The following is a 56,242-nucleotide window of genomic DNA, read 5'->3' on the forward strand; positions in this document are numbered from 1 at the left end:
AAAAGGTTGCTCATCGGTCAGTCTCCTTGCGGAGGCGTGAATCACGCCGCAGAAGCAAGATCAATGGGTCCTGACCCTAGTGGGGCAAGTGTGACGAGAGTTCTTTGGCCCGGAATCAAGGGCGAAGCCTGCCGGGCCGCGCCCTCCCTCCCCCAGGGAGGGCGCTTTAGCAGCGATGGTTGGCAGAACTGCGGGGGGAGGGGTGGCACCATAAAGCGCTTCCATTGACCGTGGTGCGCGCCCGCCCGAGGGAGGGCGCGGCCTTGTGTGGTTAGGGGTGGTGGGAGGGGGTTGGTGCGCTGTAGCGCACCCTACTAGGGCCGGGGCGACGAGGTGTCATCCCCGCGTAGGCGGGGACCCATGGCGGGGTCGAAGAACTGGATCCCCGCCTTCGCGGGGATGACAGGGGGGAGGGAGTCGGGGTGAACCCCGACCTACGGGGGATTGATGCGGTTGTTCGTTGGTTTGGGGGGGGCCCCGGATCAAGTCCGGGGCGGGGTTTCGTGGGGTGGGGTTACACCACCATATGCCGCACCCTGGCGCCCCACTCGATGGCCGCCGCATGCAACCGGTCGATCTTCAGCTCTTCGCGGACCTCCTCCAGCATGCGGAGCTCGACCTGGGAGTGTCTCCCGTCCGCGGTGACCACGTCGCAGGCCAAGGCATAGGCGGTCTCGTAGAGGCGTTCGGGCAGGGCCTCGCGGATCAGGCCGAAGAGGGCGTCGAGGCCGTCTTCCTCTTCGAACAGGTCGAACACGATGCGGCTGACGCGGCGGATGCGGTCGGGGTCGTAGGTCGCGAAGGCAGGCATGTGGTTGACCATGCGGGTGATCGCCACCAGTTCGGCGGTGCGCATGTTCTCGTCCGAGGCGGAGGTGGCGACCATGACGGCGACAAGGGCGTCCTGGGGGGACATGGCGGATTCGGGCATGGTCGGCTCCTGACAAGCGGTTGGCGGCAGATTATTGACGAGGCGCGGGGGGGGCAATAGAGGACGGGGGTCCCGGGGGCTGGCCCCGGGCCCGTTTCAGGAGAGATGCGATGAGTGCGTTGCGCGACGCGGCGATGACGTCGAAGGCCTGGCCGTTCGAGGAGGCGCGCGCGGTGCTGAAACGGTACGAGAAGAAGGCCCCGGAAAAGGGCTATGTGCTGTTCGAGACGGGGTATGGGCCGTCGGGTCTGCCGCATATCGGGACCTTCGGGGAAGTGGCGCGGACGACGATGATCCGGCGGGCCTTCGAGATCATCAGCGACATTCCGACGCGGCTGATCTGTTTCTCCGACGACGTGGACGGGATGCGGAAGGTGCCGGAGAACGTCCCGAACCAGGAGATGCTGCGGAACCACATGCAGAAGCCGTTGACGAGCGTGCCGGACCCGTATGGGGAGTTCGAGAGCTTCGGGCACCACAACAATGCGATGTTGCGGCGGTTCCTGGACACGTTCGGGTTCGAGTATGAATTCATCTCGGCCACCGAGTTCTACAAGTCGGGCCGGTTCGATGACACGCTGCGGCTGGCAGCGGAACGCTATGACCGGATCATGGCGATCATGCTGGCCTCCCTGCGCGAGGAGCGGCAGCAGACCTATTCCTGCTTCCTGCCGATCCACCCGGAGACCGGCCGCGTGCTTTATGTGCCGATGAAGGAGGTCAATGCGAAGGACGCGACGATCACCTTCGACGACGAGGACGGGCGCGAGTGGACGCTACCCGTGACGGGGGGCCATGTGAAGTTGCAGTGGAAGCCGGATTTCGGGGCACGCTGGGCGGCGCTGGGTGTGGACTTCGAGATGTACGGGAAGGACCACAGCACGAATACTCCGATCTACGACGGGATCTGCGAAGTGCTGGGCGGGCGGGCGCCGCACCACATGACCTACGAGCTGTTTCTGGACGACCAGGGGCAGAAGATTTCGAAGTCGAAGGGGAACGGGCTGACCATCGACGAATGGCTGACCTATGCGGCCACCGAGAGCCTGTCCTATTTCATGTACCAGAAGCCGAAGACGGCCAAGCGGCTGCATTTCGACGTGATCCCGCGGGCGGTGGACGAGTATCATCAGCAGCTGCGCGCCTTCCCGGAGCAGACGCTGGAGAGCCAGGTGAACAACCCGGTCTGGCACATCCACAACGGCAAGCCGCCGGAGTCGAAGATGGTGGTCAGCTTCGGGATGCTGCTGAATCTGGCCTCGGTCGCGGCGGCGAAGGATGCGGGGGGGCTGTGGAAATTCATCCGGCGCTATGCTCCGGAGGCGAGCCCGGAGACGCATCCCGATCTGGATGCGGCGGCGGGCTTTGCGGTGCGCTATTTCGCGGACAAGATCGCTCCGACGCGGGTGTTCCGGCTGCCCACCGACAAGGAGCGGGCGGCGATGGAGGATCTGGTCGCGCGGCTGAAGGCCTGGGACGGGGGGCTGGACGACGAGGCCTTGCAGTCGATGGTCTTTGCGGTCGGCAAGGAGCACGGGTTCGAGCCGCTGCGCGACTGGTTCAAGGCGCTGTACGAGGTGCTGCTGGGCGCCTCGGAGGGCCCGCGCTTCGGCGGGTTCATCGCGCTTTACGGCGTCGAGGAGACGGTTGCGCTGATGGAGCGGGCGCTGAAGGGTGAGCTGGTCGCCTGATCCGGCGCGCAAAGCGGTCGGGACGGGATGACGCTGACCCTGCATGTCGGGCTGAGGAAGACGGCGACGACGACGCTGCAACATGCGATGTCCCGGGGAAAGCCGATGCCGGCCGGGCATGGGTTGCTGTTTCCGGGCCGACCCGAGGATCATCACCGGCTGGGGCGGAGAGTGCGGACGGGGGCGGGGCGCGCGGCGGTCCGGCAGGCGCTGCCCCCCCTCGCGGCGGAAGCGCGGGCGGCGGGCCCGGACCGGGTTCTGGTGTCGAGCGAGCATCCGATCCCGGCCCCGGAGGCAGCGCTCGCCGGGCTGCGGGAGTTTCCGGGCAAGATCGCGGGCGGGCGGTTCGTCCAGGAGTCAGAGGTGCAGGAGCGGGTGATCGCACGGTCGCGGGGCGACGTCGCCTTGCTGCGCGCGGAGTTCGGGCTGGACATCCGGCCCGAGCCGATGACCGACCATGCCGCATCCACCCTGCCCGCCGGGACCGCGCTGGCCATGGCACAGGAGATCCCGGAGCGGGTCGAGGGCCGACCGGATTGGCCCCCCGCGCCCCGCCCTGAAGCTGTGACGGAGGAAAGGACGATGGGACGCGAAGCCGAAGGTCACGCAAGGTTCCGCGGGCAGGAAGGCGCCGTAAGGGCGTTCCTGGAAAGCGAGGGGATCATCCTGCGCGGCGAAATGCGCGTGAAGGTCCGGCGCGGAGCCTTGTCGGAGTGGCGCGCCGAGGGGGATGACCTTGTCCTGCACGCCGATGGCGAGCCGATGGTCCTGACGCTGGGCGCGAAGGAGGCTGAGGCCTGGGTGAAGGCGCTGGACAGGCCGGTGCCCTCGCTTGCGGCGAGGCTGGGGGTCTCGGCCAGCGCCCGGGCCTGGGTCATCGGCGGGCCACTGCCAGAGGAGCTTGCGCTGGCGGTGGCCGGGGCGGATGCCGGGGGGCCGGAAGCTGCGGCGGTGATCGTGGCAGTGCTGACCGGGCCGGGCGATCTGGAGGCGGCCCTTGCCGCCGGACAGCGCCATGGGCTGCGGGTCTGGTGCGTGCATGGCAAGGGCAAGGGTGCGGCGGTCCCCGACGCCTCTGTCCGGGACGCGTTCCGGGCGGCAGGCTGGAGGGACATCAAGGCAAGTGCGGTGTCCGAGGACTTCACGGCCACGCTTTACCGGCCCCGGGGGGAGTGACCCGCAGCGCCCAGGGGCGGCGCGGGTCGCAGTGTCTTAGCCGAACTTCAGGAAGAACTTGGAATAGGGCACTTTCAGCCCACCGATGGCGGCCCTGATCGCGGCGTCATCCCCGGCGCGGGCCGCAGCGAGCAACTGGTCGACCGAAGCCTTCATCGCCCCGGAGAGCGCCGCATAGTCGGCGTCGCCTTCTGCATTTGCCGGAGGAGACGAAAGAACGTCCTGGGCGAGGTAGGCCAGCACGGCAGCATGTTCCAGGATGCCCTGCTTTGCGCCCGCATCGAGGGTCGAGAGGTCGAGGCCGAGGATCCGCTCCATTTCGGCATGATAGGCGTTCATGCGATCGGAAAAGGTTTCGATCCCGTTGCGGGCGTGCAGCGCGCTGAATGCCTCTCGCACATGTTCCAGGGTCTCGTGACTTTCGGCAAGGTTCCCCTTGCCGACGGCCTCGCTGGCCTTGGCAAGGCGGCTGGAGACCTCGGCGATCATCTCGGGCCATTGCGGATCGGCTTCATACAGCGGGGGCGGGGTCTGGCCGTAGGTGGCCACAAGAGCATCCCACTGACTTTGCAGACCGGCCAAAGCGGCCGCAGACTTTTCGGCATTGCCGGAGTTGGTGGCGAAGAGGGCGCTGCGGTAGGCGGCATACATCTCGCCATAGGCGGCTTCGAAATCGGTGACGGGGCCGGCAAGGGCTGGGCCGACCAGGGGCGGGGTGGTGCAGAGCAGGACGGCGAGGGCAATGATCGGCAGCTTGCGTGGCATGGTGGCCTCCGTTAGGGGGTGTTGAGTCACAGACTTTCGCCGGAAGGCAACGGCGGGACCTTGATGCAGATCATATCAGATAGAATGCTTTGAAGCTGTAGAGGTTATCGGCTGGTTTGACTTCTGCCCGAACGGCCTAACTGACGTGCGCAAGGGGACGTCGACACGGGAGCTTGGCCCATGCGCAATGGTCTTTACGCGGTTTTCCTGGTCACATGTCTGGCGCTGCCTGCCGCCGCGCAGGAAGCGCCGATCGAGGAAACGATCCGCAGCCAGATCGACGCCTTTCTGGCGGACGACTTCGCCCGCGCCTTCACCTATGCGAGCCCGACGATCAAGGGGATATTCGGCACGCCCGAAAATTTCGGGGCGATGGTGAAGAACGGCTATCCGATGGTCTATCGCCCGGCTGAGGTCGAGATGGGCGCGTTGCGCGACATTGCCGGAAACCTGTGGCAGCGCGTCCGCGTGGTCGATCAGGCCGGCGCGGCCTGGTATCTGGACTACATGATGGTCGAGACCGCCGAAGGCTGGCAGATCAACGCGGTGCAGGTGTTGCCTGCGCCCGATGTGGGCGCCTGAAAGCCGCCTTGCCCGCCTTGCGCGTCTGATCCGGCGGGGACTGCCCCCCCGGCCCGGTCCCGTCCTGCCGGGCGGCGGGATGCCGGGACTGGCCGGTGGTTCCGGTCCGGCGCCTCCGGGCGGCCGTTGCGTGCGGGGACGGCGGACCGCGCGGCGGCGTGAACGGCGGTTAAGCCTTGCTTGCTACCCCCTTGGCCTCATGGCGGCGCGGTCTGTCGGGGGCACCCACGACCGACCTGCGCGCGGGCCAATGGCGCGAAGCGAGGCGAGGGAAATCGACGATGAACAAGGCTATCACTGACGGGCTGGTCCTGATGCCGCCGCCGTTTTCGGCAGGGCTGAACCTCTGGTCGCGCGAGGACGGCACGCCCGGCTCGGGGTCCTACGCCGGCCAGCCGAATGCGGCGCTGGTGACGAACGACCAGGATTTCGGCGGCTGTCTGGAATTGCAGAAGACCGAAGCGACCCAGAAGCTGCGCAGCTTTGCCCAGACGCCGATCCAGCCGGGCCTGTACCTGCAGGTCACGGCGCGGGCGAAGGCGGTGTCGGGGAACCTGCCCTCGGTGCGGATCGCGGCCTGGGCGGGGGATGTGAGCGGGCAGAACGTCGTCGGCCTGCCGCAGACCGGGCCTTCGGTTGCGCTGACGTCCTACGGCGAGGTGGTGACGGTGAGTGCGATCATCTCTCCGGCCAACCGCACCGGGGTGACCCTGCCGTGGTCGTTGCAGTCGGTCTATGCGCATGTCGGGCTGGACCTGACGGGGGCGAACGGCGGGGTGGTGCGGATCGACGACATCGTGGTCGAGGATGTGACCAACATCTTCATCCGCAAGCTGATGGACTGGGTCGATGTGCGCGACTTCGGCGCCTTGGGTGACGGGACGACCAACGATGCGCCGGCCTTCCTGGCGGCGGATGCGGCGGCGGCGGGGCGCGAGATCCTGGTGCCCTCGGGCGTGTTCCGGCTGACGCAGGACGTCACGATCAACAGCCGCATCCGGTTCGAGGGGACGCTGTCGATGCCCGCGAACCGCAAACTTGCGCTGACGCGGAATTACGACCTCGACACCTATGGCCAGGCCTTCGGGTCCGAGCTGGAAGGCTTCAAGCGCGCGCTGCAGGCGCTGTTCTACTTCACCGACTATGTGACGCTGGACCTGTCGGGGCGCCGTGTCGACCTGACCGAGCCGATCGACGTGGCGGCGCTGGCGGGTCTGACCAGCTTTACCAGCCGCCGTGTGGTGCGCAACGGGTCGCTGAACGCGGTGGCGGGTCCGGCCTGGACGACCGAGGACGTGACCTCGGTCGCGACCTATTCGGCGGCGGCGAACACCACGCTGACCGGTGTGGCGAACGTGGCCAACATCCCGGTGGGCGCGCTGGTCATCGGGACGGGGGTCGGACGCGAGGTCTATGTCACGGCAAAGAACGTGGGCGCGGGCACGCTGACGATCAGCCAGCCGCTGTATGCCGCGGTGGGGACGCGGACCTATACCTTCCGCCGGTTCAAGTACATGCTGGACTTCTCCGGCTTTGACCTGTTGTCGCGGTTCGAGCTGGAGGACATCGAGTTCAACTGTCTGGGCGTCGGATCGGGCGTCATGCTGCCGATGTCGGGGGCGACCCAGCGGTTCATGTCCTGCACCTTCAACCGGCCGAAGGACCGGGGGATCAGCAGTGCCGGGTCGGGCTGTCAGGGCATGTTCGTCGACATGTGCCAGTTCCTGTCGAACGAGCAGTCGGTGCCGGCGGTGGACCGCACCACCATCGCGATGAACGTGCAGGCCAACGACACCAAGCTGCGCAACAACCGGATCGTGCGGTTTGCGCATTTCGCGATCATGAACGGGACGGGCCACCTGATCCACGCCAACCACTTCTTCCAGGGTGACAGCGTCACGGCGGGCGTGCGGCGGGCGGGTCTGGTGTTCACGCAGACCAACGTGTCGACCGTGGTGACGGGCAACTACATCGACAACTGTTTCATCGAATGGGGCAACGAGCATGACTCCGCCCCCGAGGAGAATGGAGAGTTCTCGTTCGGCGGGCTGAACATCGTGGGCAACGTGTTCATCGCCTCGGATTGCAGCACGGCGTTCCGCTGGATCGTGGTCAAGCCCTACGGGCCGGGGCATTTCCTCAGCGGCTTCACGGTCACGGGCAACAGCTTCCGCTGCTTTGGCGTCATCGTGGACCGGGTGGACATGGTGGACACGACCTTTGCCAGCCTGGACTTCACCCGGTCGCGCAACGTGCGGGTGGAGGGCAACAGCTTCAACAAAGTCAGCCAGTGGATCATGAATCCGGTCGTGGTCACGCATACCCAGAACACGGCGGCCGAGACCTGGAACGTCAGCGCGGGGGGCTTCGTGCCCTTTGGCGGGCGGATACGGATGGTCGAAGCGGTGGCGCCGGAGGGGATCATCACCAACGCGTCCAACGCGGCGCGCTATGTGTTCCCCTATTCCGTGCCGGGCACCGGCAGCCTGGGGAACGAGGCGCAGGTGCGCTGGGGCGAGGCGGTGAAGGGCAAGGCGCAGGTCAAGATGCGCATGGACGTGCCGGCCTGACGGCGGACAAGGCAGCCGAAACAGATCGGGCGGGCGGTCCTGCGGGGCCGCCCGTTTTCACAGATCGTCAGGCGAGATGTGAAAGGCGCGGGCGAAGCCGCCGTTCAGAAGGGCCGAGGTCGGGGCAAGGCGCACGAAGGCAAAATCGGGCAGGTCGATGTAGACGGTCGCCTTGGGGTTCCGCTGCAGCCAGCGCGACCGGATGCCGGGGCGGGCAGGGTCATCGGGGGCGACAAAGGCTGCGCGGGCGCGGATCATCAGCCGGGGATGGCTCAGAGGGTCGCCCGTCGGCCCGACCTCGCCCAGCATCAGCGCGCAGTCGGGGCGGTCCCGCAGGGCGCGGTAGTGCGGGGCCAGACCCGAGACCAGGGTCAGGAGCCCGGCCTCGGGATCGCGGGCAAAGGCGATGCGGCTGATGCCCGGCGCGCCGGTGTCCGGGTCGACCCAGGCAAGCGCGGCGTGGCCAAGCGCCAGCAGCTTGCGGGCCAGCAGAAGAGCGTCAGCGTCGGCGGGCTGGACAGGATCGGGACGGGCAGGCTGATCGGGCATCGGATCTCATCACGGTTGACACGGTGCGGTCGCGGGAGTCTTCTGTCGCCATTCATGCCGACATGCCAGCATTTCCTGGCGCATCTCTCCCACACCCGGACTCCATGATGAAAGACTCCTCCCCGGCCCGCAACGACTGGTCCGAATTCCTGCCGAAATTGCTGACTGTCTGGCGCGAAGGCTATCGGCTGACTGACCTGAAGGCCGATGCGCTGGCCGGGCTGACCGTGGCGATCGTCGCCCTGCCCCTGTCCATGGCCATCGCCATCGCCAGCGGCGTCGGGCCAGAGCGCGGCCTTTTCACCGCCATCATCGGCGGCTTTCTGGTCAGCGCACTGGGCGGGTCGCGCTATCAGATCGGCGGGCCCGCGGGGGCGTTCATCGTGCTCGTCTCGGCCTGTGTGACGGCAACCGGGGTCGAGGGGCTGATCCTGGCCACCCTGCTGTCCGGGGTGATCCTGATCGCAGCCGGGGCGCTGCGGATCGGGACCTATATCCGCTATATCCCCTATCCCGTGACCGTGGGCTTCACCGCCGGGATCGCGGTCATCATCTTTGCCAGCCAGCTGCGCGAGATGTTCGGCCTGACCCTGCCGGGGGGCGAACCGGGCGAGATCCTGGCCAAGGTCGAGGCGCTGTGGGCCGCAAGGGACACGGTCACCTGGGCGGCCGTCGCGGTCGCCGCGCTGACCGCAGCGGTGATCCTGGGCCTGCGACAGGTCCGGCCGCATTGGCCGGGGATGCTGATCGGGGTGGTCACCGCGTCGGTCGTCACGGCGGCTCTGGGCCTGCCGGTCGCCACCATCGGCACGCGCTTTGGCGCCCTGCCGCAGATCCTGCCCGCGCCGTCCCTGCCCGACCTGAGCCTTTGGCGCGAGGTGCTGCCCTGGGCGGCGAGCTTTGCCCTGCTGGGCGCGATCGAGTCGCTGTTGTCCGCCGTCGTCGCCGACGGGATGTCCGGCACGCGCCATCGGTCGAACGCGGAACTGGTGGCGCAGGGCGTGGCGAACATCGGTTCGGCGGTCTTTGGCGGCTTCTGCGTCACCGGGACCATCGCGCGGACCGCAACCAACGTGCGGGCGGGCAGCCGGGGGCCGGTGTCGGGGATGCTGCATGCGCTGTTCCTTCTGGCCTTCCTGATGGTCGCGGCCCCCCTGGCCGCCTACATCCCGCTGGCTGCACTTGCCGGCGTGCTGGCCGTCGTCGCCTGGGGCATGGCAGAGCGGCACGAGTTCGCGGCCCTGCTGCGGTCCTCGCGCGGGGATGCGCTGGTGGTCAGCGTGACCTTCCTGCTGGTGGTGTTCCGCGACCTGACCGAGGGGATCATCGTCGGCTTCGCGCTGGCGGGCCTTGTGTTCATCAAGCGGATGTCCGAGACCGCTGCCGTCCGGCCCCGTGCCGACCAGCCCGAAACGCCGCGTGCCGACCGGGTGGTCTATCACCTGGAGGGCCCCTATTTCTTTGGCGCCGCCGCGCAGCTGGGCGGGGTGCTGGACCGCATCGCCGAGGCCCCCCGGGCTCTGGTCCTGGACATGTCGGCGGTGCCGCTGATCGACAGTTCCGGCGCGCGGGGCTTTCACAGCCTGGCCGACCGCGCGCGGCGCAAGGGTGGGCAGCTTTACCTTGTGGGCCTGACCCACAAGCTGCGGCGTCAGCTGGAGGCGCAGGGCCTGCGCGAACCGGAAGTGCTGTACCTGCCCGACGTCCAGGCCGTCGATGCCGCGCTGGATGGCCCCGCCACCGCCGGCGAATCACGCTGACCCTTTACCGGGTTTCAAGGTCTGCCTCTGCACCCCCCGCGCCCGCAGCACCCCTGCGGGTGTGAGCGGTAACGGCTGTGCGAAAGCAAGCACTTGGCCGCCACACTTTTCACACATTTGCAGAATTGACTGCCAATCAGTCAATGAATTTACAGAATTATGTTGGAAAAATAGGGGGTTACGAAATTCTTTACGAAGTGCTAAGTTTACCTAGGGAAAGAGGGTTCCTGGCCGAATACTGATACAGTCGAGGGGTGTCCGTGACAGCCCTTCGGGAGGAGAAGAGAATGAGCGAAGCAGCCAAATCCGTCTATCCGCCGTCCGCCGACTTTGTTGCCAGGGCGCATGTCGATGCCGAGGGCTATGCCCGGCGCTATGCGGCCTCGATCGCGGACCCCGAGGCGTTCTGGGGTGCGGAAGGCCAGCGGATCGACTGGATCCGGCCCTATACCCGGGTGAAGAACACCTCGTTCCAGCCGGGCAACGTGTCGATCAGGTGGTTCGAGGACGGCACGCTGAACGTCAGCGCCAACTGCATCGACCGCCACATGCTGACCCGCGCCGAGCAGACCGCGATCATCTGGGAGCCGGACGATCCGAAGACCCCGGCCAAGCACATCACCTACCGCGAGCTTCTGGAACAGACCTGCCGCCTGGCCAACGTGCTGAAGGCGCATGGGGTGCAGAAGGGCGACCGCGTGGTCCTTTACATGCCGATGATCCCCGAGGCGGCCTATGCGATGCTGGCCTGCACCCGGATCGGGGCGATCCATTCGGTGGTGTTCGGCGGCTTTTCTCCCGATGCGCTGGCCAACCGGATCAACGACTGCGACGCGAAACTCGTCATCACTGCCGACTGGGCGCCGCGCGGCGGCAGGAAGACGGGCCTCAAGGACAATACCGACAAGGCGCTTCTGCACTGTTCCGACAATGTCCGGGTCCTGGTGGTCAAGCGCACCGGGGACCAGACGAGCTGGGTCGAGGGCCGGGATTTCGATCTGAACACGGAAATGGCGGCGGCCAAGCCCTATTGCCCCTACGTTGAGGTCGGCGCGGAAGACCCGATGTTCATCCTTTACACCTCGGGCTCGACCGGCAAGCCGAAGGGGGTGGTGCATACCACGGGCGGCTATCTGGTCTATGCCTCGATGACGCAGCAGCTGACCTTCGACTACCATGACGGCGATGTCTTCTGGTGCACCGCCGATGTGGGCTGGGTCACCGGGCACAGCTACATCGTCTACGGACCTCTGGCCAACGGCGCCACGACGCTGATGTTCGAGGGCGTGCCGACCTACCCCGACGCGGGCCGCTTCTGGGAGGTCTGCGCCAAGCACAAGGTCAACCAGTTCTACACCGCACCCACCGCGATCCGGTCGCTGATGGGGCTGGGCACCGAATGGGTCGAAAAGCACGACCTGTCGTCGCTGAAAGTGCTGGGCTCGGTGGGCGAGCCGATCAACCCCGAGGCCTGGGCCTGGTACAACACCCATGTCGGCAAGGGGAAGCTGCCGATCGTCGATACCTTCTGGCAGACCGAGACCGGCGGCCACATGCTGACCCCGCTGCCGGGCGCGATCCCGACCAAGCCCGGCTCGGCCACCAAGCCCTTCTTCGGCGTCAAGCCGGTGGTGCTGGATGCGGCCTCGGGCAAGGTGCAGGAAGAGGTCGAGACCGAGGGCGTGCTGTGCTTTGCCGACAGCTGGCCGGGGCAGATGCGGACGCTGTGGGGCGATCACGCCCGGTTCGAAGAGGCCTATTTCAGTCAGTACAAGGGCTATTACTTCACCGGCGACGGCTGCCGGCGCGATGCGGACGGCTATTACTGGATCACGGGCCGGGTGGATGACGTGATCAACGTCAGCGGCCACCGGATGGGCACGGCAGAGGTGGAATCGGCGCTGGTCGCGCACGAGGCGGTGGCCGAAGCGGCGGTCGTGGGCTATCCGCACGACATCAAGGGCCAGGGCATCTATGCCTATGTCACCCTGATGAAGGGGATCGAACCCAGCGAGGAACTGCGCAAGCAGCTGGAAGCCTGGGTCCGGCAGGAGATCGGCCCGATCGCCAAGCCCGACCTGATCCAGTGGGCTCCGGGCCTGCCCAAGACGCGGTCCGGCAAGATCATGCGCCGCATCCTGCGCAAGATCGCCGAGAACGACTTCGGGTCCTTGGGCGACACCTCGACGCTGGCCGATCCGTCCGTGGTGGACGATCTGATCGCCAACCGCATGAACCGGGGCTAGGGGCGTGGGTCCGGTTCTGATCCTTCTGGGCCCCCCGGGCGCGGGCAAGGGCACGCAGGCGCGGATGCTGGAAGAGGACTTCGGTCTGGTCCAGCTTTCGACCGGCGACCTGTTGCGCGCGGCCGTGGCGGCGGGCTCCGAGGCCGGGAAAAAGGCCAAGGCCGTGATGGAGGCCGGGCAGCTGGTGTCCGATGACATCGTGCTGGCGATCCTGAAGGACCGGATGGCGCAGCCGGATGTGCAGAAGGGCATCATCCTTGACGGCTTTCCCCGCACCGCCGGTCAGGCCGCGGCGCTGGACGGGCTTCTGGCCGAGGCGGGCGCGCGCGTGACCGCCGTCATCAGCCTGGAGGTCGAGGACGAGGCGATGGTCGCCCGCGTCTCGGGCCGCTACACCTGTGCGGCCTGCGGCGAGGGCTATCACGACCAGTTCAAGCAGCCCGCCACGGCGGGGACCTGCGACAAATGCGGCGGCACGGCGTTCAAGCGCCGGGCCGACGACACTGCCGAGACGGTGCGGGCCAGGCTTGCCGCCTACCACGCCGACACGGCACCGCTGATCGCGTTTTACGAGTCGCAGTCAGTGCTGGAACGGGTGCCGGCGATGGGGTCCATCGACGGCATCCGCGCCATGCTGGCCGATATCGTGGGGCGCGTCTCAGCCTGACGGGAGGGGCCGCTTCCCCGGATCCCCCGGGGTGCGGAAAACAAGAAAGGGAGAGTACACATGGCAGACAAATCTTCTGCCAACGCCTATTGGGCAGCGAACGTCCGGATCATCCTGATTTCTCTGGCGGTCTGGTTCGCTTGTTCCTTCGGGCTTGGCATCCTGCTTCGGCCTGCGCTGAAGGGGATCATGGTCGGCGGCGCCGATCTGGGCTTCTGGATGGCGCAGAACGGGTCGATCTACGTCTTCATCGCGCTGATCTTCGTCTATGCGCGGATGATGGCCAAGGTCGATCGCGATCACGGCGTGGAAGAGTAAGGGGGCAGGGACAGATGGATCAGTTTACCCTCAACCTGATCGTGGTTGGCATCACCTTTGCCATCTACATCGGGATCGCGATCTGGGCCCGCGCGGGCTCGACAGCGGAATTCTATGCGGCCGGTCAAGGTGTGCCCCCGGTCATGAACGGCATGGCGACGGGCGCGGACTGGATGTCGGCGGCCTCGTTCATCTCGATGGCAGGCATCATCGCGCTGGCCCCGGCCGGCGGCTATGAGCAGTCCGCCTACCTGATGGGCTGGACCGGCGGCTATGTGCTGCTGGCTCTCTTGCTTGCGCCCTATCTGCGCAAGTTCGGCAAGTTCACCGTGCCGGAGTTCATCGGCGACCGCTTCTATTCGGGCGGTGCCCGTCTGGTGGCCGTCATCTGCCTGATCGTCATCTCGGTCACCTATGTCATCGGCCAGATGCGCGGCGTGGGCGTGACCTTCTCGCGCTTCCTGGAGGTTTCGACCGACACCGGGCTTTATATCGGTGGCGCGCTGGTGTTCATCTACGCCGTGCTGGGCGGGATGAAGGGCATCACCTACACTCAGGTGGCGCAGTATGTCGTGCTGATCATCGCCTACACGGTTCCGGCGGTCTTCATCTCGCTTCAGCTGACGGGCAGCTTCCTGCCGCAGCTTGGCCTGATCGGGTCCTATGCTCCGGGTGGCGGCGAAGTGTCGATGCTGGCCAAGCTGGACAGCGTCGTGACCGAGCTCGGCTTCAAGGCCTATACCTCGGACAGCCCGAACATGTTCAACATGTTCCTCTTCACCATGTCGCTGATGATCGGCACCGCGGGTCTGCCGCACGTCATCATCCGCTTCTTCACGGTGCCCAAGGTCGCTGACGCGCGGTCTTCGGCGGGCTGGGCCCTGGTCTTCATCGCGCTGCTGTACACGGTCGCTCCGGCCGTGGGCTCGATGGCGCGTCTGAACCTGACCACCACCTTCTGGCCGGGTGCGGTTCAGGGAACGGCCCTGTCGGCCCCGGCACTTTCGATTGCCGAGATCGACAGCAACCCGAACCTGAGCTGGATCCGCACCTGGGAGAAGACCAAGCTTCTGGAGATGTCCGACAAGAACGGCGACGGGCTGATCCAGTACTTCAACGAGCCCAAGGTCGTGGCCGATGCCGGCAAGGCCGTGGCTGCCGCGAAGAAGGCGCTGACCGAGGCGATGACCGCCAAGGGCATTGCGGTGGAAGGCGTCGATCTGACCTCGCCAGCCGCGGTGACCGTGAACGGTGCAGCCGATGCCGACCTGACCGCGCTGCAAACCGCGCTGAACGATGCGAACGCCGCGTTCACCGCATCGCTGTCGGAAGCCAAGCTGGGCGACAAGACCCTGGCCGAGCTTGGGTTCAAGGGCAACGAACTGACCAAGGTCGACAACGACATCATGGTTCTTGCGAACCCTGAAATCGCTGCTCTGCCGGGTTGGGTCATCGCCCTGGTCGCTGCCGGTGCGCTGGCGGCTGCCCTGTCGACTGCGGCGGGCCTTCTGCTGGCCATCTCTTCGGCCATCAGCCACGACCTGATCAAGGGGTCGATCAACCCGAACCTGTCGGAAAAGGCCGAACTGATGTGGGCCCGCGTCGCCATGACCGGCGCCATCATCGTGGCGACCTACCTTGGTCTCAACCCGCCCGGCTTTGCCGCGCAGGTGGTGGCCCTGGCCTTCGGTCTGGCAGCGGCCACGATCTTCCCGACGCTGATGATGGGCATCTTCTCGAAGCGCATCAACAAGGAAGGGGCGATCATGGGGATGCTGGCGGGGCTGATCTTCACCGCCGTCTACATCTTCCTCTACAAGGGCTGGTTCTTCATTCCGGGAACCAACTGGCTGCCTGACACGGCCGACCAGTATGTCTTCGGGATCTCGCCCCTGTCGATCGGCACCGTCGGCGCGGTGGTGAACTTCGTCGTGGCCTATGTGGTCTCGATGGCGACCAAGGCCCCGCCGCAGCATGTGCAGGACCTGATCGAGTCGATCCGCGTGCCGAAAGGTGCCGGCAAGGCCCAGGCCCACTAAGACCCCTTGCGCCTCCGGGGACACCCGGGGGCGCATCCTCCTTGCCGGAACAGGATCATGGATCAGGACAGCACCCCGCTTCTGGCCTTCCTGGAGACGGTCCACCCCTACGACAGCCTGCCGCGGGACGAGATGGCGCGTGTCGCCACCTCCTTCAGCCGCAGGCATTACGACGACGGTGCGGTGATCTATGCCGCCGGCGAGCCGCTGACCGGGATCTTCCTGATCCTGGAAGGCTCGGTCGAGGTGCTGGAGCCTTCCGGGGGCCTCGTGTCCCTTCTGGGCCCGCGCAACAGTTTCGGCGAACGCGGGCTGATGCGCGACGGGATGGCGGTGACGACGGCGCGCGCGACCCGGGGCGCGGACATCCTCATGCTGCCGGAGGCCGAGTTCCGCCGCCTGATCGCGACCTATCCGGCCTTCGAGCGGTTCTTCCACCGCGGCCGCCAGCACGAGGCGCGCGAGGCCGACATCTCGACCCGCAAGGTCGGCGACCTGATCGCCCGCGCGCCGATTGCCGTGCCGCCCGACACGCCCATCCGCGAGGCGGCCGGACGGATGCGCGATGCGCATATCTCCTGCCTGGCGATCACCGAGGGCGAGCGGCTGGTCGGCATCGTCACCGCGCGGGATTTCGTGAACAAGGTGCTGGCCGAGGGGCTGGACCCTGCGGCCCCGGTAAGCCGGGTGATGGCGGCTGACCCGATGGTGCTGACGCCGGACAGTCTGGGGTCGGACGTGCTGAACCGGATGCTGGAGCACCGGATCGGCCATCTGCCGGTGGTGGATGACGGCAGGCTGGTGGGCATGATCACCCAGACCGATCTCGTCCGGTTCCAGGCGGTGTCCTCGGCCCTTCTTGTGCGCGATGCGGCGACGGCACAGACGGTGGCGGAACTGGCGGAGAACACGGCGCGCATCCCCCGCCTTCTGGTGCAGCTGGTCGGCGGCGGCAGCGCGCATGAGGTGGTGACGCGGCTGATCACCGACATCGCCGATACGGTGACGCGGCGGCTTCTGGCGCTGGCCGAGGCGGAACTGGGCCCGGCGCCGGTGCCTTACCTCTGGCTCGCCTGCGGCAGCCAGGGGCGGCAGGAGCAGACGGGAGTCAGCGATCAGGACAATTGCCTGATGATCGACGATGCCGCGACCGAGGCCGACATGGCCTATTTTGCCCGGCTGGCGAAGATCGTCTCGGACGGGCTGAACGCCTGCGGCTATGTCTATTGCCCCGGTGACATGATGGCGACCAATCCGCAGTGGTGCCAGCGCATGTCCGTCTGGCGCGGCTATTTCCGCAAATGGATCACGACCCCCGATCCGATGGCGCAGATGCTGGCCAGCGTGATGTTCGACCTGCGCGCCATCGGCGGGGCCGCCAGCCTTTACACCGAATTGCAGGCCGAGGTGCTTGAGATGGCCGCGAAGAACTCGATCTTCGTGGCGCACATGATTTCCAACAGCCTCAAGCACAACCCGCCCCTGGGCCTTTTGCGGGGGTTCGCAACGATCCGGTCGGGCGAATACAAGAACCACATCGACCTCAAGCACAACGGCGTGGTGCCGGTGGTCGATCTGGGCCGGGTCTATGCGCTGATCGGACAGTTGCCAGCGGTGAACACGCGCGCCCGGCTGGAAGCGGCGGTAGAGGCGGGCGTCATCAGCGCCAGCGGAGGGCGCGACCTGATCGAGGCCTATGACCTGATCGCTCAGGCCCGGCTGGAGCATCAGGCGCGGCGGGTGAAGGGGGGCGAGAAGCCCGACAACTTCATCGCGCCCTCGGAACTGTCGGATTTCGAACGCAGCCACCTGCGCGACGCCTTTGTCGTCGTGCGCACCATGCAATCCGCCGTGGGCCAGGCCCGCGGCGCCAGGAGTTGACCAGATGGCCCTTGAACTGATCGGCGCGATCCTTGCGGCCGCCACCCTGGGCCTGCTGGCCTGGGCGCTTCGCCGCTGGAGCCCCGGCCTGCCGCGCTGGTTCGTGCCCGTCATGGCGGCGGCGGGCCTGATCGGCGCGACGCTGGTGCTGGAATACAGCTGGTACAGCCGTGTCGCGGCGGAACTGCCGCCGGGGATCGAAGTGGTCCGCGTCGAGGAAGAGGCGATGCCGCTGCGGCCCTGGACCTACCTCAAGCCGATCACCATGCGCTTCTGGGCCCTGGACCAGCGCAAGCGGATGATCCACCCGCAGATCGGCAGTCTGCGGATTGTCCCGCTGCTGAAATTCGCACGCTGGCGCCCGGTCGAAAGCGGCCTGATGGCGGTGGACTGCGCCGGGGGGCGGCAGGTCGTCCTTACCGAGGGGGTGGAGATCACCGAGGCCGGAGAGTTGACGGGGGCAGAGTGGCAGGCGGCTCCCGAGGGCGATGCCCTTCAGGCCGCCGCGTGCAGGGAGGGGTAGGGCATGGACCGCAAGCCGCGCATCCTGGTGGTCGAGGACGAGGACAACATCGCCGTCGCGCTGGATTACCTGATGACCCGCGAAGGCTATGACCACGACCGGGTCTCGAACGGGGCCGACGCCCTGCCCCGCATCCGCGACACCCATCCCGACCTTGTTCTTCTGGATGTCATGCTGCCCGAGGTCTCGGGCTACGAGATCTGCGAGGGCATCCGCACCGATCCCTCGCTGGCGGACGTGAAGGTGCTGATGATGACCGCGCGGGGTTCTGCCATCGAACGCCGCAAGGGCCTTGCTCTCGGGGCGGACGGGTTCATCTCGAAACCCTTCGAACTGAAGGACCTGCGCGACGAGGTGCGGCGGCTTCTGATCGGAGCGGGCTAGGCCATGGCCGGGCTTCGCGCAGGGGTGGGATGCAGGGCGCTTCCCTCCCCCCTTCGTGGGGGAGGGAGAGGGTGGAGGGGCCGCTCGGCCCGGCCGGGTGCCCCCCTCCCCCATCCCCTCGCCACGCGGGGGCGGGGAGGCAGAAGATGCTGACCCGCCTGTCCCTGCGCCTGCGGGTCTTCCTGATCTTCGCGGGCCTCGCCGCCGCGATCCTGCTTGCGACCGCCGGCGGTCTCTGGCTGGGCTACAGCCGCCTGGGTCAGCCCGGTATCGGGCAGGGCTTCGTGCAGGCGGGCGTCCTGGCCGGGTTCGCCGCCCTGGGCCTGGTGGCGGGGGTCTGGTATCTGTTCGACCTGAACGTGGCCAGACCCATCGAGACGCTTGCCGGCGCCCTGCGCGCCCGCGCCCATTCCGACGTCACGGCCGAGATGGACGCGGCCATCGCCCGCTATCTGGGCGACCTCGCCCCCGCCGCCCAGGCCGCCGCGCAAAGCCTGGCCGAAACGCGGTCGGCCCTGGCCGAGGCGGTGGCGCGGGAAACCCTGCGGCTGGGCAGCGAGAAGGCCCGGCTCGAGGCGCTGCTCTCGGACGTGCCGGTGGGGGTGATCCTCTGTTCCGCCGACCATGCGCTGGTCTTCTACAACGGCCCAGCGGCCGACATCCTCGGCACCAGCCGCGGGCTCGAGGCGGGGCTGGACCGCAAGCTGTTCGACTATCTGCACGCCGCCCCGCTGCGGCTGGCCCACGAACGCCTGGCAGCCACCGGCGATCCTGACGCGGTGTCGGACCTGTTGTGCACCACGACCACCGGCGCGCGCGTGCTGTCGGCCCGGATGCGGCTTCTGGGCGATGGCGGGACGCAGGGCTATGTCCTGACGCTGCGTGACATCACCGGCGAGATGGCGGCGGATGCCCGGCGCGAGGCGATGCTGGAAGCCGCACTCGACAGCCTGCGCCGCCCTGCTGCCGCGCTGGCGACGCTGGTCGGCGTGATGCCCGAGGACGCCCTGCCCGCGCCGATGCAGGGCGCGCTGAAGGAAGAGGTCGCAAGGCTCAGCCAGGCCGTGACCCGGTTCGGCGCGGCTCGCGACGAGGCCCTGTCCGAAACCGGCGCGCTGCCTCAGACCCGCGCTTTCGATCAGGCGCAGGGCCTTGTCGCACGGGCTGCCGCGCAGGGGATCACGGTCACCACGGAAACCGCCGACCTGATCCTGCGCTGCAACGGCTACGAGATCCTGACGCTGCTGGAACATCTTGCCCGGCAGCTTGCCGACCGTGCGCCCCTGCATCTGACCATCGAGGAAGAGGATACCGGCGCCGCGATCCGGCTGTCCTGGACCGGCGCGCGGGTGGGGGTGGGCGAGCTTGACCGCTGGCTTGCCCTGCCGCTGGCGCCCGAGGCCCCCGACCGCCCCGCCCGCGCCGTCCTTGCCGCCCATGCGACCGAGCTTTGGCCCGAGGCGCTGGCCGACGGTCGCCCCGCACTCTGCCTGCCGATCCGCCAGGCCCGCCGCGCGGTGGCGCGTCCGAAACCCGTGGCGCGCAAGGTGGTCTACGACTTCGACCTCCTGTCGCCCGCCCGCACCGACCGCCTGGCCGAGGCGCGGCTCGACCGGCTGACCTATGTCGTCTTCGACAGCGAGACGACGGGCCTCAACCCCCGGCAGGGCGACGAGATCGTGCAGCTGGCCGCCGTGCGGATCGTGAACGGCCGGCGGGTCGAGGGCGAGGTCTTCGACACGCTGGTCAACCCCGGCCGCCCGATCCCCGCCGTCTCGACCGAGGTGCACGGCATCACCGACGCGATGGTCGCCGATGCGCCGGGCGTTCCGGAGGTGGTCCGCCGCTTCCACAAGTTCGCCGAGGGCGCGGTGCTGATCGCCCACAACGCGCCCTTCGACATGGAATTCCTGCGGCGGGTCGAGGGGCAGCTGGGCCTGACCTTCGACATGCCGGTCCTCGATACGGTGCTGCTGTCGGCGGTGGTCTACGGCCAGAGCGAGGTGCACAGTCTGGATGCGCTCAGCCATCGGCTGGGGATCACCATCCCCGAGGAAGCCCGCCACACCGCCCTGGGCGATGCCGTGGCCACGGCGGATGCCTTCCTGAAGCTGATGCCGATGCTTGCGGGCCGGGGGCTGGAGACCTTTGGCGCCGTGCTGACCGAGGTGCGCAAGCACGGGCGCCTGTTGAAGGACCTGAACTGACGCCCCGGCGCCGATTTCTTCAAGGAAATCGGACCGGAGTTTCGAAAACTCCGGTCGCCGCTTACCGGGCGAACGGGTCCACCGGATAGCTTACCCCGACCAGATACAGCCCCTGCGGCGGTGCGACCGGCCCGCAGGCCGCCCGGTCCCGCGCCTCCAGCGCTGCCTTCACGTCGGCAGGCGTCCAGGCCCCTGCGCCGACCCGCTCCAGCGTGCCGACAATCGACCTGACCTGATTGTGCAGGAAGCTGCGCGCGGCCAGGTCGAAGCGGTATTCGATGCCGCCGGGATAGGGAAGTTCGGCGATCTCGATCCGGTCCAGCGTCTTCACCGGGCTTTTCGCCTGGCAGAGGGTGGAGCGGAAGGTGGTGAAGTCGTGGCTGCCGATCAGCTCCGCCGCGCCCGCCCGCATGGCACAGATGTCCAGCCGGTTCAGCACCTGCCAGACCAGGCCCCGGTCATGCGTCACCGGCGCGCGGCGGGCGACAAGGCGGAAGGTGTAGCGCCGCCCCGTGGCCGAAAAGCGGGCGTGGAAGTCGTCGGGGACCCTTGCACAGGCGATGACGGCAACCGGGTCGGGGCGCAGATGCGCGTTCAGCGCCGAGGCAAGGCGGAACGGGTCCCAGTCCTTCGTCAGATCGGCATGGGCCACCTGCGCCGTGGCATGGACGCCGGCATCGGTGCGGCCTGCGGCGGCGATCGTATGGGGGCCGGGCTCCAGCTTGCCAAGGGCGGTTTCGACCGCCTCCTGCACCGAGGGCAGGCCGTGGGCCTGCCGCTGCCAGCCCGCGAAGGGGGCGCCGTGGTATTCGATCTGGAGCGCATAGCGGGGCATGGGCCTTCCCTACCCCGGAAGCCTGCCCCCGCGCAATCCTTGCCAAATCCTGAATGCCCACGGCCAAGCCATTGATTTCATGTGGGGTGGACACCTGCCCGCGCGTGGGCCGCGCAAGCGTAGGGTGGGCAATACTGCCCACCCTACCCACCCGCCTTCCATTCCCGCCCGGCCCACCCTATCTTGAGCCCCGCGCAGCAAAGGGACGGACCGTGGCATTTTCCGGACTGACGGACGGGATCACCCGCGGGATCGAAGGGGCCGGGGCCACCCTGTCCGAGACCCTGTTCGACACCACCCTCCGCCTTGGCGTGACCGGCCTGTCGCGGGCGGGCAAGACCGTCTTCATCACCGCGCTGGTTGCCAACCTTCTGAACCGGGGCCGGATGCCGCAGCTGCGCGCCCAGGCCGAGGGCCGCATCCAGGCCGTCTACCTGCAACCCCAGCCCGACGTGACGCTCCCCCGCTTCGATTACGAGGCCCACCTCGCCGCCCTGACCGGCGACACCCCCCGCTGGCCCGCCTCGACCCGCGCGATCAGCGAACTGCGGCTGTCCTTCCGCGTCCGACCCGCCGGGTTCCTGGCGTCCTGGCGGGGGCCGCGCACGCTCCACCTCGACATCGTCGATTACCCGGGCGAGTGGCTTCTGGACCTTTCGCTTCTCGACAAGACTTACGAGGCCTGGTCCGAAGCCTCGCTCTCCCGCCTGGAAAAGCGCCCCGAGGCTGCCGCCTACCTCGCCCTCGCCCGCGCCGAGGACGGCGCCCTGCGGCTGGATGAGGCGAAGGCCCGCCAACTGGCCGAGACCTACACCGCCTACCTGACCGTCGCCCGCGACGCCGGGAGGGTCGATGTCACCCCCGGCCGGTTCCTTCTGCCCGGTGATCTGGCGGGGTCGCCGGTCCTGACCTTCGTCCCCCTGCCGAAACCGGCCAGCACCGGCCGCTCCAGCCTCTGGCGCGAGATGGAGCGGCGGTACGAGGCCTACAAGTCGAAGGTCGTCCGCCCCTTCTTTCGCGACCATTTCGCGAAGATCGACCGACAGGTCGTGCTGGCCGACGTGCTGGGCGCGATCCATCAGGGGCCGCGCGCGGTCGAGGATCTGCGGCGGGTGATGGCCGAGGTCCTGTCGGGCTTCCGGCCCGGCCGGAACAGCTGGCTTTCCGGCCTTTTCGGCGTGCATCGGGTGGAGCGCATCCTCTTTGCCGCCACAAAGGCCGACCATCTGCACCATGAACAGCACCCGGCGCTGACCGCGATCACGGGCGCGCTTCTGGCCGAGGCGAAACAAAGGGCCGACTTCTCGGGCGCGCGGACCGAGGCGATGTCTCTGGCCAGTTTGCGGGCGACAGTGGAGGAGCGCGTGACGCGCGACGGGGTCGAGGTTCCTGCGGTGCGGGGCATCCTGCAAGCGACGGGGCGACCTGCGCTGATGTATCCCGGCGCGCTGCCGTCGGACCCGGCGCGCCTTCTGTCGCCGGCACGCGAGGGGGCAGAGGCCTGGCTGGATGCGGACTACCACCTGATGACCTTCGCTCCGGCGCGACTGAGCCTGAAGCCCGGCGAAGGCCCGCCGCATATTCGCCTCGACCGGGCGGTCGAGTTCCTGATCGGAGACCAGTTGTGAGCCGTCCGCCGAAGCCGTTCCTGGAAGAGATGGAGGAGGGTGTCGATCCTTCGGCCGCGCCCCCCGTGCCGGATGGCTTGCCCGAGGGGCAGGCGATGCAGGCCGTGGCGGCCTTGTCGCAGAAGCGCGGATCGGGGCTGACGCGGTTTGCGGTCTGGGCCTTCGGGGCGCTGTTCAGCTTTGCGCTGTCGGTCGCGGCCTATGATTTCGTCCTGGGCCTGATGGCGCGGAACCTGGTGCTGGGCTGGGTGGCTTTCGGGCTGGTTGCGGTTGCGGTCCTTGGCGGCTTGCTGCTGGCCCTGCGCGAATGGGGGGCCTTCCTGCGGCTGGGGCGGCTGGACAGCTTGCGGATGCGGGCCGTCGAGGCGCGGACGGCGGCAGACCTGAAGGCGGCGCGGGGGGTGGTTGCGGGGATCGTCTCGCTGTACGCCGCGCGGGGAGATACGGCCTGGGGCCGGGCGCGGCTGGCGGAACGCGAGGGCGAGGTGATGGACGCCGATGCCCTGTTGGCGCTGGCAGAGCGCGAGCTTCTGACCACGCTGGATGCCGAGGCGCGGCTGGTGATCGAGGCGGCTGCGCGGCAGGTGGCGACGGTCACGGCGCTGGTGCCGCTCGCGCTGGCCGATGTGGCGACGGCGGCGGTGGCGAACCTGCGGATGATCCGGCGGATCGCCGAGATCTACGGCGGGCGGTCGGGGAGTTTCGGGAGCCTGAAGCTTCTCCGCCGGGTGTTCGGGTCGCTGGTGGCGGCGGGGGCTCTGGCGCTGACCGATGACATGATCGGGTCGGTCGCGGGGGGCGGAGTGCTGTCGAAACTGTCGCGCCGGTTTGGCGAGGGAATGGTGAACGGGGCCCTGACGGCGCGGGTGGGGGTGGCGGCGATGGAGCTGTGCCGGCCGATGCCCTTCGTGGCGCTGGAGCGGCCGGCGGTGTCATCGCTGGTCAGTCGGGCGTTGGCGGGGCTGGTCAACCGGTCGGAACGCTGATCCACCGGGCGCCGGACTTTTCGAAAAGTCCGGGTCGGAGCCTTCAAAGGCTCCGGTACGATTTCTTTGCAGAAATCGGCCTAGCGAAACCTGTCCAGAAGCCTCTGCATCGGGCTGCGGGTGTCCTCTTGCGGCTGAGGGGTGGGCGCTTGTGGCTCGGTCTTGTCCTTCGTCGTGGAGGACCGGGGCGGCGCGGTGCGCAAGCTGACGGCATTCATGAACTTCTGTCCGTCGCCCATGGCCAGAGCCTCGGCCCCGTCCGAGATGCCGCGGAGGAGGTCCTCCAGCCATTCTGCATCCGCCTTGGCGAAGTCATGAAGGACGTAAGCGGCAACCGCGTCCTTGTGGCCGGGGTGGCCGATGCCCAGGCGGACGCGGGCGTAGGCGTCGCCGAGGTGGCTGTGGATCGAGCGCAACCCGTTGTGCCCGGCATGACCGCCGCCCTGTTTCAGGCGCAGCTTGCCGGGCGCGAGGTCGAGCTCGTCATGGAACACGGTGACATCGGTCAGCGGCAGTTTCCAGAATGTGACGGCGGCCTGCACGGACTGGCCGGAGAGGTTCATGAAGGTCTCGGGCTTGAGCAGCGCCACCTTCTCGGTCCCGAGGCGCCCTTCGCTGACCAGCCCCTGGAAGGCCTTGCGCCAGGGGGAAAAGCCGTGGTCGGCGGCAATGCGGTCAACGGCCATGAAGCCGATGTTGTGCCGGTTGCCCGCATATTTCGCACCGGGATTGCCGAGGCCGACCCAGAGTTTCACCTTTGCTCTCCCGTTGCCTGCAATGGCTGCGGTATAGCTGCGGCAGCGGATCGAGACAACCGAGGGCACCTGATGCGCAGCTTCACCCTTCGCGGCCTGACGCTTTGGCTGCCCGAGGCGGCGCTGAAGGGGAACCTGGAGCGGGCGTTGTCGTCGGGTCGGTACGAGAACCACGAGGCGGACGCGCTGCTGCTGCATTTGCGGCCTGGGGACCGGATGCTGGACCTGGGCGCAGGGTTGGGGTTCATCTGCGCCTTGGCGGCAGGGGTGCTGGGCGAAGATGCGGTCATGGGGGTCGAAGCCGGGCCGGAGACGGTGAAGCTTGCCCGGCGGAACCTGGCGGCGAACGGATTTCCGGGCGTGAAGGTGCTGAAGGGCGCAGTGGTGGGTGACGGGACGGGCGAGGTGGAGTTCGGCCAGCGTCCCGCTTTCTGGGCCAGTGCGCGGAAGGGCCCGGAGGGTTGGCCGGAGAATGCCGAGGTCATCCGCGTTCCGGCGCGGCCCATCGGGAAACTGCTGGCGAAGTTCGCCCCCACGGCGATCTCGTGCGACATCGAGGGGGGAGAGCTGGAGGTGTTGACGCTCCCCCTGCCGGGCGTGAGGCTGGTGGTGGTCGAGACGCATCCGCAGGTCTATGGGCCCGAGGGCGTGCAGAGGATCACGGGCGCGATGCTGGCGCAGGGCTTTGCCGCGGCCGAGGGGGCGAAGAAGGATACGCTGGTGTTTCTTCGGGGGTGATGTCCCGGGAGGGGGCGGAATGCAATCGGGGGACCCGAAGGCCCCCCGCATCCTTGTCCTGGTGAAGGGACTCAGGCCGTTTCTTCGGCGTTCTCTTCCGCCACGAGGCCCGAGGGCGCCGTGACGTTCGCGATCACGAAGTTCCGGGCGATGGTCGGCTTGACGCCTGCTGGCAACTGGACGTCGTTGATGTGGATCACGTCGCCGATCTTCTTGCCGGTCAGGTCGACCGTGATGTGATCGGGGATATCGCCTGCCGTGACTTCCAGTTCCACCTCGGGACGGACCACGACCAGCGTGCCGCCGCGCTTCAGGCCCGGCGAGGCTTCGTGGTTCACGAACTCGACGTGGATGAACAGCTCGATCCGGCTGTCATCGTGGATGCGCATGAAATCGACATGCGTCGGCAGATCCTTGACCACATCGCGTTGCACACCCCGGCACACGACATGCACGTCAGGCTGGCCTTCGACCTTGAGGTTGAAGAGCGTCTGCAGGAACCGGCCCTGCCGCAGCTTGGTCAGAAGGTAGTTGTATTTCACCTTGATCGGCTGGGGCTCTTGCCCGTCGCCGTAGATGATGCCAGGTACGTAGCCCTCACGACGGGCTTGACGGGCGGCCCCCTTGCCTGTCCCCGTCCGTACCTCGGCCAGAAGATCGGTGATCTCGCGTGCCATAGGTTCTCTCCAATGTATAAGTCCGCCATCCTCCAAGGGTGCATGGCGCGACCGGGGGGGCTATAGCCACGAATCGTCAGGAAGGAAAGCGGGAAGTTGCGGGCCACGGCTGTCGCTTCTGCGGGTGTCGCTCTCGGTGGGGTGCGGCGTCGCGGGCAGGCAGGATGAACGCGGGCGAACGGGCTAGCTGTCATGCTCTTTCCCCCGGAGACGCGTTCGATGTTCCCCCTGTCCACCCTTGTCCATGCCCGGCCCGCCATTGCGGCCTTTGCGGCCATGGGGGTTCTCTGGGGGTCCTTTGCGGCCGTGCTGCCGGACCTGAAGGCGATGCTGGGCGTGGACGAGGCGCAGCTGGGCCTTCTGATCTTCTGCACGCCCATCGCGGCGATCTCGGCGATGCTGGCGGCCCCGGCGTTCGGAGCGGCCGTGGGGCGGGCCGCCCTGCCCGCCTCGGTCGCGCTGATGGGGCTCGCTTTCATGCTGCCCGGTCAGGCCTCGGTGATCTGGATGTTCCCGCTGGCCATGGCCTGCGCGGGCGCGGCCACGGGATTGACCGATGTGCTGATGAACGCCCGCGTCGCGGCGATGGAGACCTCGCGCGGGCTGCATCTGATGAATCTGACCCATGCGGCCTATTCCTTCGGCTATGCGGGGGGTGCGGTCCTGACCGGAGTGTTGCGCGGGGCGGGCTGGGGGCCGGGCTGGGTGATGGCGACGATGGGCGGGATCGGCCTTTTCTGCGCGCTGGCGACGCTGGAGCGGGATGGCCGGATCGAGGGGCTGCGCAAGCCCAAGGACGGCAGCGCACTGCCCCTGGGCCTGGTGCCGGTGATCGGCGGCGGCATCGTGCTGATCGCCTTCATGACCGAAAACGCATCCGAGAACTGGTCGGCGCTGCACATCGAAAAGACCCTGGGCGGCAGCCCCGAAGAGGGCGCGCTGGGGCCTGCCATGCTGGCGCTGACCATGGGCTTTGCGCGGCTTGGCGGGCAGGCGCTGGCGGGCCGCATCGACCCGTTCACGATCCTGCGCGGCGGGGCGGTGATCGCGGCCATCGGCGCGCTGATCGTGGCACAGGCGGGGTCGCCCCTGATCGCCTATCTGGGGTTCTTCATCACCGGGATCGGCGCCTCGGTCCTGGCGCCCACGGCCTTTTCACTTGTCGGACAGTACAGTGCCCCCGAAGCGCGCGCCCGCGCCATCGCCCGGGCGACGCTGCTGGGCTATTTCGGCTATTTCGTCGGCCCGCCGCTGCTGGGACTGATCGCCGGGACCTTCGGGTTGCGCATGGCCTTCGTCTTTGCTGCCTGCCTTGTGGGCATGGTCTTCGTCCTGGCGCCGCTGATGGCGCGTCAGCGCACCTGAACCTCGAGGAAGCGCGGACCGTCCTGCGGGGTGTCGAGGATTTCGGCCAGCTCGGCCGGGTCCTGACCCACGCTTGCAAAGGGCAGATCGCAGGCCATGGCGAAATGCTCCATGTCCAGAGGCGAAGGTTCGCAGCCGAGAATGGGGCTGACTTTCGCCTGCCGCATCGCATCGGCGATCTCGCGGAAACCGGCGTTGTTCCAGACGATGAAGGTGATCGGCAGCCTTTCGTCCAGCGCGGTGCGCAGCTCTCCGGGCGAGAATTGCAGGCCGCCGTCGCCGATCAGGCACACGACGGGAACGCCAGGAGCGGCAAGGGCGGCACCGACGGCGGCGCCGGGGGCGTAGCCGAGCGCGCCGTAGCCTGTGGCCGCGTTGAACCAGCCGCCGGGGCGGTCGTGGTCATAGTAGAGGTTCGCGGCATAGACCGGCTGGGTGCTGTCGCCGACGATGATCGCCCCCGGCATCGCATCGCGGATCGCCTCGACCATGTCCAGCTGGCCGGGCATCGCTGCGGACAGGGTGGCAAGTTCCGCCCGTGCGGCCTTGCGTGTGGCTTCGGCCCGTTCCGCCCCTTCGCGGTTGGCGCGGATCGTCATCGGCAACAGCGCGGCCATCATCGCCCCGGCATCCGCCTTGATCGGCATCCTGGCGGGGTGCCGGGCAAGTTGCTCGGCGCAGATGTCGATGCGGATCATGCCGGACAGGTCCGGCACGCGGCCGTTGACATACATGTCATAGTCGGTCGGCCCAAGCTCGGTGCCGATGGCGAGGATCTGATCGGCCTCGGCGATCAGCTTGCGGACTGCGGCGAGGCTGGGCGAGGCGGGCACCGAAAGGCGGTGGCCGAACATCGCCCCGCGTGCGTTGACGGTCTGGATCACCGGGGCGTCGATGGATTCCGCCAGCTTCTGCAGATGCGCCTCGGCCCCACGGGTGCCGCCACCGGCGAGGATGACGATCTTCTCGGCCTCGTTCAGCACCGTGGCGATGCTGCGGAGCCGACCCAGCGGCAGCGGCACCGCGCTGCCCGAAACCACGGGCGGCGGCAGGTCCGGGCAGGGCTGACCCATCATGTTCGTCGAGATCTGGATATGCGCGGGGCCGGGCCGACCCGCCGTCATCGCGGCGAAGGCGCGGTCCAGGACCTCGCCCAGTGTCCTGGGGTCGGTCACGGTTTCGGTGTGGCAGAGCGCGGCGACCATGGCCCCCTGATCGGGGAGTTCGTGGAGACGGCCAAGGCCCTTGCCCAGCGTGTCGCTGCGGCCAAGGCCCGAGACCACCAGCATGGGCACAGAGTCCGCCCTTGCCTGCGCCATTGCGGTAAGCGTGTTGGTCAGGCCGGGGCCGGTGATGACGAAGGCTGCGGCGGGTTTGCCCGCGACCCGGGCATAGCCGTCGGCCATGAAGCCCGCGCCCTGTTCGTGGCGCGGCGTGACGTGGCGGATCTTGCCCCCGGCGGCGGCGAGGCCGCGATAAAGTTCGATCGTGTGGACGCCGGGGATGCCGAAGACCGTGTCGATCCCGCGCGCGATCAGGCCTTCGACAAGGCGGATGCCGACGGTGGTCATGCTGCGTTCCCTAGAATGCTGGCCGCGTGGGCGGCGATGCGGGTGGCGGCCTCAAGGGTCCGGTCGTCGGGTTGCGTGAGCGACAGGCGCAGCCAGCCCTGAAGCCCGGCCCCGAAACTTTCGCCGGGCATGACGGCAACCTTCTGCCGGTCCAGAAGCCCGCTGGCGAAGGCCTCGCCCGACAGGCCGGTGGCGCGGACGTCGACCAGCGCGAACATGCCGGCCTCGGGCCGGTGGACACGCAGGCCGCCCACGCCATCCAGCGTCTGCGCAAGGATCGCCGCGCGGCGCGAGAAACGCTGAACCATCCCCTCGGCCACCGGGGAAGGTTCGGAAACTGCAAGTTCGGTGAGGTCCGCAATGAAGGGTTGCGAGCCGAAAAGCATGGTTTCCGAAAGTGGCAGCATCCGCGCGCAGAACTCTGCCGGGCCGACGCACCAGCCGGAGCGGAAGCCGGGCGCAGCATGGGACTTGGAGATCGAGGAAGCGACGACAGTGCGTTCGGCCAGTTCGGGGAAGTCCAGCGGCGAGGCGAAGGGGACGTTCGGGAACACCATATCCTCGTAGACCTCGTCCGAGAGGATCCACAGGTCATGCGCCTGGGCCAGGGCCCCCAGCGCGCGAATGTCCTCGGCGCGCAGCACGGCACCCGTGGGGTTGTGCGGGGTGTTGAGGAACAGGACACGGCTGCGCGGCGTGATCCGGGCCGCCACATCGGCAACCTGCATGCGGAAACCGTGTTCCGGGCGCAGCGGAACCGGCACCGCCAGCGCGCCGGTCTGGGCGATCAGGCCTTCGTAGGTGGCATACATCGGGTCGCCGATCAGCACCTCGTCCCCCGCCTCGACCAGGGTGCGCAGCACGGCGTAGAGGACAGTCTGGGTGCCGGGCAGGCACATGATCTGATCCCGGCCGATCTCGCGCCCGCGGCGGGCCGTATAGCGCGCCGCCAGTGCTGCGACGAGGCCGGGTTCGCCCCGCCCGTTGGAATAGCCGGTGCGGCCCGCCGCCATCGACCGCGCCGCCGCCTCGATGAACCGGGCGGGCGTCGGCACGTCGGGTTCGCCGATGGTCAGCTCGATGATCTCCTCGCCTGCGGCCTTGAGCGCGCGGGCGCGGGCGTGCAGCGCCCATTTCGCCCCACCCAGTCCAGCCAGCCGGTCGGTGACAGAGGCGTATCTCATCCGGTTTTCCTTCCAAAGTCCGGCAGCAGCGCAGTATGGGCCAGGAGGTCCACCCCAAGGATCGCCCCGGCCGAGGCGAGACCGATCGAGACGATCTCGCCCGGTGCAAAGCTTGCCGACAACAGCGAACCCTCGACCCAGAGCCCGTCGATCAGCGCGTTGCAGGCAATCGCCTCGCGGCGGGTCTGGCCCGGTTCGGTGTCGCGCGGCAGCGCCTCGATCAGCCGTTGCAGCGTGTCGCGATAGGCCAGATAGCCCGCCTCGTGCACCGCCAGAAGTTCGGGATCGCTGCGCACCTTGTGCATGTAGCCCGCCCAGAGCACCACCGACCCCGCATCCAGCACCGGCGGGCGCAACGATGCAGCGATGAAAGCGGCCAGACGCTCGGCCGGCTGAGCCCCCACCCCTTCGATCGCATCCGCGCCCTTGGCAGTCATCCCGTCCATCAGCGCGCGATAGGCGGCGCGGTTGAGTTGATCCTTGGACTGGAAATAATGCCGGATGAGCCCCGGCGTGACCCCTGCGCGTTCGGCGATGGCGCGGACGGTCGCAGCCTCGGGCCCGCCTTCGGCCACCAGCTCTTGCGTGGCCGCAATCAGCGCGGACCGGCGGTTCTCTTCGCTTTCGCGGCGGTAAAGGCGGCGGGAGCTTTGCATCGGGTCACCTGTTATACGACCGTATAAGCGATGCATTGTGCCAGAAAGTCAAGCGGTTGGCACCAGATCGACGCGTTAATCGCCGTGGACGTCCTTGTGGATGATGACATCGGCATGGGGATAGGCGGCAAGGATGGCCCGGCGCAGGCCGGCTCCGATGGCGTGGGCCTCGCGCAGGGACTGGTCTCCGTCCAGCTCGATATGCAGGTTGACGAAGACGCGGCTTCCGGCCCGGCGGGTCTTCAGGTCGTGAAAGCCGCGCACCCCCGGCCAGTCGCGGGCAATGCCGGCAATGCCGTTCAGGATCGTCGGATCGGCTGCCCGGTCCATCAGCGCGTCCCAGGCGTCCTTGCCGATCCGCAGCGCCCCGATGGCCATGACCCCCGCGGCAAGGAGCGCGACCACCGCATCCACCGAGCCGATCCCGAACCGGCTGGAGATCCACAGCGCCAGGATCGCACCCAGGCTGGGCAGAAGGTCGCCCAGGTAATGCAGCCGGTCCGCCGCGACGACCTTGCTTCCGGTCCTGCGCGCCACGCGGCCCTGCCACCAGACCAGCCCCAGCGTCAGCGCGATCGAGATGACCATGACGATCAGCCCGCGCCCTTCGGAGGCCAGTTCGGGCGGCGTCTCGGCGGATAACCGGGCAACGGCCGTCCAACTTATCAGGCCCGCCGAGACCATGATGAAGGCCGATTGCCCCAGCGCGGTCAGGTCCTCGGCCGAAGTATGGCCGAAGGCGTGATCCTCGTCCGCCGGGCGGGCGGCATAGACGATGGCCGCAGCAGCACCAAGCGACATCACAAGGTCCATCGCGCTGTCGGCCAGCGAAGCGGCAATGGACAGGGCCCCAGTCTCGGCCAGCGCCCAGAGCTTCAGCGCGACCAGCACCCCGGCCACCAGGACCGAGGCAATGCCGGCCGAGATCGTCAGCCTTACCTTGCCTTGGGGCGGGTCATTCGATGATTTCATCGGCATTCACGCCCCAGACTGCGGTTTTGCGGATCCAGCCGCGCATACCGTCAAGCGACACCCGGCACCAGTCGGGATTGCATTCCAGCACGCGCCCGACAACGCCGAGTTCCGCCTGGGCGATCACCGTGGCGCTGTCGGAGGGGTCGTCGCGCAGTTCCGCCATGTCCAGCGTCACCAGAACGGTGCGGACCCCGGACAGGAGCGAATAGTGCACCCAGCCGCCCGCGCCTTCGAAATCCTCGACCCGGCGCCAGTTCTCGTATTCGGCGGTGATCTTCAGCGGCATTCCCGCGCGGGTGAAGACCCAGTCGATCCGGTGCGTCAGGCCGGGCCCGCGCCGGGCATTGCCCTCGCTGCCCTTCAGCGACACGAACCGCGGCAAGGGCAGGTTCGTCACACAGCCGACATCGGGCTGGCACTGCTTTTCCGGCGGCTTCTCTGCGGCGACAGGGGAATCGGTTTCCTGGGCCGCAAGGGACGTGCCGCACAGCGCACCCAGAAGTGCCAGAACGCCCGCAATCCGCATCATCTTGTCGCCTCATCGGGTGTCGCGCTGCGCGCCACCGCCACCGTTACCGCTCTACCTGGGACTTGTGCATCGCCCCGCTTGTCGGCACCTTGCCCCAAGGACGCCGGATTTGGAAGTGTCGGGGAGATCGCCATGCCTGCCAGCCGCCTGACTGTGGTCGTGACGCGACGCCTGCCCGAAGTGGTCGAGACGCGGATGAAAGAGCTGTTCGACGTCGAACTGCGCGACCCGGACCTGGCCATGACGCGCGAGGAACTGGCCGACGCGATGCGGCGGGCGGATGTGCTGGTGCCGACGATCACCGACACGATCGACGCGGGCCTTCTGGCGCAGGCGGGCGAGAAGCTGAAGCTGATCGCCAATTACGGGGCGGGGGTCGACCATATCGACGTGGCAACGGCGCGGCAGCGGGGGATACTCGTGTCCAACACCCCCGGCGTGTCCACCGAGGATACCGCCGACATGGTGATGGCGCTGATGCTGGCGGTGATCCGCCGCATCCCCGAGGGGTTGCGGATCATGCAGTCGGGCAGCTGGACCGGCTGGTCGCCGATGGCCAATCTGGGCGGCCGGCTGGGCGGTCGGCGGCTGGGGATCCTGGGGATGGGCCGGATCGGCCAGGCGGTCGCGCGGCGGGCGCGGGCCTTCGGGCTGCAAGTGCATTACCACAACCGCAAACGCCTGCGCCCCGAGATCGAGGCCGAGCACGAGGCGACCTGGTGGGAAAGCCTGGACCAGATGCTGGCGCGGATGGACATCGTTTCGGTCAACTGCCCGCATACGCCCTCGACCTTCCACCTGCTGAACGCGCGGCGGCTGAAGCTGATGAAGCCGACAGCGGTAGTGGTGAACACCTCGCGCGGCGAGGTGATCGACCAGAACGCCCTGACCCGGGCGCTGCGGGCCGGAGAGCTGGCCGGGGCGGGGCTTGACGTCTACGAACAGGGCACCGACATCAACCCGCGCCTGCTGGAACTGCCCAACGTCGTCCTTTTGCCGCACATGGGCTCGGCCACGCTGGAAGGCCGGATCGAGATGGGCGAGAAGGTCATCATCAACATCAAGACCTTCGCTGATGGCCACCGACCGCCGGATCAGGTCGTCCCCGGCATGTTCTGACCGCAGCCGCGAGGCACGTCGTGCCGCATGGGTTGTGTCCGAACCCTTGGCTTCCACAACCTGGTGGCGAAGCTCCCCATTTTTCTGTGGAGAAACTGTTTCCACTGGTGCGGATTGGATTGCGGCGCACTGTCCCGCAGACTAAGCGTCGGGGACGAAGCTGCGGCCCTGGAGCCGCAGCCGTCGGGACATGGAGAGAAAAGAATGCAGGAATTCCTGAAAGCGGCCGTGATTGCCGCCACATCGCTTGGCGCCTCGGTCGCTCATGCCGGCGGTCCGGTCATCATCGAGGAAGAGGGCCAGCCGGAAGTCGTCGCCGAGTCGCCCCGTTCGGGCTGGATCGTGCCGGTCGTGATCGGCCTGGCGCTGGTCTGCGCCATCGCGTGCGGTGGCGGCGATGATGATCCGGCACCCGATACGGGAAGCAAATAAGTCCAATCCGATCTGTCGTGCGCCCCCCCCGGGCCAGATCGGGGACGCCTTCCGAAAGCCTTCTGGCAGACTGACTTGCTGGACGCACATGCGACCAGCGGGGCGGTTACTGTTGCAATTGGGCCAAATTCTGCCACGGATTTGACCCGGCAACCACGAATCCGTTGTGCCGATCCTGTCACCTGCCTAGCGTTTGACTCGGGCCGGTGGGTGCCGGTACCGGAAGTCTCCGGACAACAGAAAGGACACTCCATGATGAAATCTACCGCGCCGTTGCTGGCGCTTGCGATGACCGCGTCCTCTGCCTTCGCGGGCGGCCCGGTCGTTGTCGAGGAGGAAGGCCAACCGGAAGTCGTCGCGGAATCGCCGCGCTCGGGCTGGATCGTCCCCGTGGTTGTCGGCCTGGTGCTGATCTGCGCCATTGCCTGCGGCAATGACGATGAGGAAACCGGTCCGCCGCCGCCTACGCCGGCTCCGTGACGCCCGGCTGAAGACCAACAACGCGATTTCCTGACGCGGCGGTCAGCGTGAAGCGCCGCGTCAGTTCTTGCGTTCGCCGAAGCGGGCGCGCTGTGATGCCAAGCGGGTTTCGCGCTTTGCTCTTCCATCGCCACGCGGGCCTTGCTTTCCGACTGGCCGTGGCAGTTCGTCGCCGCCACCTTCGCTCCCGTCACTTTCGCAGTCTTTCCGGCCCTGCGACGACTGCTGTCAGCCTGTGCGGCGATCGGCGTGCCAGCCAGCACAGGCGGTTTCCCAGGCCCGCTTTGGTGCAGTCCTGCCGCGGGAAAGCGACCGGACGGCCGCCCGGCGAGCAGGAAACACGAAGCTGTGAGGCATCTTTGATACAGGTGCCGACTGTCGAACAGGACAGGCGGCAATCCGCTTGCAATTCGTAAATTCCGATGCGATGCGAGTCTCATCCGATGGGGTGATGCCGTCGCGTGAAAGAAGGGAAAGTGGAAATGAAACGTATTGCTGCATCTGTTCTGGCGCTCACCAGCGCGTTCAGCTCGACCGCCTTTGCTGGCGGCCCGGTCATGGTCGAAGAAGAAGGCCAGCCGGAAGTCGTTGCCGAATCGCCGCGTTCGGGCTGGATCGTTCCGGTCGTCGTCGGCCTGGTGCTGGTCTGCGCCATCGCCTGCGGAAACGACGACAACAACGGCGAATAATGTTCGGCCGTCGCGCGCCGGCTGAAATGTGACGGCCGCGCGACCCGACATTGACAGGCCTTGACGGCGGCGCCTTGGCGCTGCCGTCTTTTTTTATCGCCCGCCAGACTGCGGTCGCTCTGCCGCTTTGGCCTGCCGACAGGCGAACTGGTGCATCTTTGGCACAGCCTGTTGCATCTGTGCTGCGGCAATTCCGCTTGCGCTTGAAGCGCGGGATGCATCGCGGGACTGTCGGGCGTCGGCCGGATCAGAGCCGCAAAAAAAGACATGAGGAAAAGCAGATGAAGAAAATTGCAACCGCCGCACTGGCGTTTTCGATCGCTTTCGGCACCACGGCCAGCTTTGCCGGTGGCCCGGTGGTCATCGAAGAGGAAGGCCAGCCGGAAGTCGTCGCAGAATCGCCCCGTTCGGGCTGGATCGTGCCGGTCGTCGTGGGCCTGGTGCTGGTCTGCGCCATCGCTTGCGGCAATGACGACGAAACCCCGACGCGGACGGGTGTCCGCGGCTAAGGGTCTCTGGATCACTGCGTGATTTCGGCGCGGCGGTCCGCGTGACACGCCGCGCCTTTCCCGGGCCGACCGCCGCCCTCCCCCGGTTCCGACCGTCGGGACCGGGGCACCTTGCGCAAACGCTCAGGCCCGGATGCGCGCGCCGTCCGGATCGTACGGCGGCGCCAGAGACAGGTCCGCGGGCGTCTCCTCCCCTGCGATGACCAGCGCATAGCGCCCTGCGCCCAGCCAGATGTCGGTCACGCCCGCCGGGTTGCGCACATAGCCAAGGCCGATGCTGGCCCCGACCGTATAGCCATACCCGCCCGAGGTGAGATAGCCAACCGGCTTGCCATCCCGCAGGATCGTCTCGCGCCCGACCAGCACCGCATCGGGGGCGGTCACGGAAAAGCCCACCAGCCGCTTGCCCATGGGCTGAGCGACCTGCGCCTCCAGCGCCGCCCGTCCAAGGAAGGGCAGGCCGGATTTCAGCTTCACCGCCCAGCCCAGGCCCGCCTCGAAGGGTGTGTCGTTCGGCGTGATGTCCGCAGACCAGGCGCGATAGCCCTTTTCCAGCCGCAGGCTTTCCAGCGCCCGATACCCCACCGGACGCAAGGCCGGATCCGCCGCGATCAGCCAGTCGTAGACCGTGCCCAGATCGCCAGTCGGGATGTGCAGCTCCCAGCCCAGTTCGCCGACATAGGTCACCCGCAACGCCCGGACCCGGACCCCGGCCACCGCGATCACACGCGCCGACCCGAAGGGCATGGCGGCGTTCGACAGGTCTGCCTCGGTGACACTGGCCAGCCGATGATGCCACCCCCGATGACGACGATCCGGGCCTGGGCTGGAAGGGTCATGTCTGGCGATCCCGTGCGCGTATCAGACCGGACCGAAGCGCCCTGCCCCGCCGATCCTTCCCGACAGGTTGGTGCGGCATCAGGGGGAACAGAAGCCGTCTCTGCGGCCCTGCGACAGGGGCGCAGCTTTCCCCTTGCCCCCACCGCCCCGCCCCGATAAACGGACAGGCGGAGACGTGGCCGAGTGGTCGAAGGCACGCCCCTGCTAAGGGCGCAGACCCGAAAGGGTCTCGAGGGTTCGAATCCCTTCGTCTCCGCCATCATCATTGAAATATTTGGATAATTCGGCGCGTCCTGTTCCGGGCACTAAATGGGCACTAAAGCCATCCGCGCTTTGCCTGTTGACTTAGTCGGCAGGGGGCACGCCTCGACAGGTGATCGGTTCACGCTTTCGTGAGCGTGTTCCGTGGTAAGCCGGGACAAGCCCTGGGCTGCTCGTCAGGCGCGCGCCTGCCTGTGCTCCTGTCCTCGTCCGGGAACAGTCCCCGCAGCGGTGGCGCTGGGTTGGCAATTTCCCCCCGGCACTGGCGGCAGGTTCGGACAGGGGGAGGGGCGGACGCTGAGAGCGTGCCGGACGTGGACAGAGACCGCGTCGGACGTGGACGCCGTCCAGGTCCGGCTGCCTTCCACGTCCGGGCCGGGACCGCCCCCCGGCCTCCCCCGCGCGGACGACCGAAATATCTCTACCCGTCACACAAAAAGTGGCAATTCTCCCAACTTTTTGACAAGGCAGACAACGGGTTATGCAGAGCCGATCTGTCAGGATGGCAGAAGCTGACGCTCGGGAACCAGTCGTATCGGCAAGCGGGAGTATAGCAGAGAGTGGGATTGCTCAGGTAGCCATTCACGGCCCAAACCAGGAACACCATAGCAGCATATGCGCAGGCTGGGCATGGAGCGCCGGATGCTCTGCCAGCGTCCGCCCGTCAAGCCCGACCGATAGCGGACTTGGTCAGGCCAGGAAATTCGTAGGGACCAATCGGCATTGGTCGGATTTCTGGTTCTGTTTCCCATGCCACCACTTCGGTCGTTGACACAGATCAGAGTGTACGCGCGATCGGCAGAGTATTGTTTTCTTGGATATTGACCGTCTAGCGTCCGTCTGGACCGTTCGCGGGCCGGGAGAAGCAGATGACGACACCGGAACTACAGAAGCGGGATGAACCCTCTGGAGAGGCCGCAATATCCTCTGCAGAGGCAGGTGAGCGACGTTTGCCAGCCGTGCGCCCGACACCTGTGTCTCCAGTCCCGAGGCCATCGAAGCGTATCTGGATCTGGACCGTTGGCCTGGTTCTGGCCGGGGGCGCGGGTCTCGGCCTTGTCCTGCAGCCTTGGGCGAGCGGTCCGGTGCCTGTTGCGGTCGAAACCGTCATGCCGGCGCCGGTGACACGGGTTCTGGCCGTGAACGGCAGGATCGAAGCCCTTCATTCGGTTGATGTGCGGGCGCAGGTTGGCGGCACGCTGGCCGATCTGTCGGTCGTCGAAGGCGACATTGTGCAATCAGGCGGGATTGTCGCGCGGATAGACTCCACTGCCCAGCAGGCTGTCCTGCGGCAGGCCATTGCGGGACTGGATGCCGCCCTGGTTGCTCAGGCGCAGGCGCAGGCGACCCTTGAACGGACGCGCGCGCTTGGGACCAATGTCGCCCGCACCGCACTGGAAAACGCAGAAACCGCCGCGCAGACGGCCGCACAGGAGGTGGCGCGCATGACGGCCTTGGTCGATCAGGCCAAGATCCAGCTTGCCAACTTCACCATTCGCGCACCGATGACCGGGACGGTTCTGACCCTGAATGTTGACCTGGGCCAGACCATCGACCCCACGACCGTGCTGATGACGATTGCCGATCTGGGCCAGCTGATCGTCGAGACGGATGTGGACGAGGCCTATGCCACGCAGATCCGGGCGGGCATGCCGGCCGTGTTGCAACTCTCCGGCGAGACGGCCACGCGCGAAGGCCGGGTGAGCTTTGTGTCGCAGCGAGTGGATGCAGCGACCGGCGGTCTGGCCGTGAAGCTTGCCTTTGCCGATCCGGTGATGGCGCCGGTCGGCCTGACGGTCACCGCCAACATCGTCATCGAGCAGCGCGACGCCGCGCTGACCGTGCCGCGCACCGCGCTGCGCACCGAGGATGGCAGGCCGGCGGTGCTGGTCGTCGCGGAAGGGATCGCCCGGACACGGCCGGTGAGCGTGATCGACTGGCCGGCCGCGCGGTTGATCGTGGCCGACGGGCTGGTGCCGGGTGACGTGCTGATCGTGGATGCGACCGGCATCGCGGACGGGCAGTCAGTGCGCATGGAGCAACCCTGATGCTCTATGGCCTGAAGATCGCCCTGCGCTACCTGACCGCGAGCAAGGCGCAGACGGCCCTTCTGGTGCTGGGCGTCGCCGTGGGTGTGTTCATCTTCATCTTCATGTCGGCTCTGATCGGGGGGCTGGCAGAGTTCATCCTGGCGCGCACCGTGGGAGACATCAGCCATGTCACGATCAAGGCCGAGGATGCCGACCCTGCGATCCTGATCTCGGCCGAAGGACATGTCCTTGCCGCCGTCGAACGGGGCCGTGCCCGCACCGCCACGCTGGCCGACGCCGCGACCTGGGTTCCATTGATCGAGACGGTGCCCGGCGTCATCGCGGTCTCGCCGCAGATCACGGGTGCAGGGTTCCTGACGCGCGGGGCGCAGGTGGCGCAGGTCAGCGTGACGGGACTGGAACCGGGGCGGGAATCCGCGATCCTGAATCTGGACGGCTACATGGTCGAAGGGACGGCCCGTCTGGGGTCGGGTCTGATCGTGCTGGGGCAAACTCTGGCCGATGACCTGTCGCTGCGGCTTGGCCAGACCCTGCGTCTGCAATCCTCGGGCGGTGTCTCGATGGTGCTGACGCTGAGCGGCATCTACAAGACCGGCAACGGCATGATGGATCGCAGCAGCATCTTTGTCAGCCTGCCCACCGCACGGACGCTGTTCGCCCTACCGCAAGGCGTGACCCGGATCGAGATCAAGCTGAATGATCTCAATTCCGCGGACGCCACGGCGCTGCGGATCCGTGCGCTGACGGGGCTTGACGCCGTGCCATGGACTGACGGCGCCGAGCAACTGATGGAGGCGCTGAACGCGCAGGCTCAGACCGGGTATTTTCTCAAATCCTTTGCACTCGTCACCATCGTGATCGGCGTCGCCTCGGCGCTGCTTCTGTCCACCTACCGGCGCCGGCCGGAGATCGGGATCATGCGGGCGATGGGGGCCGGACGCGGGTTCGTGGTCTTCGTGTTCGTGACTCAGGGCGCGATGGTGGGGCTTCTGGGCGGGCTGTCTGGGGCAGCACTCGGCTATCTGGCGCTGCTGCCATTTCCCACGCGCGAGGCCTTCCGGCCCGGCACCCTGCCCATGGATATCACCCAAGGTTCCTACGGATTGGCGATCATCCTGACCGTCCTGGGCGCGGTCCTCGCCTCGATCCTGCCGGCGCGCGCCGCGGCCCGGGTCGATCCGGTCACGGCGATCGGGCAATGAGTGCGCTGGTCGAGGTCGAGGACCTGGTCAAGACGTTCGGCACGGGCGAGGCCGCAACGCGGGTGCTGCGTGGTCTGTCACTGACACTTCGAACCGGAGAGTTGACCGCCCTTTTGGGGCCGTCCGGGTCGGGCAAGAGCACGCTTCTCACCATCCTTGGCACGCTGATGAAGCCCACTTCGGGCAATCACCGGATGTTGGGGGTGGATCTGGTCCAGGCCGACGACCGGGCGCTGACGGCGTTCCGTAACCGGCACATCGGCTTTGTCTTCTAGTTCCACAACCTGCTGCCCGACTTTACCGCCCTGGAGAACGTGATCTTCCCCTCTGCCGTGCGCGAGGGGCGCGAAACGGCTGCGGCACGGGCGCGCGGGCGTGAACTGCTTGCCCGGATGGGGTTGGCCGAGCGTATCGACTTTCCCTCGACCAACCTGTCCGGCGGGCAGAAGCAGCGCGTGGCTGTCGCGCGCGCGCTGATGAACCGCCCCGAACTGGTGCTGGCCGACGAGCCCACGGGCAATCTGGACCGTGCCTCGGCGATGCAGGTGATGGACCTGATCGCCCAAATCAACCGCGACGAGGGCACGACGTTCCTGATCTCGACCCATGACGAGAAGATCGCGAGCCTTTGTCGGCGGCAGATCGTCGTCGCGGACGGCAAGGTGACCGGATAGGGCGCTGCGGCACCCTCATCTGCTCATGAAGGGCTGATGGATATCGCTGCCGCACTTGCGCACGTTCTGCTGCTTCGCTGCATGAAACGCGGCCACGTCACCAGCCTTGCCGGATCTCTCGAGAAGGCGGCCGGCCAGTTCGTCCGAGATCGCGTCCATGAAAAGCTCGGCCAGCAGCAATCTGGCCTAGTCGCGGACATAGCCCCGTCCATCGACATGGAGCTGCACTATGGGAGCGGATGCATTGATGATGATCTTGCGCTTGTCGGCATCGTAGACTGCACGGATCGCGGCGTCCGGCAGTGCCCGGAATTCGTGACCATGAACATGTCGAGTTCATGGTCCCGGGGCACCCGGTTTCTGCGAACATGACCTAAGTCAAGGCTTTCCCTCCGACTGCCAAGCAATGACAGTTTCGATCAACCCGAAAAGGAATGCCCATTCTGAAGAAAGTGCTTCCCCTTCTGGCGCTGGCCTTGGAGCAATACAATGCCTGGGTGCTGGAACGGCAATGCCTCAAGTCGCGCATCCGGCCCGAGGACGTGGCCGATCTTGCGCTGTTCCTGTGTTCGGACGCGGCGCGCATGATCTCGGGTCAGAACATCGCCATCGACGGCGGGTGGTGAGGGCGCCGCGGTGATCGAACTGCGCGCTGGGGCGGCAAGGGCTCTGGTCGGAGCCCGGCACGGGGCGGCTCTGGCGGCGCTGGAAGTCGCGGGGCGACCGGTCCTGCGCCCGTTGCGGGCGGGAGGCGAGGCGGACCCCTTCGCCTGGGCCATGAACATCCTCGCCCCGTTCTCGAACCGTGTTTCGGTTCCCGTTCTGGTGGACGGGAAACCGGTGCGTCTGACACCGAACCTTGCCGGAGAACCCTTCCCGATCCATGGCGATGCCTTCCAGAGGCCCTGGCAGGTGCAAGGACATGCCCCCGACACGGTCTGCCTCGAGCTGCCGGACGGGGCCTTCGGACCCCTGCGCCATGCGGCGCGGCTGACCTATCGCCTTTGCCCGGACAGCCTTGATGCCTTCTTGGTGCGGCGCAACAGGGCGGATGGCCCCCTGCCCTTCGGCGGCGGTTTCCATCCGTGGTTTCCACGTTCCGAACTCACGCGGATTGCCTTTCAGGCAAATGGCTGGTGGCCGGAGAACGACCGGCACCTGCCCCGGACGCAAGCGCCGGAGCCGATCCCCGATGCGCTGGATTACCGGGGGCTTCGGCTGCTTCCCGAGGGCTGGGTCAATGCAGGCTTCGACGGCTGGACCGGTTCGGCCCTGATCCGGCAGGGGCCGGAGGCCATGTCCTGCACGCTGGAGGCAACGGGCCTTTCGACCCTGCTGCTTTATTCGCCGGGAAGTGCGGCCGATTTCTTCTGCCTTGAACCCGTCTCGCATCCGGTGGATGCACATGCCCTTGCCGGCCATCCCGGCCTGCGGTTTCTTCGGCCGGGTGAAACGATGGCCTTCGGCATGACCCTGACCTGGAGATCCGTGAATGCAGACCCTTCCGCCTGATGCCACCCTTCTCGGCCGTATCTGGAACCCCGAGGTTCAGGGCCCATCGGTCGTGACGCTGCGGGACGGGGTGGTCTGGGACATCACCGCGCGCGAGGCCCCTCTGGTTCGTGACATCTGCGAGATGGACGATCCCGCCGGCTATGTCCGTGCGGCGGCGGGCCGCAGGGTTGCGGCGCTCGACGAGTTGCTCGCGGCGAAGGTCGGCGACCTGTCGGTGCCGCATCTGCTGGCGCCTTGCGATCTGCAGGCGATCAAGGCCTGCGGCGTGACCTTCGCGGGCTCGATGGTGGAGCGCGTGATCGAGGAACGCGCGGGCGGCGATCCTGCCCGCGCGGAAGAGATCCGCCGGCGCGTCGGCACGGCAATCGGGGATTCGCTGCGCAACATCCGGCCCGGTTCGCCCGAGGCGATGGCCGCCAAGGCCGCGCTTCAGGCCGAGGGCTTGTGGAGCCAGTATCTGGAGGTCGGAATCGGCCCGGATGCCGAGGTCTTCTCGAAGGCGCAGGTCCTGTCCGCCGTGGGGCATGGGGCCGAAATCGGCCTGCACCCCGTTTCCAGATGGAACAACCCCGAGCCGGAGGTGGTGCTGGCCGTCTCCTCGAAGGGCCGGATCGTGGGGGCGACGCTTGGCAACGATGTGAACCTGCGCGATGTCGAGGGGCGTTCGGCGCTTCTGCTCTCCAAGGCCAAGGACAACAACGCCTCCTGTTCCATCGGGCCGTTCCTGCGCCTGTTCGATGCGGGCTTCGGGCTGGATGACGTGCGCCGCGCCGAACTGACGCTCCGTGTCGAGGGGCCGGACGGCTTTGTTCTGGACGGAACATCCTCGATGTCGCAGATCAGCCGCGATCCGGCCGATCTGGTCTCGCAGACGATCGGACGTCATCATCAGTATCCCGACGGCCTGATGCTGTTTCTGGGAACGCTCTTTGCCCCGACGCAGGACCGCGGCGAACAAGGTGGCGGGTTCACGCACAAGATCGGGGACAAGGTCATCATCTCCGCACCGGGCCTTGGCGCCCTGTGCAACAGCGTGAACCTTTCCACCCATTGCCCGGAATGGACCTTCGGGATACGGGCCCTGATGGCGAACCTGGCAAGGCGGGGACTGCTGTAGGCACCGACCCCGGCCGCCGTTGCGGGCTCGGTGGCCGACCGGCGATACCCAAGCTGGGCCAGCTGGCTCGGCAAGGCGATGGCGGGATAGGGCAAGCGCCGGGCACCCGGCACATCCACCCCCCTGAACAGCCGGTGCCTCGCATCACCGGTCGCGCTACGCTACGACTTTGCGGGCGCCTGCGCAGCACGAGGCTCCTCAAGAACGATGTAGCGCCAGTCCTGACTCTCGGCATGGCGGATCGCGCTTGCGGCATCGGGAAACTGCAGCCGGATGGTCCGACAGGGATCGTCGCCTGTGGTCCAGCCCATCAGCGGGTCAAGCTCCGGCGCGCCGGAGGGCTCGAACTCCAGAACCCAGTGGCGCGGACGCGGTGCCGATTGCGTCGCCGACCGTGCGGGCCGGCGGATGATCGCCAGCGGCACATCGGGACTGCGCATGTCGGTCCCCGGGATGCGTGGTGCGGACAAGGGTCGATTGCGGCCATGATCCATCGCGATTGCTCCTGTCTTTCGAAAGATCGGATTGGCAGATCCGGACAACTCCCTTGAGGGTTGAGTTTCCGCTTTCTTTCGACATAGTAAGCATCTGAGTTTTGGCGCGTTTCCGTTCAAGAGCAGAGAATGGCCCGGCCTGCCCCGTGGTGGTGCGGACCGGCGGGCATGGTTGGTCGTGGGCTGCGCCACCACGGGGGCGCTGACCGCGCAGTGGGCTTGACCGGACTTTGGCGCAAGAGGGCAGAAGAAGAGAGGCCAAGCATGAACAAGGAACAGCAGATCAACATCTGGTACTGGATCGCGGCCTTTTTTCTGCTGATGCTGTTCCAGTCCTGGTGGCAGGGGGCCTCGGTCACCGAGCGCATCCCCTATTCGCGCTTCATCGAACTGCTTGAGAAAGACCAGATCGCCGAGGTGCAGGTGCAGACCGAACGGGTGATCGGTCGCTACCGCGAACCCCGCGACGGCGCGGAGTATTTCATCACCAACATCGTCCCCGAGGACCTGACCCGGCGGCTGGAGCAGTCGAGCGCCGAATATGACGGCACGGTGACCAACACCTTCCTGTCGCAGCTTCTGTCCTGGGTGCTGCCGGTGCTGGTCTTCTACGGCCTCTGGATGCTGGTGTTCCGCAAGATCGCCGAAAAGCAGGGCTTCGGCGGCATGATGACGGTCGGCAAGTCGAAGGCCAAGGTCTATGTCGAGAAGGACACCGGCGTCACTTTCGCCGACGTGGCCGGGATCGACGAGGCCAAGGCCGAGTTGCAGGAGATCGTGAGCTTCCTGAAGGAGCCGCAGAAATACGGCCGGCTTGGCGCTCGCATCCCCAAGGGCATCCTGCTGGTGGGCCCCCCCGGCACCGGCAAGACGCTGGTCGCCCGCGCCGTGGCGGGCGAGGCCGGGGTGCCGTTCTTTTCCATCTCCGGCTCGGAATTCGTGGAAATGTTCGTAGGCGTCGGCGCCGCCCGGGTGCGCGACCTGTTCGAGCAGGCCCGCAAGGCCGCGCCCTGCATCATCTTCATCGACGAGCTGGACGCGCTGGGCAAGAAGCGCGGCGTGGGCGCCTTCGGCGGCGGGCATGACGAGAAGGAGCAGACGCTGAACCAGCTTCTGACCGAGCTTGACGGCTTCGACCCGCGCGAGGGGATCGTGCTTCTGGCCGCGACCAACCGGCCCGAGATCCTGGACCCCGCGCTGTTGCGCGCAGGCCGCTTCGACCGGCAGGTGGTGGTGGACCGCCCCGACAAGACCGGGCGCGCGGCGATCCTGCGGGTGCATCTGAAGAAGGTCAAGCACGAGGGGCTGGATGTGGACCAGATCGCCGCGCTGACCCCGGGCTTTTCGGGCGCAGAACTGGCGAACCTGGTCAACGAGGCCGCCATCCAGGCCACCCGCCGCGGGGCCGAGGCGGTGACCATGGCCGATGTCGTCGCCGCGATCGAGCGCATCGTTGCGGGGCTCGAACGCAAGGGGCGGCTGCTGAACCCCAAGGAACGCGAGGCGGTGGCCTGGCACGAGATGGGCCATGCGCTGGCCGCGGCCTCGCTGCCCGGCGCGGACCCGGTGCAGAAGGTCTCGATCATCCCGCGGTCCATCGGCGCGCTTGGCTACACCATGACGCGGCCCACCGAGGACCGCTTCCTCATCACCCGGGCGGATCTGGAAAACCGCATGGTGGTGCTGCTGGCGGGCCGGGCGGCCGAGGATCTGGTGCTGGGCGAGATCTCGACCGGGGCGGCTGACGACCTCGCCCGCGTCACCGACATCGCCCGCCAGATCGTCACCCGTTTCGGGATGCACCCCGATCTGGGCCAGGCCGTGCTGGAGCCCGAGCGGCAGAGCTTTCTCGGCGACGGTGCGCCGGGGCTGAGCCCGCGCGATTTTTCCGAGGCGACCGCCCGCGAGGTGGATCTGGCCGTGCGCGCCCTGATCGACGCCGCCTATGCGCGGGCGAAACAGGTGCTGACCGACCGGCGCGCCGATCTGGAGGCCGGCACACGGCTGCTGCTCGAACGCGAAACCATCACGCCCGACGACTTCCCGGCACTCAAGCCCGTGGCCCAGGCGGCGGAGTAGCCCGATGTCGGTGCGCTCGGACTGGAAGGATTTCCTCGACCGCTGGAAGGTGCTGACCTTCTACCAGCGCTTCGAGCAGCTTGTGACGCTTGCGCTCTCGGCCCTGCTGATCGTGGTCATCCTTGCCGCGATGTGGAACCTGTTCCTGCGCGTCACGGTGGGGTTGGTGATCGAAGGCGCGCTGGACCCCACCGACCATGCGGTGTTCCAGGCGGTGTTCGGCGCGATCTTCACCGTCATCATCGCGCTGGAGTTCAAGCGTTCGATCGTGGTCTCGGTCGAGACGCATGACACCGTGTTCCATGTGCGCACCGTTGTGCTGGTGGCGCTGCTGGCGCTGTTGCGCAAGTTCATCATCCTCGATCTGGACAAGACCGACGCCGCCACCATCGCCGCGCTGGCCTTGGCAACGCTGGCGCTGGGGGGCATCTACTGGATCATCCGCCGGCAGGACAGGGAAGCCATGGTTCAGGGCAGGCGCATCGCCGATCGGGATTGACCGGGATCAAGGTCGGCGGCCCGATCCGACGATAGACGAACATGAATCACAGGAAAGGGAACCCCCATGCAAGGCAAATGCGACATCTGCGGAAAACCGGCCACGGTGCGCGTACGCGCCTCGGTCAACGGGCGCGTGCAGAACATGGAACTGTGCGACGAGCACTACCGCGAGGTGCTGCGCCGTCAGGGGCGCACGGCCTCGCCGCTTGAATCGCTGTTCGGGCGACGCGGTGGGTTGTTCGAGGAATTCTTCGGCGACCAGCCCTTCCGCAGCCTGATGTCCGACGCGGGCTTCGACCTGCCGCAGGGCATCGGCGCCGGTGACGCCGGCGGCGAGGACGAGGTGGTGGATGCCACCTTCGGCGACGAGGCGCCCCGCGCCCGCTCGGCCCGCAGGCAGGGCGGCGGCTTTGCCAGCAAGGTCAGCGAACAGGCCGAAAGGCTGTTGCAGGAGGCCGCGCAGCACGCCGCCGGCATGGGCCGGGCCGAGGTGGACACCGAACACCTGCTGCTGGCGCTGACCGGGTCCGAGGTGGTGAAGACCGTCCTCGACCAGTTCAAGATCTCGGTCGATCAGCTGAAAGGCCAGATCGAGGCCGAGGCCAAGCGGGGCGACAAGCCCCACGAGGGCGAGATCGGCGTCAGCCCGCGGGTGAAGGATGCGCTCAGCCGCGCCTTCGGGGCCTCGACCGACATGGGCCATTCCTACGTCGGCCCCGAACACCTGCTGATCGGCCTTGCCGAAGAGGGCGAGGGGCTGGCAGCCAACATGCTGAGGAAGCTGGGCCTCACGCCGCAGGCGCTGCGCCAGCAGGTGGCGCGCGTCGTCGGCAAGGGGGCCGAGGACGGCACGGCAGAGGCGCCGACCAACACGCCGGAACTGGACAAGTATTCCCGCGACCTGACGAAGATGGCGCGGGACGGCAAGCTCGACCCGGTGATCGGCCGCGCCGCCGAGATCGAGACCACGATCGAGATCCTCGCCCGCCGCAAGAAGAACAATCCCGTCCTGATCGGCGAGCCCGGCGTGGGCAAGACCGCCATCGTCGAGGGGCTGGCGCAGCGCATCGTCGATGGCGAGGTGCCCGAGGCGATCCGCGGCAAGCGGCTGGTCGAGCTGAACATCAACTCGATGGTCGCAGGGTCCAAGTATCGCGGCGAGTTCGAGGAGCGGGTGCAGAAGATCCTCAAGGAGATCACCGAGCATCAGGGCGAGATGATCCTGTTCATCGACGAGCTGCACACCATCGTCGGCGCAGGCCAGGGCGGCGGCGAGGGCGGCCTCGATGTCGCCAACGTGCTCAAGCCCATGCTGGCGCGGGGAGAGCTGAACCTGATCGGCGCCACGACGCTGAACGAATACCAGAAGCACATCGAGAAGGACGCGGCCCTTGAACGCCGCTTCCAGCCGGTGATGGTGCCCGAGCCCACCGTGGCCCAGGCGATGATGATCCTGCGCGGTCTGCGCGACACCTTCGAGGCGCACCACAAGGTGACGATCACCGACGAGGCCATCGTCGCGGCGGCCGAACTGTCGGACCGCTACATCCAGGGCCGCTTCCTGCCCGACAAGGCGATCGACCTGATCGACCAGGCGGCGGCGCGGGTCAAGCTTTCGGCCACCGCCCGGCCCGTCGAGGTGCAGGAACTGGAAGCCGAGCTGCATCAGCTCCGGCGCGAACAGGACTATGCCGCTTCGCGGAAGAACTTCGACAAGGCCGCCGAGATCGGCCACCAGATCGCCGACAAGGAAGCCAGGCTCAAGGAACTGACCGAAGCCTGGGAAAAGGCGCGCGCCACCGGCTCGGCCGAGGTGCGGGCGACCCATGTGGCGCAGATCGTCTCGAAGCTGACGGGCATTCCGGTCGATGAGCTGACCGAGGAGGAACGCGCGAAACTGCTGAAGATGGAGGAGCGGCTCCACGCCCGCGTCATCGGCCAGGAAGAGGCGATCAAGGCGGTGTCGGACGCCGTGCGCCTTGCGCGCGCGGGCCTGCGCGAAGGCTCGAAGCCGGTGGCGACCTTCCTTTTCCTCGGGCCGACGGGCGTGGGCAAGACGGAACTTGCCAAGGCGCTGGCCGAGGTCGTCTATGGCGACGAGGACGCGCTTCTGCGCATCGACATGTCGGAATACATGGAAAAGCACACGGTCGCCCGGCTGATCGGCGCGCCGCCCGGCTATGTCGGCTATGACGAGGGCGGCCAGCTGACCGAGAAGGTGCGCCGCAAGCCCTATTCGGTGATCCTGCTCGACGAGATCGAGAAGGCGCATCCCGATGTCTACAACGTGCTGTTGCAGGTCTTCGACGACGGGCGGCTGACCGACGGCAAGGGCCGGGTGGTGGACTTCACCAATGCCATCATCATCGCCACCTCGAACCTCGGCGCCGACCGGATCCAGAAACGGATGCTGCTGCGTGGCACTCCGGCAGAGAAGCCCGAGACGCTGAAGGCCGAGCTGATGGACGTGCTGCGTGGCCACTTCCGGCCCGAGTTCCTGAACCGGCTGGACGAGATCATCGTCTTCCACAGCCTGACGAAGGCCGAAATCCGCCAGATCGTGCTGCTGCAACTGGAACGGGTGAAGCGCACGGCCGCGACGCAGGGCGTGACCATCGTCTTCGAGGACAGCCTGATCGACATGCTCGCCGCCGAGGGCTATCGCCCCGAATACGGCGCGCGCGAGCTGAAGCGCCAGATCCGCAGCCTGGTGGAGTCGCGGCTTGCCCGCGCCATGCTGGGCGGCGAGGTGGCCCAGGGCGACACCGTGCGCATCGGCTGGGACGCGACCGCCGAACAGGTGCGGATCGAGCCCGAAGCCAAGGCGGAGAAGGCCGGGACAGAGGCCGGAACCGGGGCCGGGAAGGACGAACCGGCGGCAGGGTGAACCGTCGCGCGGCATGACAAAGGGGGCGGCGGTCTGAAGCCGCCCCTCACAATACACTGTAAACAATATGATATTTCTGGGGATGCCGGGTCTTGAAATGCCGCTTCCCGCTTCCTTTATCAGAAGGGAACGCCCGAACGGGGTTCACGAAAGATGACGGGTCTGGCCGCAATGGCAGGCCACCGAAGGGCGCCGCAAGGGTCCGGTCGGTGACGTCCAGTTGCTTTCCTGCGGTGCGCGTTGCTGCGCAGCCGTCCCGTCCTTCGTGGCCCGGTCCGGGTGCCAACCGAAGGAGGTGACCCATGCTTTACCGCACTGCTCTCTACCCCGCCGATCCCTTCGCGCTGATGCGGCGTCTGTCCGAGGATCTGGACAGCCTCGCCTTCGGCGCCACCCGATCCTTCCCCGCGCTGAATGTCTGGCAGAATGACGAGGCCGCGGCGATCACCGCCGAACTGCCCGGCGTCGAGCCTTCCGACATCGACATCCAGGTCAAGGACAATGTCCTGACGCTCTCGGGCGAGCGCAAGGCCCCCGACCTGCCGGAAGGCGCCATCTGGCACCGGCGCGAGCGTGCCTTCGGCCGCTTCACCCGCGCCATCCGCCTGCCGTTCCGCGTCGATCCCGAGAAGGTCGAGGCCCGCTTTGCCGACGGCGTGCTGCGCATTGCCGTGGGCCGCCCCGACGAGGACAAGCCCCGCCGCATCGCCATCAAGGCCGCCTGAGAGAAGGAGGATAGACCCATGAGCACCGAAGTGACCAAGGCCCCCGAACAGACCCCGGCCGAAACCCAGGCCGAACCGGCCCGCGCCCGCCGGGTCTGGCGCCCGCTGGCCGATATCGTCGAGACGAAAGAGGGCGTGACGCTGATGCTGGAACTGCCCGGTGTCGCCGCCGAGGATGTGGACGTGGCGCTGGAAAAGCGCGTGCTGACGATCCGCGCGAAATCCTCGGTCGCCTCGCCCGACAAGCTGCGGCTGGTCCATGCCGAATACGAGGCGGGCGATTACGAGCGCGCCTTCACCCTCTCGGATGATTTCGATGCCGAAAAGATCGAGGCCCAGCTGAAGAATGGCGTGCTGACCCTGCACCTGCCGCGCGCCGAAGCGTCGCAGCCGAAGGCCATCAAGGTCAAGGCTGCCTGAGACAGGAAAGGAGAACGACCATGAAGATCAAGGATCTGATCCCTTGGGCGCGCAAGGATGACGCCGCCCATCCCGACCGCGACACGGACCGCGAGAACCCCATCGCCACCCTGCAACGCGAAATGAACCAGGTGTTCGAGGGGTTCTGGAACCGTTTCGGCAAGGGCCTTGGCGACCTTGACTGGCCGTGGGGCCATTCCGAGGCCAAATCCGACGTGGTCCAGACCGACAACGCCGTGGAGATCTCGATCGAGCTGCCCGGCATGACGATGGACGACATCGAGGTCAGCGTCACCGACGACATGCTGACCGTGAAGGGCGAGAAGAAGGTCGAGCGCCAGGAAGAGAAGAAGGGCTATTACCTGTCCGAACGCAGCTATGGCGCGATCTGGCGCACCATCCCGCTGCCGCCCGGCGTCGATGGCGAAAAGGCCGAGGCCAGCTTCAAGAACGGCGTGCTGACCGTGCGCCTGCCGCAGACGCCCGAAGCCCAGGCCCGCGTCAAGCATATCGAGGTCAAGGCCGGTTGAGGCCGCATCCGGGGGTGCCGCCCGGCACCCCCCTTCCTTTGGAGGATTTCATGAAACGTCTCATCCTGTCCACCTGCGCCAGTGTGCTGGCGCTGTCGCTGGTCGCCGGCCCCGTCCTGCTGCCTGCCGGCCCGGCCCTTGCCGAAACCGCCGCCCCTGCGCTTGCCGACGACCGCGGCATTCCGACCCTCGCCCCTGTGGTCGAACGTGTCTCGGATGCGGTGGTCAACATCTCGGTGGTCTCGGAACGCCCGGCGCAGATGTCGCCGCTCTACCGCGACCCCTTCTTCGCCCCCTTCCTGCCGCCCATGTCCCCCGAAGGCCCGGTCGAGCGGCAGATGAGCGCAGGCTCCGGCGTGATCGTCGATGCCAAGCGCGGCCATGTGCTGACCAACAACCACGTCATCCAGGACGCGACCGAGATCCGCGTCTCCTTGCGCGACGGACGCAGCGTCAAGGCGGAACTGGTGGGCACCGATCCCGCGACGGATATTGCCGTGCTGAAGATCCCCGCCGAGGGGCTGACCGCCGTCGAGACCGGCAATTCCGATGCGCTGATGGTGGGCGATTACGTCGTGGCCATCGGCAACCCTTTCGGCCTGGGCCAGACGGTGACTTTGGGCATAGTCTCGGCGCTGGGGCGGTCGGGGATCAACCCTCAGGGCTATGAGGATTTCATCCAGACCGATGCCTCGATCAACCCCGGCAACTCGGGCGGCGCGCTGATCACGCTCGACGGGAAGCTGGTCGGGATCAACAGCGCGATCATCGCGCCGAACGGGGGCGGCAACGTGGGCATCGGCTTTGCCGTGCCGGTGAACATGGCGCTGTCGGTGATGGAACAGCTGGTCGAACACGGCACGGTGGCGCGGGGCCGGCTGGGCGTGGCGATCCAGGATCTGACCCCGGATCTGGCTCAGGCCATGGGGATCGAGGCCGCAGGCGGCGCGGTGGTGGGCTCGGTCGATCCGGGCAGCGCCGCCGAACGTGCGGGCCTGCGTGCGGGCGATGCGATCCTTGCAATCGACGGCCACAAGCTGCGCGGCTCGGCCGATCTGCGTGGTCGTGTCGGCATGCGGCGGCCCGGCGACACGGTGAAGCTGGACATCTGGCGCGAGGGGAAACGGCAGGGCATCGACGTGACGCTCGACAAGCTTGACGCGGCAGCCACCTCTGCCGCTCCGGCCGAACTGGCGGGCCTGACGCTGCAACCGCTGGCGCCGGGGATGCCCGGCTATGGCACGGTCGAGGGGCTGTCGGTCGCAGCCGTCGCCCCGCGCAGCCCTGCGGCACAGGCCGGGCTGCAACCGGGCGACGTGATCCTGGCCGTCAACCGCCGCCCGGTCACCCGCCCCGAGGATCTGGCCGCGGCGCTTGAATCCGCCTCCGGCAATGCCGTGGGACTTCTGGTCTGGCGCGACGGGCGCGAGGTCTTCGTCGTCCTGCCGCGCTGAACGGTTTCGCAACGGCCCCCGTCGCGGTGACACGCGACGGGGGCTTTGCCTTTGCTGCGGGCCGGGGCATGCTGCCCCTTGCGAAATGGGGTGCCCATGCTGTCCGCCACACTTGCCCACCGTCTGACCAACCTTGCCCAGACCCTGCTGATCCTTGCGGGCATGGGCCTGATCGCCTGGACGGTGGTCGGGCTTGTCGCCGGACCCGACATGACCCTGATCCTCGTCGCCGCGACGCTCGCCGGATTGATGCTGGCGCCCTCGGTCTCGCGTGGGCTGCTCTTGCGCGGCTACCGGGCGCGACCGCTGCGCCCGCAGGACTGGCCCGCGGGCCATGCCCTGCTGCGCGATCTGGTGGCCCGCGCCGGTCTGCCGCGCGTGCCCGAACTCTGGTATGTGCCCAGCCAGATCCCCAATGCCTTTGCCATGGGCCGGCCCGAGGACAGCGTGATCTGCGTGACCGACGGGCTGATCCGGCTTCTGTCCCCGCGCGAGATGGCCGGGGTCCTGGCGCATGAGATCGCCCATGTCGCCAATCGCGACCTGTGGCTGATGGGGCTGGCCGATGCGATGTCGCGCGCCGTTTCGCTGGCCAGCTGGCTGGGGCAGATGCTGCTTCTGGTGAACCTGCCGCTGCTGATCGCGGGCGTCGCGACCATTCCCTGGACCCTGCCGCTTGTCCTGGCCTTCTCGCCCACGATCATGGCGCTTCTGCAACTGGCGTTGTCGCGCCAGCGCGAATACGACGCCGACCGGGCGGCCGCCGAACTGACCGGCGATCCGGCCGGCCTTGCCTCGGCGCTGGCCAGGCTCGAACGCCGCACCGGGCGCTTCTGGGAAGAGATGTTCCTGCCCGGACGGCGCATCCCCGAGCCCTCGCTCCTGCGCACCCATCCGCCGACCGAAGAGCGCATCGCCCGCCTGCGCGCCCTGACGCCTGTGCCGCAGCGCGTCGCAGCGGACCCCTTGACGGACCCCTTGACCCTGCGCCTGCCCCCGGCTTCGGCGCAGCCCATGCCGCCGCGCTTTCACCGCTCGGGACTGTGGTTCTGAGCCGGACAGACGCAGCGCAGGTTGCATGACAGGCCCATCGCCTCCACCGGATCGCGGCCCATGGTCAGGCGGGGGAAAGCCGCGAGGAGACCTCGAAACACACCGACCCGATGCGGGACGGCCGGACGCGGAAATGCACCTGGGTGATGGATGCGAAATCCGTCATCCCCACGCCCTCGCCGCCGGCGCCGATCCGCCATTGCAAGGGGCCGGACCGCCGCGTCACAGATCTTCCCGCAAGGCGATGTCCAGACCGCCCTGCCCCGCCTATCGCGCCGGTCCGCCGAGGGTCGTGAAGGCTTCGTACTGGGACAGGAAGATCCGCCCCTTGAAATGCTGCAAGAAGTCCGACCGCTTGAGCGCGTCCATCACCGGCCCCTTGACCTCGGACAGATGAAAGCCGACCCCGGCCGAGGAAAGGCGGTGGGCGATGGCCTCCAGGCTCTCCAGCGCGCTGGCGTCGATCAGGTTCACCGCCGGGCACATCAGGACGACATGCTTCAGCGCGGGCTGATCGGCGATGCGGTCGTAGATCGCATCCTCCAGCGCGCGGGCATTGGCGAAGTACAGGCTTTCGTCCACCCGGATCGTCAGGATCGAAGGATCGGTGACGACCTTATGCCGCTCGACATTGCGGAAATGTTCGGTCCCCGGCACCAGGCCGACGATGGCCATGTGCGGCCGCGAGGTCCGCCACAGGAACAGCACCAGCGACAGCAGCACGCCGGCGGTGATCCCGGCCTCCACCCCCACCAGCAGCACGGTCAGGATGGTGACGGCCATGGCGGCAAAGTCGGCCTTGGAATAGGCCCAGGTGCGCCGGATGGCGGCAATATCGACCAGGGAAAGCACGGCCACGATGATGGTTGCGGCCAGCACGGCCTGCGGCAGGAACCGGAACAGCGGGGTCAGGAAAACCGTGGCGGCCAGGATGCCGACGGCGGTGAAGGCCCCGGCCAGCGGCGTCTCGGCGCCGGCGTCGAAGTTCACCACCGACCGCGCGAAACCGCCGGTCACCGGATAGCCCCCCGACAGGGCCGAGGCGATGTTCGAGGCGCCAAGCGCGGTCAGTTCCTGGTTCGGCACGATCCGCTGCCGCCGTTTGGCCGCCAGCGTCTGCGCGACGGACACCGATTCCACAAAGCCCACCAGGCTGATCAGCACGGCGGGCAGCAGCAGTTGCTGCCAGAGCCCAAGGTCAAAGGACGGAAGGGCAAAGGGCGGCAGGCCGGCGGGGATGTCGCCGACGATCTTCACGCCCCTTTCCGCCAGCCCGAAGCCGACCACGGCCAGGATCGAGACCAGGATGGCGGCCACCGGCCCGGCCTTGGCGATCAGGTCGGCCAGGCGAGGCCGAAGGCCCCGCGCGATCAGCAGCGGCTTGAGGTTCTTGCGTGTCCAGAACAGGAAGGCCGTCGCCGCAATACCGATGACAAGCGTATAGGGATTGAAGCCGCCGATCCCCTCCACGAGGCCGGTCACAAGCTGCGGCAGGGTGTCGCCCTCGGCCCTGATGCCCAGGATATGCTTCAGCTGGCTGGCCGCGATCAGGATGCCCGAGGCGGTGATGAAGCCCGAGATCACCGGATGCGACAGGAAATTGGCCAGAAATCCCAGCCGCAGCACCGACATCGCCACCAGGACGAGGCCCGACAGGAAGGCCAGCGTGATCGCGGCGGTCAGGTATTCGGCGCTTGCCGGTGCCGCGACCTGCCCCGCCGCCGCCGCCGTCATCAGCGAGACCACCGCAACCGGCCCCACCGCCAAAGCCCGGCTGGTGCCGAAGACCGCATAGGCGATCAGCGGCAGGATCGAGGCATAAAGCCCCACCTGTGGCGGCAGGCCCGCCAGCATGGCATAGGCCAGGCTCTGCGGCACCAGCATGATCGTCACGATCACGGCGGCGACAAGATCGCTCTGGGCATCGGTCCGGCTATAGGTCGGGGCCCAGCCGAGGATCGGCAGAAGGGACTTGAGGAAGGTCACGAGGCTTGTCCTGTCCTGGGGCGTTGAACCGGGCGGATCGCCTAGAGTGTGTTGAGCGGCACCTTGAGGAACCGCTTGCCGCTTTCGTCCGGCGGCGGCAGTTCGCCCCCGCGCATGTTCACCTGCAAGGACGGGATGATGAGCTTGGGCATGGCAAGCGTCGCGTCGCGCGCCTCGCGCATGCGCACGAATTCATCCTCGGTGATGCCGTCGCGCACATGGATGTTGTGCGCCCGCTGCTCGGCCACCGTGGTTTCCCAGCGGATCTCGCGGCCGTTCGGGCCGTAGTCGTGGCACATGAAGAGCCGTGTCTCGCCGGGCATCGACAGCACCCGCCGGATCGAACGGTACAGCGTGCGCGCGTCGCCGCCGGGGAAATCGGCGCGGGCCGAGCCGCCGTCGGGCATGAACAGGGTGTCGCCGACAAAGGCCGCATCGCCGATCACATGCGTCATGCAGGCCGGCGTGTGGCCCGGCGTGTGCATGGCAAAGGCCGTCATGCCGCCGATCTTGTAGGTGTCGCCGTCCTTGAACAGCCGGTCGAACTGGCTGCCGTCGCGCTGGAACTCGGTCCCTTCGTTGAACACCTTGCCGAAGGTTTCCTGCACGATGGTGATGTTCTCGCCGATGCCGATCTTGCCGCCCAGCTTTTCCTGGATATAGGGCGCGCCCGAGAGGTGGTCGGCATGGACATGGGTCTCGATCAGCCATTCCAGCGTCAGGCCGTTCTTCCGGATGAAGTCGATCACCCGGTCGGCCGAGGCATAGCTGATGCGACCGGCGGCATAGTCGATGTCCATCACGCTGTCGATGACCGCGCAGGAAGTGCTGGCCGGATCACGCACGACATAGGTGACTGTGTTGGTCGGTTCGTCGAAGAAGGCCGTGACTTCGGGCCTGACCGAAAGATCGACGGGATAGGGAACAGGAGCGAAGGTGGTCATGGTCTGTCCTCCTTGAGGGATCATGCGATCTGACGGCGGGGCAAGGCTTGCAGCCAGCGCGCAAGCAGGATGCCGGCCCCCATCGCGATCAG

At 67.4% G+C, this 56,242-nt stretch carries 53 protein-coding genes, 1 tRNA gene and 1 pseudogene (1 of these 55 cut by a window edge); 37 read left to right on the plus strand and 18 right to left on the minus strand.

Annotation, left to right across the window (positions count from 1 at the left end; all coding sequences use genetic code 11):
* Nucleotides 1–514: 514 nt before the first annotated feature.
* Nucleotides 515–931 carry a tellurite resistance TerB family protein gene (locus tag D5084_RS07660; protein WP_128514940.1) on the minus strand — a complete coding sequence of 139 codons (417 nt, stop codon included), beginning with the start codon at nt 929–931 and terminating at the stop codon, nt 515–517.
* Nucleotides 932–1,041: 110 nt separating this feature from the next.
* Between D5084_RS07660 and D5084_RS07665 the strand changes: the two genes are divergently transcribed.
* On the plus strand, nt 1,042–2,622 hold the full coding sequence (locus D5084_RS07665; protein ID WP_128514941.1) for a lysine--tRNA ligase: 1,581 nt from the start codon (nt 1,042–1,044) through the stop codon (nt 2,620–2,622).
* 27 nt (nt 2,623–2,649) lie between these two features.
* A complete protein-coding gene (locus D5084_RS07670) occupies nt 2,650–3,798 on the plus strand; it encodes a hypothetical protein (RefSeq protein ID WP_128514942.1) in 1,149 nt (382 codons plus the stop codon).
* Between the two features lie 36 nt (nt 3,799–3,834).
* On the opposite strand, the gene D5084_RS07675 is transcribed toward D5084_RS07670, so the two are convergent.
* Nucleotides 3,835–4,563, minus strand: a complete 729-nt coding sequence (locus tag D5084_RS07675; protein ID WP_128514943.1) for a hypothetical protein — start codon at nt 4,561–4,563, stop codon at nt 3,835–3,837.
* A gap of 180 nt (nt 4,564–4,743) precedes the next feature.
* Between D5084_RS07675 and D5084_RS07680 the strand changes: the two genes are divergently transcribed.
* Nucleotides 4,744–5,145 carry a DUF4864 domain-containing protein gene (locus D5084_RS07680; RefSeq protein WP_128514944.1) on the plus strand — a complete coding sequence of 134 codons (402 nt, stop codon included), beginning with the start codon at nt 4,744–4,746 and terminating at the stop codon, nt 5,143–5,145.
* 281 nt (nt 5,146–5,426) lie between these two features.
* On the plus strand, nt 5,427–7,715 hold the full coding sequence (locus D5084_RS07685; RefSeq protein ID WP_128514945.1) for a glycosyl hydrolase family 28-related protein: 2,289 nt from the start codon (nt 5,427–5,429) through the stop codon (nt 7,713–7,715).
* Between the two features lie 57 nt (nt 7,716–7,772).
* Here the strand turns inward: D5084_RS07685 and D5084_RS07690 are convergent, their stop codons facing one another.
* Complete coding sequence (locus tag D5084_RS07690) at nt 7,773–8,264, minus strand: pyridoxamine 5-phosphate oxidase (protein ID WP_128514946.1); 492 nt, start codon at nt 8,262–8,264, stop codon at nt 7,773–7,775.
* Nucleotides 8,265–8,368: 104 nt separating this feature from the next.
* Between D5084_RS07690 and D5084_RS07695 the strand changes: the two genes are divergently transcribed.
* The 9 genes from D5084_RS07695 to D5084_RS07735 all read left to right on the plus strand — a co-directional run bounded on the left by D5084_RS07695 (nt 8,369) and on the right by D5084_RS07735 (nt 20,289).
* Nucleotides 8,369–10,024 carry a SulP family inorganic anion transporter gene (locus tag D5084_RS07695; protein ID WP_435532667.1) on the plus strand — a complete coding sequence of 552 codons (1,656 nt, stop codon included), beginning with the start codon at nt 8,369–8,371 and terminating at the stop codon, nt 10,022–10,024.
* A 287-nt stretch (nt 10,025–10,311) separates the two neighbouring features.
* Nucleotides 10,312–12,270: an acetate--CoA ligase gene (gene acs, locus D5084_RS07700; RefSeq protein ID WP_128514948.1), complete on the plus strand. Its 1,959-nt coding sequence runs from the start codon at nt 10,312–10,314 to the stop codon at nt 12,268–12,270.
* A gap of 4 nt (nt 12,271–12,274) precedes the next feature.
* Nucleotides 12,275–12,937, plus strand: coding sequence for an adenylate kinase (locus D5084_RS07705; protein WP_128514949.1), 663 nt, complete (start codon nt 12,275–12,277; stop codon nt 12,935–12,937).
* 60 nt (nt 12,938–12,997) lie between these two features.
* Nucleotides 12,998–13,255 carry a DUF4212 domain-containing protein gene (locus D5084_RS07710; protein WP_128514950.1) on the plus strand — a complete coding sequence of 86 codons (258 nt, stop codon included), beginning with the start codon at nt 12,998–13,000 and terminating at the stop codon, nt 13,253–13,255.
* A gap of 14 nt (nt 13,256–13,269) precedes the next feature.
* A complete protein-coding gene (locus D5084_RS07715; protein WP_128514951.1) occupies nt 13,270–15,294 on the plus strand; it encodes a sodium:solute symporter family protein in 2,025 nt (674 codons plus the stop codon).
* A gap of 57 nt (nt 15,295–15,351) precedes the next feature.
* Entirely contained in the window at nt 15,352–17,175 is a 1,824-nt protein-coding gene (locus D5084_RS07720) for a DUF294 nucleotidyltransferase-like domain-containing protein (protein WP_128514952.1), read from the plus strand.
* Between the two features lie 4 nt (nt 17,176–17,179).
* Complete coding sequence (locus D5084_RS07725) at nt 17,180–17,698, plus strand: hypothetical protein (RefSeq protein ID WP_128514953.1); 519 nt, start codon at nt 17,180–17,182, stop codon at nt 17,696–17,698.
* A gap of 3 nt (nt 17,699–17,701) precedes the next feature.
* Nucleotides 17,702–18,082, plus strand: coding sequence for a response regulator transcription factor (locus tag D5084_RS07730; RefSeq protein ID WP_128514954.1), 381 nt, complete (start codon nt 17,702–17,704; stop codon nt 18,080–18,082).
* A 146-nt stretch (nt 18,083–18,228) separates the two neighbouring features.
* Nucleotides 18,229–20,289: an exonuclease domain-containing protein gene (locus D5084_RS07735; protein ID WP_128514955.1), complete on the plus strand. Its 2,061-nt coding sequence runs from the start codon at nt 18,229–18,231 to the stop codon at nt 20,287–20,289.
* A gap of 61 nt (nt 20,290–20,350) precedes the next feature.
* Here D5084_RS07735 and truA read toward each other — a convergent pair whose 3' ends face one another.
* Nucleotides 20,351–21,124: a tRNA pseudouridine(38-40) synthase TruA gene (gene truA, locus D5084_RS07740; RefSeq protein ID WP_128514956.1), complete on the minus strand. Its 774-nt coding sequence runs from the start codon at nt 21,122–21,124 to the stop codon at nt 20,351–20,353.
* A gap of 212 nt (nt 21,125–21,336) precedes the next feature.
* On the opposite strand from truA, the gene D5084_RS18670 reads away from it, so the two are divergent.
* Entirely contained in the window at nt 21,337–22,752 is a 1,416-nt protein-coding gene (locus D5084_RS18670) for a YcjX family GTP-binding protein (protein ID WP_162302400.1), read from the plus strand.
* Nucleotides 22,753–22,781: 29 nt separating this feature from the next.
* Complete coding sequence (locus D5084_RS07750; RefSeq protein ID WP_238382572.1) at nt 22,782–23,738, plus strand: YcjF family protein; 957 nt, start codon at nt 22,782–22,784, stop codon at nt 23,736–23,738.
* Nucleotides 23,739–23,818: 80 nt separating this feature from the next.
* Here D5084_RS07750 and pth read toward each other — a convergent pair whose 3' ends face one another.
* Nucleotides 23,819–24,493, minus strand: a complete 675-nt coding sequence (gene pth, locus D5084_RS07755) for an aminoacyl-tRNA hydrolase (RefSeq protein WP_128514959.1) — start codon at nt 24,491–24,493, stop codon at nt 23,819–23,821.
* 72 nt (nt 24,494–24,565) lie between these two features.
* Here pth and D5084_RS07760 point away from each other — a divergent pair, with 72 nt between their 5' ends.
* Nucleotides 24,566–25,231: an FkbM family methyltransferase gene (locus D5084_RS07760; protein ID WP_128514960.1), complete on the plus strand. Its 666-nt coding sequence runs from the start codon at nt 24,566–24,568 to the stop codon at nt 25,229–25,231.
* Between the two features lie 71 nt (nt 25,232–25,302).
* Here D5084_RS07760 and D5084_RS07765 read toward each other — a convergent pair whose 3' ends face one another.
* Complete coding sequence (locus D5084_RS07765; protein WP_128514961.1) at nt 25,303–25,908, minus strand: 50S ribosomal protein L25/general stress protein Ctc; 606 nt, start codon at nt 25,906–25,908, stop codon at nt 25,303–25,305.
* 219 nt (nt 25,909–26,127) lie between these two features.
* Here D5084_RS07765 and D5084_RS07770 point away from each other — a divergent pair, with 219 nt between their 5' ends.
* Entirely contained in the window at nt 26,128–27,273 is a 1,146-nt protein-coding gene (locus D5084_RS07770; RefSeq protein WP_128514962.1) for an MFS transporter, read from the plus strand.
* On the opposite strand, the gene D5084_RS07775 is transcribed toward D5084_RS07770, so the two are convergent.
* The 5 genes from D5084_RS07775 to D5084_RS07795 all read right to left on the minus strand — a co-directional run bounded on the left by D5084_RS07775 (nt 27,261) and on the right by D5084_RS07795 (nt 32,188).
* Nucleotides 27,261–28,844 carry a 5-guanidino-2-oxopentanoate decarboxylase gene (locus D5084_RS07775; RefSeq protein WP_128514963.1) on the minus strand — a complete coding sequence of 528 codons (1,584 nt, stop codon included), beginning with the start codon at nt 28,842–28,844 and terminating at the stop codon, nt 27,261–27,263. The genes D5084_RS07770 and D5084_RS07775 overlap by 13 nt on opposite strands.
* A complete protein-coding gene (locus tag D5084_RS07780; RefSeq protein ID WP_128514964.1) occupies nt 28,841–30,028 on the minus strand; it encodes a pyridoxal phosphate-dependent aminotransferase in 1,188 nt (395 codons plus the stop codon). Before D5084_RS07780 ends, D5084_RS07775 begins: the two co-directional genes overlap by 4 nt.
* On the minus strand, nt 30,025–30,684 hold the full coding sequence (locus D5084_RS07785; RefSeq protein ID WP_128514965.1) for a TetR/AcrR family transcriptional regulator: 660 nt from the start codon (nt 30,682–30,684) through the stop codon (nt 30,025–30,027). The genes D5084_RS07780 and D5084_RS07785 overlap by 4 nt, the downstream gene beginning before the upstream one ends.
* 75 nt (nt 30,685–30,759) lie before the next feature.
* Nucleotides 30,760–31,656, minus strand: a complete 897-nt coding sequence (locus D5084_RS07790) for a cation diffusion facilitator family transporter (RefSeq protein WP_128514966.1) — start codon at nt 31,654–31,656, stop codon at nt 30,760–30,762.
* Nucleotides 31,640–32,188, minus strand: a complete 549-nt coding sequence (locus tag D5084_RS07795) for an SH3 domain-containing protein (RefSeq protein ID WP_128514967.1) — start codon at nt 32,186–32,188, stop codon at nt 31,640–31,642. The genes D5084_RS07790 and D5084_RS07795 overlap by 17 nt, the downstream gene beginning before the upstream one ends.
* Before the next feature lie 132 nt (nt 32,189–32,320).
* Here D5084_RS07795 and D5084_RS07800 point away from each other — a divergent pair, with 132 nt between their 5' ends.
* The 5 genes from D5084_RS07800 (at nt 32,321) to D5084_RS07820 (ending at nt 35,417) form a co-directional block, all read left to right on the plus strand.
* A complete protein-coding gene (locus tag D5084_RS07800) occupies nt 32,321–33,307 on the plus strand; it encodes a 2-hydroxyacid dehydrogenase (RefSeq protein WP_128514968.1) in 987 nt (328 codons plus the stop codon).
* Between the two features lie 204 nt (nt 33,308–33,511).
* Nucleotides 33,512–33,739, plus strand: a complete 228-nt coding sequence (locus tag D5084_RS07805; RefSeq protein ID WP_128514969.1) for a hypothetical protein — start codon at nt 33,512–33,514, stop codon at nt 33,737–33,739.
* A gap of 252 nt (nt 33,740–33,991) precedes the next feature.
* On the plus strand, nt 33,992–34,219 hold the full coding sequence (locus tag D5084_RS07810) for a hypothetical protein (RefSeq protein ID WP_128514970.1): 228 nt from the start codon (nt 33,992–33,994) through the stop codon (nt 34,217–34,219).
* Nucleotides 34,220–34,701: 482 nt separating this feature from the next.
* The gene (locus D5084_RS07815) at nt 34,702–34,908 is read left to right on the plus strand and encodes a hypothetical protein (protein WP_128514971.1); all 207 of its coding nucleotides are present in this window, start codon (nt 34,702–34,704) and stop codon (nt 34,906–34,908) included.
* Nucleotides 34,909–35,189: 281 nt separating this feature from the next.
* Nucleotides 35,190–35,417, plus strand: coding sequence for a hypothetical protein (locus D5084_RS07820; RefSeq protein WP_128514972.1), 228 nt, complete (start codon nt 35,190–35,192; stop codon nt 35,415–35,417).
* A gap of 123 nt (nt 35,418–35,540) precedes the next feature.
* Here D5084_RS07820 and D5084_RS07825 read toward each other — a convergent pair whose 3' ends face one another.
* Nucleotides 35,541–36,266 carry an aminomethyl transferase family protein gene (locus tag D5084_RS07825; RefSeq protein ID WP_354001216.1) on the minus strand — a complete coding sequence of 242 codons (726 nt, stop codon included), beginning with the start codon at nt 36,264–36,266 and terminating at the stop codon, nt 35,541–35,543.
* Between the two features lie 160 nt (nt 36,267–36,426).
* Between D5084_RS07825 and D5084_RS07830 the strand changes: the two genes are divergently transcribed.
* The 4 genes and pseudogenes from D5084_RS07830 (at nt 36,427) to D5084_RS07845 (ending at nt 40,445) form a co-directional block, all read left to right on the plus strand.
* Nucleotides 36,427–36,516 (plus strand) — tRNA-Ser (locus D5084_RS07830).
* 871 nt (nt 36,517–37,387) lie between these two features.
* Nucleotides 37,388–38,566, plus strand: a complete 1,179-nt coding sequence (locus D5084_RS07835) for an efflux RND transporter periplasmic adaptor subunit (protein ID WP_128514974.1) — start codon at nt 37,388–37,390, stop codon at nt 38,564–38,566.
* The gene (locus tag D5084_RS07840) at nt 38,566–39,771 is read left to right on the plus strand and encodes an ABC transporter permease (RefSeq protein ID WP_128514975.1); all 1,206 of its coding nucleotides are present in this window, start codon (nt 38,566–38,568) and stop codon (nt 39,769–39,771) included. Before D5084_RS07835 ends, D5084_RS07840 begins: the two co-directional genes overlap by 1 nt.
* Nucleotides 39,768–40,445: pseudogene (locus D5084_RS07845) on the plus strand (ABC transporter ATP-binding protein). Before D5084_RS07840 ends, D5084_RS07845 begins: the two are co-directional and overlap by 4 nt.
* A gap of 15 nt (nt 40,446–40,460) precedes the next feature.
* Here D5084_RS07845 and D5084_RS18335 read toward each other — a convergent pair.
* Nucleotides 40,461–40,625, minus strand: coding sequence for a hypothetical protein (locus D5084_RS18335; protein ID WP_155523107.1), 165 nt, complete (start codon nt 40,623–40,625; stop codon nt 40,461–40,463).
* Between the two features lie 254 nt (nt 40,626–40,879).
* Between D5084_RS18335 and D5084_RS07850 the strand changes: the two genes are divergently transcribed.
* The 3 genes from D5084_RS07850 to D5084_RS07860 are packed head-to-tail and all read left to right on the plus strand — an operon-like array spanning nt 40,880 to nt 43,077.
* On the plus strand, nt 40,880–41,071 hold the full coding sequence (locus D5084_RS07850) for an SDR family oxidoreductase (protein WP_128514976.1): 192 nt from the start codon (nt 40,880–40,882) through the stop codon (nt 41,069–41,071).
* 10 nt (nt 41,072–41,081) lie between these two features.
* Nucleotides 41,082–41,957 carry an aldose 1-epimerase gene (locus tag D5084_RS07855; protein WP_128514977.1) on the plus strand — a complete coding sequence of 292 codons (876 nt, stop codon included), beginning with the start codon at nt 41,082–41,084 and terminating at the stop codon, nt 41,955–41,957.
* On the plus strand, nt 41,938–43,077 hold the full coding sequence (locus D5084_RS07860) for a fumarylacetoacetate hydrolase family protein (RefSeq protein ID WP_128514978.1): 1,140 nt from the start codon (nt 41,938–41,940) through the stop codon (nt 43,075–43,077). Before D5084_RS07855 ends, D5084_RS07860 begins: the two co-directional genes overlap by 20 nt.
* 161 nt (nt 43,078–43,238) lie before the next feature.
* Here the strand turns inward: D5084_RS07860 and D5084_RS07865 are convergent, their stop codons facing one another.
* Nucleotides 43,239–43,517 carry an NADH dehydrogenase ubiquinone Fe-S protein 4 gene (locus D5084_RS07865; RefSeq protein ID WP_238382568.1) on the minus strand — a complete coding sequence of 93 codons (279 nt, stop codon included), beginning with the start codon at nt 43,515–43,517 and terminating at the stop codon, nt 43,239–43,241.
* Nucleotides 43,518–43,835: 318 nt separating this feature from the next.
* Between D5084_RS07865 and ftsH the strand changes: the two genes are divergently transcribed.
* The 8 genes from ftsH (at nt 43,836) to D5084_RS07905 (ending at nt 53,220) form a co-directional block, all read left to right on the plus strand.
* On the plus strand, nt 43,836–45,650 hold the full coding sequence (gene ftsH / locus D5084_RS07870) for an ATP-dependent zinc metalloprotease FtsH (RefSeq protein ID WP_128514980.1): 1,815 nt from the start codon (nt 43,836–43,838) through the stop codon (nt 45,648–45,650).
* A gap of 4 nt (nt 45,651–45,654) precedes the next feature.
* Nucleotides 45,655–46,149 (plus strand): phosphate-starvation-inducible PsiE family protein, encoded by a 495-nt coding sequence (locus D5084_RS07875; protein ID WP_128514981.1) that lies wholly within the window; start codon nt 45,655–45,657, stop codon nt 46,147–46,149.
* 66 nt (nt 46,150–46,215) lie between these two features.
* The gene (locus D5084_RS07880) at nt 46,216–49,038 is read left to right on the plus strand and encodes an ATP-dependent Clp protease ATP-binding subunit (protein ID WP_128514982.1); all 2,823 of its coding nucleotides are present in this window, start codon (nt 46,216–46,218) and stop codon (nt 49,036–49,038) included.
* A 302-nt stretch (nt 49,039–49,340) separates the two neighbouring features.
* Entirely contained in the window at nt 49,341–49,763 is a 423-nt protein-coding gene (locus D5084_RS07885) for an Hsp20/alpha crystallin family protein (RefSeq protein ID WP_128514983.1), read from the plus strand.
* A gap of 18 nt (nt 49,764–49,781) precedes the next feature.
* Nucleotides 49,782–50,183 carry an Hsp20/alpha crystallin family protein gene (locus D5084_RS07890; protein WP_128514984.1) on the plus strand — a complete coding sequence of 134 codons (402 nt, stop codon included), beginning with the start codon at nt 49,782–49,784 and terminating at the stop codon, nt 50,181–50,183.
* Nucleotides 50,184–50,203: 20 nt separating this feature from the next.
* On the plus strand, nt 50,204–50,713 hold the full coding sequence (locus D5084_RS07895; protein ID WP_128514985.1) for an Hsp20/alpha crystallin family protein: 510 nt from the start codon (nt 50,204–50,206) through the stop codon (nt 50,711–50,713).
* A 50-nt stretch (nt 50,714–50,763) separates the two neighbouring features.
* On the plus strand, nt 50,764–52,167 hold the full coding sequence (locus D5084_RS07900) for a DegQ family serine endoprotease (RefSeq protein ID WP_128514986.1): 1,404 nt from the start codon (nt 50,764–50,766) through the stop codon (nt 52,165–52,167).
* 96 nt (nt 52,168–52,263) lie between these two features.
* Nucleotides 52,264–53,220, plus strand: coding sequence for a zinc metalloprotease HtpX (locus D5084_RS07905; RefSeq protein ID WP_128514987.1), 957 nt, complete (start codon nt 52,264–52,266; stop codon nt 53,218–53,220).
* 64 nt (nt 53,221–53,284) lie between these two features.
* Here D5084_RS07905 and D5084_RS18985 read toward each other — a convergent pair whose 3' ends face one another.
* The 4 genes in view from D5084_RS18985 to D5084_RS07925 are tightly spaced (at most 41 nt apart) and all read right to left on the minus strand, a layout consistent with a single transcriptional unit that may run on beyond the window.
* Nucleotides 53,285–53,446 (minus strand): hypothetical protein, encoded by a 162-nt coding sequence (locus tag D5084_RS18985; protein ID WP_162302402.1) that lies wholly within the window; start codon nt 53,444–53,446, stop codon nt 53,285–53,287.
* A 41-nt stretch (nt 53,447–53,487) separates the two neighbouring features.
* The gene (locus D5084_RS07915; RefSeq protein WP_128514988.1) at nt 53,488–55,206 is read right to left on the minus strand and encodes a SulP family inorganic anion transporter; all 1,719 of its coding nucleotides are present in this window, start codon (nt 55,204–55,206) and stop codon (nt 53,488–53,490) included.
* Nucleotides 55,207–55,247: 41 nt separating this feature from the next.
* Nucleotides 55,248–56,150 carry an MBL fold metallo-hydrolase gene (locus tag D5084_RS07920; RefSeq protein ID WP_128514989.1) on the minus strand — a complete coding sequence of 301 codons (903 nt, stop codon included), beginning with the start codon at nt 56,148–56,150 and terminating at the stop codon, nt 55,248–55,250.
* A 20-nt stretch (nt 56,151–56,170) separates the two neighbouring features.
* A protein-coding gene (locus D5084_RS07925) for a DUF6691 family protein (protein ID WP_128514990.1) crosses the window boundary here: on the minus strand, nt 56,171–56,242 show its end. The gene runs 363 nt beyond the window's last position; the window shows 72 of its 435 coding nt (coding positions 364–435); the start codon falls outside the window, past its right edge; its stop codon occupies nt 56,171–56,173.

Source organism: Tabrizicola thermarum (assembly GCF_003574395.1).
GTDB lineage: Bacteria > Pseudomonadota > Alphaproteobacteria > Rhodobacterales > Rhodobacteraceae > Tabrizicola > Tabrizicola thermarum.

Coding starts and splice junctions, on each gene's coding strand:
- D5084_RS07660 (WP_128514940.1), bottom strand. CDS start 931: ATGCCCGAATCCGCCATGTCCCCCCAGGACGCCCTTGTCGCCGTCATG.
- D5084_RS07665 (WP_128514941.1), top strand. CDS start 1,042: ATGAGTGCGTTGCGCGACGCGGCGATGACGTCGAAGGCCTGGCCGTTC.
- D5084_RS07670 (WP_128514942.1), top strand. CDS start 2,650: ATGACGCTGACCCTGCATGTCGGGCTGAGGAAGACGGCGACGACGACG.
- D5084_RS07675 (WP_128514943.1), bottom strand. CDS start 4,563: ATGCCACGCAAGCTGCCGATCATTGCCCTCGCCGTCCTGCTCTGCACC.
- D5084_RS07680 (WP_128514944.1), top strand. CDS start 4,744: ATGCGCAATGGTCTTTACGCGGTTTTCCTGGTCACATGTCTGGCGCTG.
- D5084_RS07685 (WP_128514945.1), top strand. CDS start 5,427: ATGAACAAGGCTATCACTGACGGGCTGGTCCTGATGCCGCCGCCGTTT.
- D5084_RS07690 (WP_128514946.1), bottom strand. CDS start 8,264: ATGCCCGATCAGCCTGCCCGTCCCGATCCTGTCCAGCCCGCCGACGCT.
- D5084_RS07695 (WP_435532667.1), top strand. CDS start 8,369: ATGATGAAAGACTCCTCCCCGGCCCGCAACGACTGGTCCGAATTCCTG.
- acs (WP_128514948.1), top strand. CDS start 10,312: ATGAGCGAAGCAGCCAAATCCGTCTATCCGCCGTCCGCCGACTTTGTT.
- D5084_RS07710 (WP_128514950.1), top strand. CDS start 12,998: ATGGCAGACAAATCTTCTGCCAACGCCTATTGGGCAGCGAACGTCCGG.
- D5084_RS07715 (WP_128514951.1), top strand. CDS start 13,270: ATGGATCAGTTTACCCTCAACCTGATCGTGGTTGGCATCACCTTTGCC.
- D5084_RS07720 (WP_128514952.1), top strand. CDS start 15,352: ATGGATCAGGACAGCACCCCGCTTCTGGCCTTCCTGGAGACGGTCCAC.
- D5084_RS07725 (WP_128514953.1), top strand. CDS start 17,180: ATGGCCCTTGAACTGATCGGCGCGATCCTTGCGGCCGCCACCCTGGGC.
- D5084_RS07730 (WP_128514954.1), top strand. CDS start 17,702: ATGGACCGCAAGCCGCGCATCCTGGTGGTCGAGGACGAGGACAACATC.
- D5084_RS07735 (WP_128514955.1), top strand. CDS start 18,229: ATGCTGACCCGCCTGTCCCTGCGCCTGCGGGTCTTCCTGATCTTCGCG.
- truA (WP_128514956.1), bottom strand. CDS start 21,124: ATGCCCCGCTATGCGCTCCAGATCGAATACCACGGCGCCCCCTTCGCG.
- D5084_RS07750 (WP_238382572.1), top strand. CDS start 22,782: ATGGAGGAGGGTGTCGATCCTTCGGCCGCGCCCCCCGTGCCGGATGGC.
- D5084_RS07760 (WP_128514960.1), top strand. CDS start 24,566: ATGCGCAGCTTCACCCTTCGCGGCCTGACGCTTTGGCTGCCCGAGGCG.
- D5084_RS07765 (WP_128514961.1), bottom strand. CDS start 25,908: ATGGCACGCGAGATCACCGATCTTCTGGCCGAGGTACGGACGGGGACA.
- D5084_RS07770 (WP_128514962.1), top strand. CDS start 26,128: ATGTTCCCCCTGTCCACCCTTGTCCATGCCCGGCCCGCCATTGCGGCC.
- D5084_RS07775 (WP_128514963.1), bottom strand. CDS start 28,844: ATGACCACCGTCGGCATCCGCCTTGTCGAAGGCCTGATCGCGCGCGGG.
- D5084_RS07780 (WP_128514964.1), bottom strand. CDS start 30,028: ATGAGATACGCCTCTGTCACCGACCGGCTGGCTGGACTGGGTGGGGCG.
- D5084_RS07785 (WP_128514965.1), bottom strand. CDS start 30,684: ATGCAAAGCTCCCGCCGCCTTTACCGCCGCGAAAGCGAAGAGAACCGC.
- D5084_RS07790 (WP_128514966.1), bottom strand. CDS start 31,656: ATGAAATCATCGAATGACCCGCCCCAAGGCAAGGTAAGGCTGACGATC.
- D5084_RS07795 (WP_128514967.1), bottom strand. CDS start 32,188: ATGATGCGGATTGCGGGCGTTCTGGCACTTCTGGGTGCGCTGTGCGGC.
- D5084_RS07800 (WP_128514968.1), top strand. CDS start 32,321: ATGCCTGCCAGCCGCCTGACTGTGGTCGTGACGCGACGCCTGCCCGAA.
- D5084_RS07805 (WP_128514969.1), top strand. CDS start 33,512: ATGCAGGAATTCCTGAAAGCGGCCGTGATTGCCGCCACATCGCTTGGC.
- D5084_RS07810 (WP_128514970.1), top strand. CDS start 33,992: ATGATGAAATCTACCGCGCCGTTGCTGGCGCTTGCGATGACCGCGTCC.
- D5084_RS07815 (WP_128514971.1), top strand. CDS start 34,702: ATGAAACGTATTGCTGCATCTGTTCTGGCGCTCACCAGCGCGTTCAGC.
- D5084_RS07820 (WP_128514972.1), top strand. CDS start 35,190: ATGAAGAAAATTGCAACCGCCGCACTGGCGTTTTCGATCGCTTTCGGC.
- D5084_RS07835 (WP_128514974.1), top strand. CDS start 37,388: ATGACGACACCGGAACTACAGAAGCGGGATGAACCCTCTGGAGAGGCC.
- D5084_RS07840 (WP_128514975.1), top strand. CDS start 38,566: ATGCTCTATGGCCTGAAGATCGCCCTGCGCTACCTGACCGCGAGCAAG.
- D5084_RS07850 (WP_128514976.1), top strand. CDS start 40,880: ATGCCCATTCTGAAGAAAGTGCTTCCCCTTCTGGCGCTGGCCTTGGAG.
- D5084_RS07860 (WP_128514978.1), top strand. CDS start 41,938: ATGCAGACCCTTCCGCCTGATGCCACCCTTCTCGGCCGTATCTGGAAC.
- D5084_RS07865 (WP_238382568.1), bottom strand. CDS start 43,517: ATGCGCAGTCCCGATGTGCCGCTGGCGATCATCCGCCGGCCCGCACGG.
- ftsH (WP_128514980.1), top strand. CDS start 43,836: ATGAACAAGGAACAGCAGATCAACATCTGGTACTGGATCGCGGCCTTT.
- D5084_RS07875 (WP_128514981.1), top strand. CDS start 45,655: ATGTCGGTGCGCTCGGACTGGAAGGATTTCCTCGACCGCTGGAAGGTG.
- D5084_RS07880 (WP_128514982.1), top strand. CDS start 46,216: ATGCAAGGCAAATGCGACATCTGCGGAAAACCGGCCACGGTGCGCGTA.
- D5084_RS07885 (WP_128514983.1), top strand. CDS start 49,341: ATGCTTTACCGCACTGCTCTCTACCCCGCCGATCCCTTCGCGCTGATG.
- D5084_RS07890 (WP_128514984.1), top strand. CDS start 49,782: ATGAGCACCGAAGTGACCAAGGCCCCCGAACAGACCCCGGCCGAAACC.
- D5084_RS07895 (WP_128514985.1), top strand. CDS start 50,204: ATGAAGATCAAGGATCTGATCCCTTGGGCGCGCAAGGATGACGCCGCC.
- D5084_RS07900 (WP_128514986.1), top strand. CDS start 50,764: ATGAAACGTCTCATCCTGTCCACCTGCGCCAGTGTGCTGGCGCTGTCG.
- D5084_RS07905 (WP_128514987.1), top strand. CDS start 52,264: ATGCTGTCCGCCACACTTGCCCACCGTCTGACCAACCTTGCCCAGACC.
- D5084_RS07920 (WP_128514989.1), bottom strand. CDS start 56,150: ATGACCACCTTCGCTCCTGTTCCCTATCCCGTCGATCTTTCGGTCAGG.